Genomic DNA, 55,307 nt, shown 5'->3' on the forward strand with positions numbered 1-55,307 from the left:
GGACCGCACCGTCGCGCAGGCGCGTGAGTGGGCCGCGGCGCATCCGGAGGTCGAGGTGCGCTGCGCCGGCGTCATCGGGCCCGCTCCCGCCCTGGCCGGCCTGGTGCTTGAGCGCTACCACGAGGCGCTGCGCGGCGACATCCGGATGAACTGCGACACCTGCCTCTACCGGGTGCCGCTGCCGGGCCACGAGCACCGGGTCGGCGCCGCCCAGCACCCGCACCACCACCCGGACGACCCCGCCCACGTGCACCTCTAGGGAATGCTTCGCAGAAGGACGCTGAGTGCCTGCCCGAGCGGGGCGTCGAAGGTCATCAACGCCTCGCCGTCGCCCCGGGTCGGCCCCCGGTTGATGATCGCGACGGGTATCGAGCGGGCGGCGGCGTGCCGGACGAACCGGTATCCGGACATGACGGTCAGCGAGGATCCCAGGACGAGCAGCAGACCGGCCCGCTCGGTCAGCGCGTAGCACTCCTCGACCCGTGACGGCGGCACGTTCTCGCCGAAGAACACCACGTCGGGCTTGAGCACGCCGCCGCAGCCCTCGCAGTCCACCGTACGGAACGTCTCGATCTCGTCCGCGGCCAGAACGGCGTCGCCGTCGGGGTTGATCATCTCCGAGCTGGCCTGCCAGCCGGGGTTGGCCGCGCGCAGCCGCCGGTCGAGCGCGTGCCGAGAGGTGCGGTGGCCGCAGGCCAGGCAGCGCACCCGGTGCAGGCTGCCGTGCAGTTCGACGACCCCCTGCGCGCCCGCCGCCTGGTGCAGGCCGTCCACGTTCTGCGTGATGATCCCGGCGATCAGGCCGCGGCGCTGCATTTCGGCGACCGCGCGGTGCCCGGCGTTGGGCGCGGCGTCCACGATGTGACGCCACCCAAGGTGGCTGCGCGCCCAGTAGCGCCTGCGGGCGGCGGCGCTGCTCACGAAGGTGTGATAGGTCATCGGCTCGGCCCTGCGCCTGCGGCCGGTCTCCCCGCGGTAGTCCGGGATTCCGGACTCGGTCGACAGGCCGGCCCCGCTGAGGACCACCACCTCGCCGTCGGCCACGAGATCGACCAGCATGCCCCACCGCTCGGCGGTCCCCGCGTCGCGCACCACAGTCACGCATCCATGGTGCCCGACGCCGCGCACATGTCAGCCCCGCCCCTCCCCCAGCCGTACGTCGAAGATGACTTCGACCTCGTCGCGCAGCTTCAGCGCGCCGAAGAACGCGGAGTAGGGACGGATGCCCCACTGGGACTGCACGACGGTGGCCCGGCCGCGCGCCCGCCCGTCCGCGAACGCACCGTCCAGCGTGACCGGCCGGGTGACGCCCACGATCGTCAGGCCGCCCTCGACGCGGAACGCCTCGGGATCGCCCTCGACGCGGGTCGACCGGAACGCGACCAGAGGGTGCTGATCCGCCTTGAGGACCTTGTCGCGCATGTTCTTCTCGATCTCGACACGGTCGGAGTCGGTGAGCGGCTTGACCCCGCCCGTGCCCTCCCGGACCCGCATCGAGGCCACCTCGGCCTCCACCGTCACCCGGCAGCCCGACGGGTCGTCCGGCGTCACCACCGCCTCGCCCCGCCACCGGGTGACCTCGATCGTCAGATCGTGCCCGGCCTTGGCGCCCAGCCCGGCGCGGCCGGTGAGGACCAGGAGCCGGCCGGACCTCGGCCCCAACGCGTACGTGCCCGCCTCGACGTCCATTTCGTGGGCATTCCCGCGGAACGGGCCATAGATGTCGGCAGCGGATGACATCGTGGTGATCCAATCGCCAGAAGGAGAAGGATCATGAGTGAGCAGGCGACGTTCACCGTGCGTCCCGTCGGCGTCGTGCGGTCCGTGCTGACCGATCGCGCCGAGGCGCCACGGCAGGGGCGAGAGGGGGCGCCGGACGCCTGGCTGAAGATCGACACAGCCGTGGCGGAGGCGCTCGACGGGGTGACGGCAGGCGACGAGGTACTGGTCCTCACCTGGTTCCACCAGGCCGACCGCGAAACCCTCCGGGTCCACCCGCGTGGGGAGACGAGCAACCCGTTGACCGGCGTGTTCGCCACCCGATCCCCGGACCGCCCCAACCCGATCGGCCTGCACCGGGTCACGGTCCTGGAGGCCGACCCGGCGCGGGGCTTGCGTGTGCATCCGTTTGAGGCCATCGACGGCACTCCTGTGATCGACGTCAAGCCCGTGCTGGACGCGGCTGAACGGTGACCATCTACCGCCCTCCTTTACATTGTAGATTTTCTTGAGGCTGCCCCTCCCCTACATCCGCAGCCTCCGGGCTCCTGGGGGTCGGTGGTAGGTGAAGGTCCAGCGGTCGGTGCCTTCCTTGCGGCGGGTGTAGCGGCCGGGGTGGCGGTAGCGGTCGCGGTTGTGGAACTGGCAGGCGGGGCCGAGCAGTTTCAGGTCGGTCAGGCCGCCGCTGCTCCAGTTGTCGGCGTGGTCGATCTGGCACATCGTGGCCGGGAGTGGGCAGCCGTCGATCCAGCAGGTGGCGTAGCGGGCGAAGATCGCCCGCCGTTGGGCGGGGGTAGCCAGGCGGACTTTGCGGCCCATGTCCAGCACCTGCCCGTCGGCGTCCATCACCAGCCGCACCAGGCTGCTGGTGCGGGCCAGGCGGTGCACGCCGGAGACCGGCAGCATCTGCCCGGTCGCCAGCAACAACCCCGGCGCTGTCCCCAGCAGCGCCCCCGACAGCGCCCCCTGCAGCGTCCCCGCCGCCCCCAGGAGCGCCTCCCGTGCCGCCCCCGCTGCCGATCCCGGTGACGCTCCCTGTGCCGTCCCCAGTGGCGACTGTCCACAGCGCAGGTCGCCGTGGTCCCCAGGCGTGCCCTGCCCATGCCGACAGTCCCCCGCAGGCTGATGCCCGGCGTGGGTGTGACGCACAGCCGCGTCCTCGGGAGGAGGATCCGGCTGCGCTGTGTGCGGAGGCGCTGCCTGCGGACGCGCGCCACCGCCCCGGGGAAACTCGGCGTCGGCCATCTGGTCAGGACACCCAGGGCCGGTGGCTTCCGCCTCACCAGCGACGGTGTCCTCCGCCTCGGCAAGGGCGCCGTCGTCCCCCGTCGCGGGGGCCCGGTTCTGCCCCTCGGCACGGGCGCAGTCCTCGCCCTTGACGGGTGCGGTGTCGCCGCCCTCGGCCGAGGCGGTGCTCACGGCGTCGCGCGGCCCGCGCCCACCGGCCCGCTGCTGACCGGCCCCGCAGCCGCCGGCCTCCTCACCGCAGGGGCCGGCGGCAGCAAGGGCGGCACTCTCAGCAGCGGCGTCCACAGCCGCACCGGCCCCGGCCTCTGCACCGGAACCGCCAGGGTCGTCGACGCTTCCGGTGTCGCGGAGGGCGCAGTCGCCAGTGTTTCGGGGGTCGTGAGGGGCGCTGGCACCGGCGTCCTCACTGGCACCGGGGTCGCCGGGGTCCTCGGTGTCGCCGGGGGCGCTGGTGTCGGTGTCGCTCGTGTCGTCGGCGTGGGTGCTGTCGGCGGGAGTGGCGTCCTCGGGATCGGCAGGGAGGGACTCGGCGTTGACCAGCACCAGAAGCTCGGCGGCGATCTTCTCCTCCAGCAGCGCGATCAGCGCGTCGGCCTGGCGGACCTGCAACGAACGGTCATCCCCCTCGGCCCTGGGTTTGGCGTAGGCGTCCAACAGGGCACGCAACCGGGCGGCCGCCTCACGGGGCAGGTAGAACTCCCCCTCCAGCCCACCCCCCTTGCCCGGGCGGACCCTCAAAAACCGCCGCCCGTAATCGGCCCGCTCATCACGCTCCTCCCCATCCGGGTCCAGCACCGCACGCAGATAACGCCCCGCCTTGGCCACCTCCGCCGGACCCGCCCTCCCCGCCAACTCCAGCAAAATCGGCTCAACCAACCCGGCCTGCTCATCAGTCAACCGCGCGGTGGCGGTGCAGATCGCCTCCACCACCCCCGCCGCCAGCGTCCCGGCGGCGAACGCCTCCCGCACCCCCGGCAGACGGGCCAGCTCCACCCCCAGGGTCAGCAGGCGCCCCGCCCCCGCCACACCCATCCCCCCGGCCGTACGCAGCCAACTACGGGTCGAGGCATGCCCATGCTGCTTGGCCTGCCCCGCCCGATGCACCCGCCCCACCCGCTCCGCAAGAGCACACGTGATCCGATCCCGCGCGAACATCAACTCCTCAGCCTCGGCCACACAGATCTCCGGCGAATCCGGCAAGGGCGCCAACGCCAGCGCCTGCGCCGACTCACGAAGAGAACCCACCAGCACCCACGACGACCGGCTCCGGCGATCACCCGCGCCAGCGGAATCCGCAGCGTCACCCCCAGCAGCACCGTCAGCAGCGCCGGCAGTGGCACTACCAGACCCGGCACTACCAGACCCGGCATCGGCTGAATCATCGCGTGGACTCTGCGAGCCCTCCATTCCAACGATCGGAAAAACACCAATGGCGCCATCGTCGCGAGCGAGCGAACCCTCGGACGACCACAACGGCGAATCGGCGATCAACCGATCCCACCAGTCGCCATCAGCGATATTCGAACGACGAGGGCGACCAGGATCGAAATCGAACAGATCCACCGCGCCCCCCTCAATGAATTCGAAATCTTGTTGCAATCTTTTCACCCAGCAGCCAGCCAAATCAACTGGCCATGGGGATTAGTTGGAGCGACAGGTGAACTCCCAAAAGGGGGAAAATGCTACATCCGGAGAATCGCCCCTAACGGTTCTCTCCGGCTCGTCGATTTATCGCTAATTCGCCAGTTCTGCCGCATAGGCGTGCTCATTTCGGAGCATCAGGGCCTTTCGGAATCAGCGATCGGCGTCGCGAGGCCGTACGACCGCGACGGGGCAGTGCGCGCGGTGCAGCACGGCATGGCTGACCGAGCCGATCAGCGCGCCGCGCACGCCGCCCAGCCCCCGGGAGCCCACGACCACGAGGTCGGCGACGAGCGAGGCCTCGGCCAGCGCCGGGACGGGGTGACCGCAGACCGCCGACTCGACGAGCGGGACGTCCGGGTGCTTGTCGCGCCACGGCGCGAGCCGCAGCCGCGCCGCCCGGCACTCGTTGTCGAAGATCTCCTCCAGCGCCGTTCCGTAGCCGACGGCGAAGGGCGAGAACATCGGCATCTCCCAGGCGTACACCGCGTGCACCCGCCCGTGCCGCGCCCGGGCCTCCTCGAAGGCGAAGTCCAGGGCCGCCTCCGAATGGGGTGATCCGTCGAAGCCGACGACGACCTCGTGGTAGCCGTCCCGGTGCGGTTTGCGCACCACCACGACAGGGACCTCCGCGTGACCGGCCAGGCCGAGACCGACGGACCCGAGGACCAGGCCGGAGAAGCCGCCCATCCCCCGGCTGCCGACCACGAGTGCGGCGGCACCGGCCGATTCGGCGCGCAGGGTCTCGACGACCGTCCCTTCGGCGAGATCCGTGGTCACCTCCAGGCCGGGGGCGACCTCGCGGGCGCGGGCGGCGGCCGCCGCGAGCACGCCCTCGCAGAACTCGCTGTAGGACTGGGCGAAGCCATCGACGGCGTGGAACGGGTACTCGTGCGCCCACGGCTCGCGCACATGGACGATCCTCAGGGTGGCTCCCCGGCGCCGCGCGTCGTCCGCCGCCCACTCCACCGCCGCCGTCGCGGGCTTCGATCCGTCGACGGCGACGACGATCTGTCCGGCCATGTACTTCTCCTCCTGTGCTCAAGCGATACGCGGACGCGCGGGGGTTGGTACTCCCGGGCCACCATCGCACCGTGTCCGCTGCCCACGGCACAGCTGACGAAAGTCCTCAAGCGCCGGGACTTCCGTACGGCGGTGGGACCTTCGACCCTGCCCGTGGGCCCGGTCCGGGGATGGGATGGAAGTCACGGGCCGCTTCCCCTGGCAGAAAGGCGGCGCCCCGCGACCGGAAGGGAGGCCGCCATGCACATGAAGGTGCAGGACGTCATGACCACGGACGTCGCGTCCGTCCACGCCGGCACGCCGTTCAGGGACATCGCCGAAGTGCTGATCGCCCGCGCCGTGGGCGCCGTCCCCGTCGTTGACGGGGACGGCCGTGTGCTCGGCGTCGTGTCCGAGGCCGACCTGCTGCACAAGGAGGAGTTCAGGGAGCAGTACTACCGCGAGGGCTACCGGCCGCCGCTGCGCGCGCGGCTGCGCGCCCGCCTCGGCCAGGAGGGCGCGGCGCGCTCCAAAGCCGCCGGCGAGACGGCCGCCGACCTGATGACCTCCCCCGCCGTCACCGTCACCGCCGGCACGACCACGGTCGCGGCGGCCCGCCTCATGGACGAGCACGGGGTCAAGCGGCTGCCCGTCGTGGACGCCGAGGGCCGGCTGCGGGGGATCGTCAGCCGCCACGACCTGCTCAAGACGTTCGTACGCGCCGACGGCGACATCGAGCGCGAGGTGCGCGTGGAGATCCTCGGCCGGAGCCTGTGGGCCGACACCTCCAGGGTGGGCGTCCACGTCCATCAGGGCGTGGTGACGCTCACGGGCCGGATGGACCGGCACAGTGCCGCGCGGATCGCCGTACGGATGACGCGCCGGGTCAGCGGAGTCGTCGACGTGGTGGACGAACTGCGGTGGGAGGAGGACGACTCCCCGGCGTGAGCGGCGGGCAAGGGGTTCAGGCCCTCGACAGCCTGATCACGTTCCAGGAGACCGGGGGCAGCACGATCCGGAGCGGGTCGTTCCGGTGATCGGTTATGGGGCGGGGCGTCACCCGATCGGGGTCGTCGGCGGTGTTGCGGGCGTAGACGTCCTCATGGGTGAGCGTCGTCGCCTCGGTGATCCGCACGGCCCCTCCACCTGCCCCCAGCGGCCCCGCGTCGAGCTCCAGCTCCACGGGTTCGCGCACCGACCGGTTCACCACGAACAGCGTCGTGTCCGCCTCGTCCTGGGTGGCGACCGCGTGGAGCACGGGCACCTCGCCGAACTCGGCCGTCTCGTACGACGGGCAGACGGGCTCGACCCGTACGACGTCGCCCCTGGCGTACCGTGCCGCCTGCGCGAACGGGTGGAAGGTGGTCTGCCGCCAGGCCCGGCCGCCCGGCTCGGTCATGATGGGCGCGATCACGTTCACGAGCTGGGCCAGGCAGGCCGCCGCGACCCGGTCGCTGTGCCGCAGCAGCGTGATGAGCAGGCCGCCGAGGGCCACGGCGTCCGCGAGGTGGTAGTGATCCTCCAGCAGCGGCGGCGCGACCGGCCAGTCCGGCGGGGGCGGCGCCGCCTGGAAACGGCTCATGTACCAGACGTTCCACTCGTCGAACGAGACGGAGATCCGCTTGCGGGAGCCGAGCCTGGCCCCCACCTGGTCGGCGGTGGAGACGACCGTGGAGATGAAGTGCTCCATGTCGGCCGCGCAGGCCAGGAATCCGCCGAGGTCGCCGTCCTTCTCCTCGTAGTAGGCGTGGCAGGAGATGTGGTCGACCAGGTCATAGGTTTCCTCCAGGACGGTCGCCTCCCAGGCGCCGAAGGTCGGCATGGAGGAGCCGGAGCTGCCGCAGGCCACCAGTTCGAGACCGGGGTCGACCATGCGCATGGCCCGGGCGGTCTCGGCGGCGAGCCTGCCGTACTCACGGGCGGTCTTGTGCCCGATCTGCCAGGGGCCGTCCATCTCGTTGCCCAGGCACCACATGCGGATGTCGTGCGGCTCCTTGGCGCCGTTGGCGATCCGCAGGTCCGACAGCGCGGTCCCGGACGGGATGTTGCAGTATTCGAGCAGGTCGACGGCTTCCTGGACGCCGCGGGTGCCGAGGTTGACCGCCATCATCGGCTCCAGGCCGGCCAGGCGGGTCCACCGGACGAACTCGTCGAGCCCGATCTCGTTGGTCTCGGTGCTGTGCCAGGCGAGGTCGAGCCGCCGGGGGCGCCGCTCGCGCGGGCCGACGCCGTCCTCCCAGCGGTAGCCGGAGACGAAGTTGCCGCCGGGGTAGCGCACGGTGGTCACGCCGAGCTCGCGGGTGAGCGCGAGCACGTCGCCGCGGAACCCCTCCTCGCCGGCCGTGGGATGGCCCGGCTCGTAGATGCCCGTGTAGACGCAGCGGCCGAGGTGCTCGACGAACGTGCCGAACGTGCGGCGCCGTACGGCGGCCACCCGGTGGGCGGGGTCGATGGTCAGCTGTGCCTGGAGCACGAGGGGATCTCCTTCACCGGGCAGGGGGCTCGCGGGCCGATTGTTAGCGCTCGCATCACCTCTGGTCAAGGTCGAGACCGTTCGCCCAGGTCATCTGCGGGCGGGATCGCTCCGGTGGCATGGGGTGGTTTTGATCTCCCGATGACCATGCCAATACGATGCCGCGCTGACGACACAGGCGATCTCGGGGGGTTGGACGATGAGGATCACGACTGCTCTGTGCGCGGCGGCGGCCGTGGTCGCCGCCGGCGCGACGGTGGGCGCCTCACCCGTCGCGGCGTCCGGCGCGAGCGCGCTGCCGCGCTGCCCGCTGGTGTTCGGGCACGGGGGTTACCCCGAGGGTGCGAACGGCTGGGCGAAGGACCAGATGCGCCAGCCCAACAACGTACGGGGGCTGAACGACCAGAAGTCCTGGGGAGCCGACGGCGTCGAGGCCGACGTCCAGCTCACCAAGGAAGGGACCAAGGCCGTGATGTGGCACAACAGCACCACTCACGGGCTGACCGGAAAGCAGCAGAAACTCACCGACATCTGGTGGACGTACGGCGCGGGGAACCTGGCCGGCCGCCGCGTCGTCCGTGGCCCGTACCGGGGCGAGCGCGTCTACTCGCTGCGGCAGTGGCTGGACCACGCGGGCTCCCTGGGGCTGGTCGCGCTCCTGGAGATCAAACCCGAGACCAAGCCCGTCCTCGCGAATCCAAAGTTCGCGGCGAAGGGATGGAAGGAGATCTCCGACCCGATCAGGGAACGCCAGGGAAAGCAGCGGATCATGGTCTACTCCACCGACCCCTGGATCCAGAGCGAGCTGGCCAAGCGTCACCCCGCCCTGCTGAAGGGATCCGCCGGCCGGTGGACCGACAGCGTCCACTGGACCGAGCCGGCTCCCTCGTGGAAGGGCAACGTGGCCCGGTGGCAGGCCGTGCTCGACCAGTCCCCGGGGAGCGTCATGACGAACTACCCCAAGGAATACCGCGCCTGGCTGCGGGGCAAGTGCCGTTAGGGAATGTCTGACATCCCGCCGGGCATGCTCTCAGTCAAGTGAACCTCTCGTGGCGGGAGCGAGCATCGTGACTGGCGGCGTGACAAACGGCCGGGCGGGCCGGGCCCGGTGGGCGCCCGCCGCGCTGGCCGCGCTCGGCCTGCTGGCGGGCGCGTGCGGAAACGGCCCAGGGACCGCTACAGGGACCGGTACAGGGACCGGTACAGCGGGCACTCCCATCCCCGCCGTCCCGGCGTCGGCCTCTCCCTCCGCGGGCTCTCTCGTGGCGGGCCGCTACCAGCCGCTGTGGCCGTTCGCCGACGAGAAGCAGGTGCGCGACTGGCAGGAGAGCTACCGCTCGGGCGGCCACCAGCCCTGGCACCTGGACGCGGAACGGACCGCGCTCGCCTTCACCCAGGGATTCCTGGGCTTCGGAGGTGTCGACCAGGTGGTCAAGCGTACGGTGACCGGCGCGGACGCCCGCGTCTCCGTCGGCATCCGCGGCGAGGGCGGGGGACGGCCCGGCATCGCCGCCGTCATCCACCTGGTCAGGTTCGGCACCGGGCCGGACGCCCCGTGGGAGGTGGTGGGCACCGACGACACCACCTTCTCCCTCACCACTCCCCGGTACGGCGCCCTCGTGTCCTCGCCCGTCAAGGTGGGCGGCAGGATCACCGGAGTGGACGAGAGCATCCGGGTGCGGGTGCGCGCGACCGGGAGCGCCGGCCCCCTTGGCGAGCGCTGCTGCGTGTCCGCCGGAGGGGACGACGCCCCCTGGTCCGCCACCGTGACCTTCCGCGCGGCCCCGGGCCGGACGCTCACCCTCGTCGCGAGCACCGGCGGCCACGTGGCCGAAGTCGAACGCTTCACCGTCACCGGCGTCCGGGTCGCCCAGTAGGTTCACACCGTCGATCTACCGGCGGTCTGCCGTCAGTGGCCCCGGCGGATCCACTCGTCGAGGTGCGGCAGCTCCGCGCCGATCGTCGTGCTGTCACCGTGGCCGGTGTGGACGACGGTCTCGGGCGGCAGGACGAGCAGGCGGTCGCGGATCGAGTCGATGATCACGCCGAAGTCGGAGAACGAGCGCCCGGTCGCGCCGGGGCCGCCCTGGAACAGGGTGTCGCCGGTGAAGACGACGCCGAGGCCGGGCGCGTGGAAGCAGCAGGCGCCGGGAGCGTGCCCGGGGGTGTGGAGCACTTCGAGGCGGGTTCCGGCGACCTCGATGACCTGCCCGTCGGACAGCGTGCCGCCGGGCTCGCGATCGGGGTGGGTGAGCCGCCAGACCGGCAGGTCGGCCGGGTGCAGCAGGACGGGCGCCCCGGTGGCCTCCGACAGCTCCGGCGCGACCCTGACGTGGTCGTCGTGGGCGTGGGTGGCGAGGATGGCCAGGACACGCCGGCCCGCGATCACGTCCGTGATCGCCTTGACGTCGTGGGGCGCGTCGAACACCACGCACTCGGCGTCGTCGCCGAGCACCCACACGTTGTTGTCGACGTCGAAGGTCTGGCCGTCCAGGCTGAAGGTGCCCGACGTGACGGCATGGTCGATACGGGCACTCACTTGAAGATCACCACCGTGCGGAACATGCCCCCCATTGTGCATGACCGGGATCACGGCCCCTGCCGCTGGTCCTCGGCGGTCCGGGAGGGCTTGGGCGGCAGCACCGGCTCCAGGCGGAACATCCCGGCCGACACCTCCTCGTGCCGGGGCGAGGCCCCCCGCCTGCCCGCGACCGCCACGAGCACGTCGGTCACGGTGACGAGACCCTGGAGGATGCCGGAGTTCCCGATGACCGGGACGACGTCCACCCCCGACTCCAGCATGACGTCCGCCACGGCGGGGAGCGAAGCGTCGGGCGGCACGTGCGGGCACCTCCGCCCGCCCAGCAACTGCCGCACCTGGCTGCTCGACTGCTCCGCGGGGCCGCCGGACCAGTGGGCCGCGATGTCCTCCCGCGTGAGCACGCCGATGATGCGGGAAGCCGAGTCCACCACGGGCAGGTGGTGCATCGACCCGCGGCGCATGAGTTCCCAGGCCATGAGCGGCGACTCGTCCGGCTTCACGGTCACGAGCACCCTGCTCATCACGTCGGCGGCGGTCATGGCTTCTACGGTCATCGTTCCTCCCTGGGCGGCGCCATCTCCATCCGACCACCGGGCGCGTGCCCGGCGCAGTGCCGAACGTCCCTACGGCCGGGGACCTCCGGCACCTGCCCGTACGGCCCGGGCGGCGGTGGAATGACCGTGCGGTGACCACAACGGCGACAGAGGCGGGAGGTGGCCCATGCTGGCCGGTGAGGTCATGAGCAGCCCGGCGATCACGTTGCGCCGCGACGACTCCGTGCGACGGGCGATCCGGGTGCTGTACGACCGCGACATCACGGCCGCCCCCGTGCTCGGGGAGCACGGCGAACTGGTCGGGATGGTCAGCGAGATCGACCTGCTGTGCGGCGCGTTCGCGCCGGGCGCGGCGGCGCCCCGCACGGTGGGAGACGTCATGTCACGTCAGGTGAGCACGGTCGAGGACACCACCGACGCGAGGGTGCTGACGGACCTCATGATCGCGAAGAGGATCAAGAGCGTGCCCGTGCTACGCGACGAGCGGGTCGTCGGGGTGGTCAGCCGCCGCGACCTCATGGCGCTGCTGGCCAGGTCGGACGAGGATCTGCGCGACGCCGTCCTGGCCGCGCTGCGCGAGCGCTACCCCTCCGAGACGTCCTGGGAGGTGGTCGTGCGCGACGGCGAGATCGACCTGCACGGCCCGGAGGGCCAGGGCCCCGGGCACGTGGCCGACCTGCTGGAGCGGACGGTCCCGGGGGTGCGGCCGGCCCGCCTGCTCCGGTAGCTCACCGCCGGCTCACCGCCGTACCTCTCCCCTCACCACCGCCACCGGGCAGTGCGCGTGGGCGAGCACGGCGCGGCTCACCGAGCCGAGCACGGCCGCGGTGAAGGCGTTGCGGCCGTGGGAGCCGACGACGAGCAGGACGGCCCGGGACGACGCCTCCAGGAGCGCGGAGACCGGATGGGCGCGGACCATGTCCAGCTCGGTCTTGACGTCGGCGTACCCGCCCTGCCACGGCTGCAGCTCCCCGCGCGCGTAGTCCTCCGCGGCCCGCCGCATCTCGTCCAGGTCCGAGGTGATCCCCGGGCCGTACGGCACCGGCGGCTCCCAGGCGCAGACGACCCGCACCGGGTGGCCGCGCAGCCGCGCCTCCTCGAACGCGTACGCCAGGGCGGGCCCGGACGCCTCCGAGCAGTCGAACCCCACCACGATCTCCGCCGCCTCCGGGGGTGCCGGCCGTACGACGACGACCGGCACGGCCACGTGGCCGGCGACCTGGTTGCCCACCGACCCGAGCAGCATGCCGGGGAAGCCGCCCGCGCCGTGGCTGCCGAGCACGACCTCGGCGGCGCGGGCGGCCTGGTCGCGCAGGACGCGGCCCGAACGCCCCTCGACCAGCTCGGTGGTCACGTCGAGGCCGGGCCGCCGGTCCCGGGCGACCCGCTCGGCGTGGTCGAGGATCTGCCACCCGGAGGGGGCCAGCCGGTCGTAGGAGTCGGGGATCGGATAGCGCGGGACGTCGTACGGCAGGCGGTCGGTGGCGTGGACCACCCGCAGGGGCGCGCCCCGCAGGGCGGCGTGGTCGGCCGCCCACTCCACCGCCTGGGTCGCCCCGGTGGACCCGTCGGTGCCGACGACGACCGGATCACTGTACGGATCGCTGAACGGCTCGGTCATGGCGCGATGCCTCCTCATGTCGACGGCAGCGGGACGCTCCAGCACAGGCGGGTGCCCCCGGCGGCGCGGGCCTCGGCTGCGCACGAGCCGCCCAGGCTCTCGGCGCGGTCGCGCAGGTTGCGCAGGCCGCTGCGGCGTCCCCGCGCCGGGATGCCGACCCCGTCGTCCTCCACGAGCAGGGTCAGCCGGTCCTTGTCCAGGCGCACGGTGACGGTGGCGCGGGTGGCGTGGGCATGCCGCACCACGTTGGAGATCGCCTCCCGCGCCACTGCCATCAGGTGCTCCCCGACGGGAGCGGGCACGCGGGTGTCGAGCTGTCCCTCCATGCGCAGGGCCGGCATGAAGCCGAGGGGCCCCCGCGCGCCCTCGACCAGCTCGGCGAGCCGGGCGCGCAGCCCGGGGGCGCCGGCCGGAGCCTGCAGGGCGAAGATCGTGGAGCGGATCTGCCGGATCGTGTCGTCGAGTTCGTCGATCGCGGTCCGCAGCCGCGCGGCCACCTCCGGGTGCTCCTCCAGCCGCGCGGCGCTCGTCAGCATCATGGCGACCGCGAACAGCCGCTGGATGACCACGTCGTGCAGGTCCTTGGCGATGCGGTCGCGGTCCTCGAGCAGGCCGAGCCGCTCGGCGTCCCTGCGCGCCTCGTCCAGTTCGAGCGCCACGGCCGCGTGCCCGGCGAAGGAGTGGAGCATGCGCACCTCCGGCCGGCTGAACGGGACGCGGCCGGGCCGCCTGCCGAGCGACAGCACCCCGCGCACCGCTCCCGGGGCCCCCAGCGGCACGGCGCACACCGCTCCCGCCTCCGCGACCGCGGTGAGGAGGTCGGTGTCGCCCAGGTCGGCGACCGCGCGGGGCTCGGCGTGCACGAAGGCCTGCCCGGCCAGCGAGCCCTCGACGGGCAGCCGGAGCACCCGGGCCGGGCCGGGCACGCCGTCCGCGATCGCGACCCGCAGCGTCCGGCCGCCGTCCTCCGGCAGCAGGATCGCCACCGCGTCGGCGCCGGCCATCTGCCGGGCGCGGCGGGCGATCAGCGTCAGCACCCGCGGCGTCTCCGCGCCGGACAGCAGGCTCGTCGTGATCTCCGCTGACGCCTGCAGCCAGGTCTCCCTGCGGCGGGTGTCCTCGTACAGGCGGGCGTTCTCGATCGCCACGCCGGCGGCGCTGGCGAGGGCCACGACGATCGCCTCGTCGTCCTCGTCGAACTCCCCGCCCCCGCGCTTCTCCGTCAGGTAGAGGTTGCCGAACACCTCGCCTCGGACGCGTACGGGCACGCCGAGGAAGCCGGCCATCGGGGGATGGCCGGGCGGGAAGCCGTACGACTCGGGGTGCGCGGAGATGCGGGCCAGCCGCAACGGCCGGGGTTCCTTGATCAGCAGCCCGAGCAGGCCCAGCCCGTGCGGCCAGTGCTCGATCCCGGCGATCTCCTCCTCGCTCAGCCCCACCGGGAGGAACCGGGCGAGCGTGTTGTCCTCCCCGATCACGCCGAGCGCGCCGTACCTGGCGTCGACCAGCGCGGCGGCGGTCTCGACGATCCGGCGCAGCACGGTCTCCAGATCGAGGTCCCCGCCCACCGAGACGACCGCCTCCAGCAACGCGTGGACCCGGTCACGCGTCGTCAGGACCGCCTGCAACCTCGTGTGCAGCTCGGTCAGCAGCCCGTCCAGGCGCGTCTGCGGGATCACGGTCCGCTCCCCCGTCGGCCCCACGCATGTCCGCCACAGTTGAAAGTGTCGCAAACCAGGGCACTGCGGGCTCCTGGTCTTTGCCAGGTCGCGACCGGCTTCTTACCCTCCGTGTGCGCTCACCCGCCGCCGGTCACGGACATACTCGGATAGAGCCCGATCGGACGCGGGGGTGCGCCATGAGTGATGCGCGTGACGGCGTCATCCGGGTCGCCTGGCACGGAGCCGACCGGTTCGACGTACGGATCGGGCGCCACGTGGTCCGCGCCGACCAGCCCGCGGACGTCGGCGGGAGCGACACCGGCCCCACTCCGGCCGAGCTGTTCGTGGGCAGCGTGGCCGCCGGTGTCGCCTGCTGCGCCGAACGCTACCTACGCCACCGTCAGCTGCCCGCCGGGGTGGGCGTCACCGCGCGATACCGCCTGGGCGTCTGCCCCGGGCGGATCGACTCCATCGAGCTGTCGGTGGACGCCCCCGGCCTGCCCGAGGGGCTGCGGGCCTCGCTCCTGTCGGTCCTGGAGCACTGCGCGGTCTGCACCACGTTGCGGGTGCCGCCGCAGGTCACGTTCGAGGTCCGCCAGGCCGTTCCCGAGACAGCCGTTCCCGCAGCTCATCGGCCGTACGGCGGGCCGCGGCCAGGACCGGCCGCGTCATCGGGGCCCCGGGGGTGAAGTCGCCGCCCTCGATTCCGGCGACGACCAGTTCCCCCGGCAGGCGGCCCAGGGCGAGTCCCAGCTCGACGGCGTCGGCCAGCCCGAGGGAGTGAGAGCCCGCGCAGCGCCACGCGGCGCGCGGCAGCGATCGCACGGGCCTGTGGACGGTGCCGGGCGGAGCGCCGGAGGAGACGGCGTCGACCACGATCGCGAGCGCGGCGCCCGACCACACCTCGACCAGCGCCGCCGGGTCCCCGGAGCTCTCCACGACGGCGACGGACGGCGGCAGCGTGCCCCGCAGCAGCCGCGCGACCCTTCTCGCACAGGAGGGCCAGTTCGTCCTCCGGCAGGGCGAGGCGCGGCGCCAGCAGGTCGCGCAGGTCCGCCTCGATGCGCGCCTGGTTCTGCGCGGTGGGGGCACGATGTCGGCCTCGGCCACCAGTCCGCCCTCGTCCAGCCGGTAGCGGTGGTAGAGCGTGCCGCGCGGGGCCTCCGACGCGCCGTGGCCGACGCCGGGCCGAGGCTCGACCGGCACGCACGGCCGCTCCGGCTCGGCGTACCCGCCGAGGAGGCGCAGCGCCTCGTCGCACGCATGGACGATCTCCACGGCCCGCACGACGATGCCGCGGTAGGGGTTGCGGCAGACGGGGCCGAGACCGGCGGCGGCGGCCGCCTCCCGGGCGAGCGGGGACAGCCGCGCCGAGTTGAGGGCGTACCGGGCCAGGGGGCCGGTGAGGTAGCCGGTCTCGCCGTCGAGCCTGGCGTGCAGCGCCGTGGAGTGCGGCACCTGTTCCTCGGTCACGTGGTCCGGCCACCGCGCCACCTCGAAGCCCGAGACCGGGCCGTGTCCGTCGCCGGTGACGACCGTGCCGGACAGGATGCCGTACTCGCCGGGGTGGCGCAGCGCGAGGAACCGGTAGTCGTGCTCGACGTCGGGGAAGTCGAACCCGGCGACCCAGGCGACGGTGGCGAGGGCGTGGTCGCGGGCGCGGCGCAGCCGCTCGGCGGCGGGGGCGAGCTCGCGCCGGGACGGCACCCGGTAGAAGCCGCCCACTCTGACGTTGACGGGGTGGATGGGCCGCCCGCCGATCGCGGTGATCAGCTCGTTGCCCGCCTTCTTCAGTTCGAGCCCGCGCTCGACCAGGTCGCGGCTGTCGGCGGCCATCGCGACGCCGCTCTCGTAGCCGAGGAAGTCGGGCGCGTGCAGCAGGTAGACGTGCAGCGCGTGCGACTCGATCCACTCGCCGTAGTACAGCAGCAGCCGCAGGTCGCGCAGCGGCCCGGTGACCTCGGCCCCGCAGGCCGCCTCGATCGCCGGGGAGCCTCAGCGGAGCCGGCCGACCCCGCCGAGGACGTAGCCGCCCTTGCTGTGCTCGATGAAGTCGCTGTCGTTGTGCCAGTCGGCCACGTCGACCAGCCCCGGCTCGACCAGCTCGAACCCGGCGAAGAACCGGGCGATGTGCTCGGGCGTGCGGTCGCGGAGCGCTGCCGTGGACTTCTCGTACACCGCCCGGGTCTCGGTGATCGTGTCCTCGCTGAGGCGGCCCTGGGTGCCGTGGGAGATGACGAGGTAGCTGCCGGGAGCCATGCGCTCGCGGAAGTAGGACACCACCCGCTCGGCGTCGTCGTCGTCCACGAAGTGCAGCACGGCGACGAACAGCACGGCCACCGGCTTGCTGAAGTCGATCAGCTCCTTCGTGACCGGGCTTTCGACGATCGTGTCCGGGTCGCGCATGTCGGCATGCACCACGCCCGTACGGCCGCTGCCGGTGAGCAGCGCCCGGCCGTGCGCGGCGACGATGGGGTCGTTGTCGACGTAGACGACGGTCGCCTCGGGATCGACCTCGTGGGCGACCTCGTGGACGTTGCCCTGCGTGGGAATGCCGGTGCCGAGGTCGAGGAACTGCCGGATGCCCGACTCGCTGAGGAAGCGGACGGCGCGGCCGAGGAACTCCCGGTTCTGCCTGATCACGAGGCGGCCGTCGGAGCCGACCAGTTCGAGCAGTTTCTCGGCGGCGGCCCTGTCCACCGCGAAGTTGTCCTTGCCGCCCAGCCACCAGTCGTAGATCCGCGCCACACTCGGCGTGGAGAAGTCGATGGCCTTCAGCGCTTCCTCGTCCCGGCTCACCCGCGATCCCCTTTTCTCACGTTCGCCGCCGATCCTAACGAACGTTGATCGATTTCGGGGGACCGGTCACGGCCGCCCGGTAGTCGCCGGCGATGCGCGCCGCGACGGTCAGCAGCGGATCGACCAGGCGGGGCAGCTCGCGCACCCGCCTCGAGGAGACCACGATGCCGACGGCCGCGACGGCCCGGTCTCCGACCAGCACCGGCGCGGCGGCCGAGCAGGAGCCGAGCGTCATCTCCTCGTGGGTGGTCGCGTACCCCTGGGCGCGCACCTGCGCCAGCTCGCGGGCCAGCCGGCCCGGCTCGGTGATCGTGTGCGGGGTGGGACGCTCCAGCGGCCGGGACAGGTAGGAGCTGACGAACCAGCCCGGCTCGAAGGCGAGCAGCGCCTTGCCGACGCCGGTCGGGTGCATGGGCAGGCGCGAGCCGGTCCGCGACACGATCGGCACGGCCCGCTTGCCGTACACCTTGTCCACGTAGAGCACCTCGACCCCGTCGCGCACCGCCAGGTGGACGTTCTCCCCGGTGCCGCCGAACAGCTCCTGCAGCCAGGGGTGCGCCACCTCGTGCAGCGGGTCGGGGGCGAGCTGTCCCAGCTCCCACAGGCGGCGGCCGATCTGGTAGCGCCCGTCGGCGCCGCGGCGTAGGGCGCGCCACTCCTCCAGCTCCGCGACGAGCCGGTGGACGGTGCTCAGCGCCATGCCGGTACGCCCGGCGATCTCCGTCAGCGTGAGCCGGGGATGGTGGGCGTCGAAGGCACCGAGGATGGCCAGCACCCGGGACGTCACGGAGCGCCCCAGGTCGCGTGCGCCGCCGGCCATGTGACTCCCTCTTCCACTCAGTAGAAGCAAAGCCTACGCGGAACGGCGGATGCTTCCCGATGCTTGAGCCATGCGAACTCAGGTCGGGATCATCGGGGCCGGACCCGCCGGCCTGCTGCTCTCCCATCTCCTCCATCTGCGCGGGATCGAGTCCGTCGTGCTCGAACGCCGCAGCAGGGAGTACGTCGAGCGGCGGGTGCGGGCGGGGGTGCTCGAACAGGGCACGGTGGACACGCTCATCGAGGCGGGCGTGGGCGAGCGGCTGAAGCGGGAGGGCCTGCCCCACCACGGCATCGAGCTGCGGTACGGCGGAGCGGGCCACCGGATCCCCTTCGAGCGGCTGGTGCCCGGCCGGTCCATCACCGTGTACGGCCAGCAGGAGGTCGTCAAGGACCTGATCGCCGCCCGGCTGGCGGACGGGGGCGACGTCCGCTTCGAGGTGGACGACGTGGCGGTGCACGACATCGACACCGACCGGCCGTACCTCACCTTCACCGGTTCGGCCGGCGCGGAGGAGCGGCTGGACTGCGACGTGATCGCGGGGTGCGACGGCTTCCACGGCGTGTCCCGGACGTCGATCCCCGAGGGCGTGCTGACCGAGTATCGCCGCGACTACCCCTTCGCCTGGCTCGGCATCCTGGCCCGGGTGAAGCCGTCGTCGGAAGAGCTGATCTACGCGCGGACCGAGCGCGGCTTCGCGCTGCACAGCATGCGCTCTCCGGAGATCAGCCGCTTCTACCTCCAGGTGGCGCCCGACGAGGACCTCGCCGCGTGGCCCGACGAGCGGATCTGGGCCGAGCTGCGCGCCCGGCTGGAGACCGTGCCCGGCTTCACCCTCGCGACCGGCGACATCGTCGAAAGAGGGATCACGCCGATGCGCGGCTTCGTGGCCGAGCCCATGCAGTACGGCAGGCTGTTCCTGGCCGGGGACGCGGCCCACATCGTGCCGCCGACCGGCGCGAAGGGGCTCAACCTGGCGGTGGCCGACGTGCGGGTGCTGACCGAGGCGCTGGCCCGCTTCTTCGCCGACGGCTCGACGGAGGCGCTGGACGGCTACTCGCGGGCCTGCCTGCCCCGGGTGTGGCGGGCCCAGCACTTCTCGTGGTGGATGACGACGCTGCTGCACACGTTCGAGTCCGACGACGCCTACGCCCGGCGGCTGCAGACCTCCTACCTCGACTACGTGACGTCCTCGGAGGCGGCCGGGACGACGCTGGCGGAGAACTACGTGGGCCTGCCATACGAAACCCCGAAGGAGGAGACATCGTGACGCACCCGCCCTACCTCTACCCGGACTACGCCAGCACGGTCCTGCGGGCGCCGTCCCGGCCGCCGTTGGAGATGAAGGAGGATCCGGAGGCGGCCGAGCTGACCGGCCCGGTCTTCGGTCGCGACGAGGTGGACCCGCTCGACGCCGACCTGACCGCGGGCCACGCGGGCGAGCCGCTCGGGGAGCGCATCATCGTCACCGGGCGGATCCTCGACGCGTCGGGGCGGCCGGTGCGGAACACGCTGGTGGAGATCTGGCAGGCGAACTCCGCCGGCCGGTACGCCCACCATCGCGACCAGCACCCGGCGCCGCTCGACCCCAACTTCACGGGCGCGGGCCGGTGCCTGACCGACGACGAGGGCCGCTACCGGTTCGTCACGATCAAGCCGGGGGCCTATCCCTGGCGCAACCACCCGAACGCCTGGCGGCCCGCGCACATCCACTTCTCGGTGTTCGGCACGGCCTTCACCCAGCGCCTGGTGACGCAGATGTACTTCCCCGGCGACCCGCTGTTCGCCTTCGACCCGATCTTCCAGTCCATCCCCGACCCGGCCGCGCGCGAGCGGCTCGTCTCCACCTTCGACCTGGACGTCACCGAGCCGGAGTGGGCGCTCGGCTACCGGTGGGACGTGGTGCTCGGCCGTACCCCGATGGAGACCCCGATGGAGGACGCGTGACCACCCCTTCGCAGACCGTCGGCCCGTTCTTCGGGTACGCCCTGCCGTACGCGGGCGACTGGGAGCTCGTCCCTGAGGGCCATCCGGGGGCCGTGACGATCACCGGCCGCGTGCTGGACGGGGCGGGCGAGCCGGTGCCGGACGCCCTGCTGGAGCTGTGGACGGGCGAGACCGGCACCCGGGGGGCCCTGGGCCGCGGCGGAGCCGGGGTCTGCGGCTTCGGCCGGTGCGGCACCGCGCCCGACGGCTCCTACCGGTTCCGCACCGCGCCGCCGTCCCGGCCGTACCTCGCGTTGCTGGTCTTCGCGCGGGGCCTGCTCAAGCCGGTGCGGACCCGCGTCTACCTCGCCGACGCGCCCGACCCCCTGCTCGACTCCCTCGACCGGGCCCGCCGCGCGACGTTGCTGGCCCGCCCGGAGGGGCAGGACGTCTACCGGTTCGACGTACGGCTGCAGGGCGAGGAGGAGACGGTCTTCCTTGATTTCTGACGCGGGTTCTGACGCGGGTTCTGATCGCGGCCTGCTCTCCCCGGTGTGGGCGGGCACTGACGTGGCGGCGGTCACGGCCGACGACGCCTGGCTGCGGGCGATGCTGGAGGCGGAGGTCTGCCTCGCGCGGGCGCAGGCCCGCCTCGGCGTCGTCCCTGAGCGGGCCGTCGCCGCGATCGCCGAGGCGGCCCGGCTCCTGACGCGGGAGGACCGCTACGACGTCGCCGATCTCGCCCGCCGCGCCAGGGACGCCGGCAACCCCGTGGTGCCGCTGGTCAAGGATCTGCGGGCCGCCGCGGGCGATGCGGGGTCCTGGGTTCACCACGGCGCCACCAGCCAGGACATCCTCGACACGGCGGCGATGCTGGTGGCCGCGCGGGCCCGCGAGGTGATCCTGCGCCATCTCAGCCGGGTGCTCGCCGGGCTGGCGCGGCTGGCCGGCGAGCACCGCGACACCCCGATGGCGGGCCGTACGCTCGGGCAGCAGGCGGTGCCCACCACGTTCGGGCTGAAGGCCGCCGGATGGCTGGTCGGCTGCCGGGACGCGCGCGACCGCCTGGCGGCGGTGCGGCTGCCGGTCCAGCTCGGCGGCGCGGCCGGCACCATGGCCGGGTACGGCGAGCGGGCCCTCGACCTGCTGCCCCTGTTCGCGGCCGAGACCGGGCTGGCCGAGCCGGTGCTGCCCTGGCATGCGCTGCGCACGCCCGTGACCGACCTGGCCTGCGCGCTCGCCGCCGTCACGGGCGCGCTGGGCAAGCTCGCCACCGACGTGATCCTGCTGGCGCAGAGCGAGGTGGGCGAGGTCGCCGAACCCGCCGCGCCGGGCCGGGGCGGCTCGTCGGCGATGGCCCACAAGCGCAACCCGGTGCTCGCCACGATGATCAGGTCGGCGGCGCTGCAGGCGCCCGCGCTCGCGCAGATCCTGCTCGCCTCGCGGGTCGCCGAGCACGAGCGGCCCGCGGGGAGCTGGCACGCCGAGTGGCAGCCGCTGCGCGAGTGCCTGCGCCTGGCCGGCGGCGCGGCCGAGACGGCCGCCGAGCTGGCCGAGGGGCTGGAGGTGTTCCCCGAGCGCATGCGGCACAATCTCGATCATCTGCTCGCCGTGCTGGCCGATCACGGGGAAGACCCCGGCGTCGGATCCGCGTCCGCTCTCGTGGACCGGGCCCTGCAGCACCATGAGGGAAAGGCATCATGATCCTGCATCACCGCCTCGACGGGCCGCCGGACGCGCCGGTCGTCGTGCTCGGGCCCTCGCTGGGCACGACGCTCGACCTGTGGGAGCCGCAGCTTCCCGCGCTCACGCGCACCTGGCGGGTGCTCCGCTACGACCTGCCCGGCCACGGCGGGTCGCCGGCCGCGTCCGGCTTCACCCGTGATCCGACCGTGGACGACCTCGCCGCCGGGGTGCTGGCCCTGCTGGACCGGCACGGCCTGGACGCGGTCGCGTACGCCGGGGTGTCGCTGGGCGGGGCCGTCGGGACCACGCTGGCGCTCACCGCGCCGGACCGGGTCGCGAGCCTGGTCCTGTGCTGCACCTCCGCCCGGTTCGGCACGGCCGAGAGCTGGCACGAACGCGCGGCGCTGGTCCGCGCGGAGGGCACGAAACCCCTGACCGAGGCGACGAGGAGCCGGTGGTTCACGGCGGGCTTCCCCGACGCCGAGCGCTACCTGGACATGCTGCGTGGCGCGGACCCGGAGGGATACGCCGCCTGCTGCGAGGCACTGGCGGTCTTCGACGTCCGCGACCGGCTCGGCGAGGTCCGCGCGCCCGCGCTGGTGATCGCCGGAGCCGAGGACCCGGCGACCCCGCCCGCGCACGCCGAGGTCCTGGCCGGGGGCATCCCGGACGCCGAGCTGCTGGTCGTTGCGGGGGCCGCCCACCTGGCCACCGCCGAACGCCCGGACGTCGTGAACGAGGCGATCACCCGGCATCTGACCACCCGCTGGAGGACGCCATGAGCTACGAGGACGGAATGCGGGTGCGCCGGGAGGTGCTGGGCGACGCGCACGTGGACCGGGCGCAGGCGCGGACCACCGAGTTCACCGCGGACTTCCAGGACCTGATCACCCGGTACGCGTGGGGCGAGATCTGGACCCGGCCGGGGCTGGACCGCCGGACCCGCAGCTGCATCACGCTCACCGCGCTGGTGGCGCGCGGGCAGCTGGAGGAGCTGGCCATGCACGTGCGGGCCGCGCGGCGCAACGGCCTCACGACCGACGAGATCAAGGAGGTGCTGCTGCAGACCGCGATCTACTGCGGGGTGCCCGCCGCCAACGCCGCGTTCGCCGTCGCCCAGCGGGTGCTGGCGGAGGACCCAGGGGAGGAGGCCGGATGACCTTTCTGGTGGTCGGCGAGAGCCTGGTCGACCTGATCGGCACGCCGGGATCGTGGACCTTCACCGCCGTGCCCGGCGGCAGCCCGCTCAACGTCGCGGTGGCGCTGGCCGCGCTGGGCCGCACGGTGCGGTTCGCCGGGGAGACCGGGGACGACTTCTTCGGCGGCCTGCTGCGCGATCACCTGGCCCGCCACGGCCTCGGGACCGGCGACCTCGCCCCGGCGGCGGCGACCGGCCTGGCCTTCGCCCGGGTCGGCGCGGACGGCTCGGCCTCCTACGACTTCCGCTTCGACTGGCGGTTCTCGGCCCCGGTCACGCTCGACGGGGTGACCTGCCTGCACACCGGCTCCCTGGCCGTGCTCGCCGGGCCCGGCGCCGCCCACGTGCGGGACGTGATGCGGGCCGCCGCGGAGGCGGGGATCACGGTGTCCTACGACCCGAACATCCGGCCGTCCCTCATCGGCGACCGGGCGCGCGCCCTGGCCCACGTCGAGGAGTGCGTACGGCTCTCGCGCCTGGTCAAGGTGAGCGCCGAGGACCTCGACTGGCTCTACCCGGGTGAGCCCTGGCCCGACGTGGCGCGACGATGGGCCGGCCTGGGCCCGCGGCTCGTGGTGGTCACCCGGGGCGGCGACGGCGCCGCGGCGGTGCTGCGTGACGGGAGCATGGGCGGCGAGGTGATCACGTGTCCGGCCCCCGCCGTCGAGGTCGTGGACACGGTCGGCGCGGGTGACACCTTCACCGCCGCCTACCTCGACGCGCTCGACGGCGCTCCGTTGAGCACGGATCTGAGCCCCGGGCGCGTGGCCGAGGCGCTGCGGCAGGGGTGCGCCGCGGCCGCGATCGTGTGCACCCGCGCCGGCGCGGTCCCGCCGACCCGGGAGGAGGTGAAGTCCTTTTCCCTGGGTACGGGTGCCTCACGAGCCGAGGAGGGACCCAAGTGATCGAAATCATCCCTGTCGAGACCCCCTCGCTGGGCGACCGCAGCTACCTCGTCACCGACGGGGAGGTCGCCTTCGTGGTGGACCCGCAGCGGGACGTCGACCGGATGCTCCGCCTGGCCGAGCGGCGCGGCGTCGAGATCCGCCACGTGTTCGAGACCCACGTGCACAACGACTACGTGACCGGCGGGCCCGCCCTGGCCTGGGCCGCCGGCGCGGACTACCACGTCAACTCGGCCGACCCCGTGGCGTTCGACCGGAGCCCCGTCGAGGACGGAGACGTGGTCGAGGTGGGCCCGCGGACGCGCCTGCGGGTCGTCGCCACCCCCGGCCACACCTTCACCCACCTGGCGTACGTGCTGGAGTCCCCGGACCGGCCGCCCGCCGTCTTCACCGGAGGCTCGCTGCTGCTCGGCACGACCGGGCGGCCCGACCTGCTCGGCCCCGAGCACACCGGCACGCTGGCGCGCGCCCAGTACGCCTCGGCGCGCCGGCTGGCCCGCGAACTGCCGGCCGAGACGGACGTCCTGCCCACCCACGGGTTCGGCAGCTTCTGCGCGGCCACGCAGTCGGAGGTCACCGAGTCGACGCTCGGCCGGGAGCGGCGGGTCAACCCGGTCCTGACCCGGGGCGAGGACGAGTACGTGGAGTCGCTGCTGGCCGGGCTGGACGCCTACCCGGCGTACTACGCGCACATGGCATCGCTCAACCAGGCCGGGCCGCACGCGCCCGACCTGTCCGCGCCGCACCGTGCGGACGCCGCCGAACTGCGCCGCCGCCTGCGGGCCGGCGAGTGGGTGGTGGACCTGCGGTCCCGTACGGCGTTCGCGGCCGGCCACCTGGCGGGAACGCTGAACTTCGGGCTGGACGGGAACCTCGCCGTCTATCTGGGCTGGCTCCTACCCTGGGGAGCGCCGGTGACCCTGCTCGGCGAGACGCCCGGAGACATCGCGCGGGCCCAGCGCGAACTGGCGCGGATCGGCATCGACCGCCCGGCAGCGGCCGCCACCGGAAAACCCACCGAGTGGACCGGCGGCGACGAACCCCGGACCATGCCGACGGCGACGTTCGCCGATCTGGCCGCCGTGCGCCGCCGCCGTCCGATCGTGGTCCTGGACGTGCGCCGCGAGGTGGAGTGGCGCGAGTCGCACGTCCCCGGCGCGGTCCACATCCCGCTGCACGAGCTGCCCGCGCGGCTGGGCGAGGTGCCGGACGGCGAGGTGTGGACGCACTGCGCGACCGGCTACCGGGCGTCCATCGCCGCCTCGATCCTGGCCGCCGCCGGGCGGGACGTGGTGGCCGTGCACGACGAGTACGACGCCCGGGCGGCCGCCGCCTGATCCGTCAGCCGCTCTCAGCCGAGGGCGAGCACCGCGATCACGGTGCGGGCGGCCTGCCCGCCCTCCTCCTCGGCGATCGCCAGGGCGGTCGCGGCGTCCAGGTCGTCCAGCAGCGCGCGCACCGCCGCCCGCTCACCCGCCGCCGAGGCGGCGGGCCGCCCGGCCGCCGCATGCAGCCGCTCCAGCCGGGCCGCGGCCTCCTCCAGGCCGCCGGGACGGTAGTCCCAGTCGGCCGCCCACGGGTGATCGAGCAGCAGCAGGCGCACGGCGCCGACGGGGTGGTGCCGCAGCAGGTCGGCGGTGAAGACGAGGTTGCCCGCCGACTTGGCCATCTTGGCGCCGTCCACGCGGACCACCCCCACGTGCAGCCAGGCGCGGGCGAACGGCCGCACCCCGGTCACCGCCTCGGCCATCGCGGCCTCGTACGCGTGGTGCGGGAAGCGCAGGTCGGCGCCGCCGGCGTGCAGGTCGAGGGCAGGGCCGTACGTCGTCAGCGCCATGGCGGCGCACTCGGCGTGCCACCCCGGCCGCCCGGCGCCCCACTCGCTCGGCCAGCCCGGCTCCCCCTCCGCCGACGGCCGCCAGATCGCAACGTCCGCCGGGTCGTCCCTGCGCGGGTCGCCCCCATCAGAGGCGGGATCGTCGCCGAACTCCGCCAGCAGGCGGGCCGCCTCCTCGGCGCCGATCCCGGCCCGCTCGCGCACACCGGCACCACGGAAGTACACCGCGCCGTCCCGCTCGTACGCGTGGCCCAGCTCCAGCAGGGCGCGGGCGAGCGCGACGACCTGCGGCACGTAGGTGTGCGCCCGCGGCTCGTACGTCACCGGGTGCACGTGCAACGCCGCCATGTCCCGGTCGAAGTAGAACTGCTGCACCGCGGCGAAGCTGTCGTACGGGCTGCCGGCCCGGCGCGCCGCCGAGGTCAGCACGTCGTCCACGTCGGTGACGTTGCGGCACACCTCGACGGGCACGCCGGCGTGCCGCAGCACCCGCGCCGCCACGTCGGCCCACACGAACGTCCTCGCGTGACCGAGATGGGTCGTGTCGTAGGGCGTGATCCCGCACACGTACATCCGGGCGCGGCCCACGACGGGCAGCGGCCGCCGGCCGATCGTCAGCATGAAACCCCCTTCATCCCGGGCGGAGGAACTCCCGCAGCCGGTCGAGTGGCCACGTGTTGATTACCCGGTCGGGCGTGAGCCAGCCCCGCTGCGCGGTGCCGACGCCGTACCGCATGACGTCCAGGTGGGGCACGGCGTGCGCGTCGCTGTCGATCGCGAACAGCACGCCCCGTTCCGCGGCCCGCCGGACCAGGCCCGAGGGCAGGTCGAGCCGGTCGGGGAAGGAGTCGATCTCCAGCGCGGTCCCGGTGCGGACGCAGGCGTCGAACACGCTGGGCCAGTCGGCGTCCACCGGCTCCCGCCTTCCGACGACCCGCGCCGTCGGGTGGCCGATGATCTTCACGTACGGGTTCTCGCAGGCCCGGATCAACCGCCGGGTCATCTCCTCGGGCGACTGGGTGAAGTGCGAGTGCACCGAGGCCACGCACAGATCGAACCCGGCCAGGAACTCCGGCGGCCAGTCGACCTCTCCCACCGGGTCGATGTTGAGCTCGCACCCGTGCAGCAGCGTCATGCCGGGGCGGGCGGCGCCGAGGCGGCGGAGCCGCTCGCGCTGGTCCAGCGCCTTCTCGTCGGTCATCCGCTGCATGTAGAGGTTGGGCGCGTGGTCGGTCACCGCGTAGTAGGCGTAGCCGCGCGCCGCCGCCGCCTCGACCATCTCCTCCAGCGGCGCGAGCCCGTCGGTCAGGTCGGTGTGCGTGTGCAGGTCGCCGCGGATGTCGGCCATGGTCACCACCCTGGGCAGCCCCTCGCCCAACGCGGCCTCGATCTCCCCGGTGTCCTCGCGCAGCGTCGGCTCGATCCACGGCAGGCCGAGCATGCCGTACACCTCCGCCTCGTCCGCCGAGGTGATCTTCTCGCCGGTCGCCACGTCGAACACGCCGTACTCCGACAGCTTCAGCTTCCGGTGCACGGCGATCTCCCTGGTGCGGATGTTGTGCGCCTTGGAGCCGGTGAAGTACTGCAGCGCCGCCCCCCAGGAGTCCCTCGGCACCACCCGCAGGTCGACCTGGAGCCCCGCGTCCGTACGGACCGAGCTCTTCGTCTCGCCGTGCGCGATCACCTCGGTGACGTACGGCAGCGTGGTGAAGGCCGCCATCAGGGCGGCCGAGTCGTCGGCCGTGGCCAGGACGTCGACGTCGCCGATCGTGTCCTTCATCCGCCGCAGCGACCCGGCGTACGCGCACCGCTCGCAGCCCGGCACGGCCGACAGCGCGGGCACGATCTCCTCGGCGACCGCCATCGCGATCCCGATGTGCACCCGGCTGCCGGTCTTGCGCATCACCTCGATGCCGTGGAGCAGGTTCTCCTCGGTCTTCGCCCCGAACCCGTGCAGCCCCTCCAGTGCCCCGGCGTGGATCGCGTCCTCCAGCTTCTCGATCGAGTCGACGCCCCGCTCGTGGTACAGGACCATGGCCTTCTTCGGCCCGAGCGTGGGAATCGTGGTCAGCAGGCGCACCCCGGCGGGGATCTTCGTCCGCAGCTCCTCCAACTGGTGGATCGACCCGGTCCGCAGGTATTCGTCGATCTTCCCGGCGATCGACGCGCCGACGTTCGGGATCGCCCGCAGGGCCGCCGCGTCCATGCCGTCGATCTCCCGGCCGTACCCGCCGACCGACCGGGCCGCCTTCTCGTAGACCCTGACCTTGAACGCGTCTCCCCCGGTGATCGCGATCAGGTCGGCGTACTCCTGCAGCAGCCCGGCGACCTCCTCGTTGCAGCGTCTCATCACAGGCACCCCCCACCCGTCAGGCTAAGGTCCCGGCCCCGTGGGACCGAAGACCCGGGTGATTCGTACTGCCCGCGAGGCGACATCCCGCCCTGCCCGCCCCAGCCGGAAGCCGACCATAATGGCGGCCATGGCGGAGGTGACGGCGCGGGGGGACGGGTGCGAGCCCGGTGTGGCCCGACCGGGCCGTTTCCGGCGGGGCCTGCCGGCATGGCTTCCGGTCCGGCTGCTCGCGTCGGCGCTGGGACTGACCGTCCTCCTGCTGCTGGCACCGGCCACCGCCGCGGCGTCGACCGTGCCGGCCTGGCCCGCCTGGACCCTGGTGGCCGCGGCGGGGGTCTCGTTCGCGGGAGCCGTGGTGACCGGCGCCCGCTCCGGCCCGGGTTTACGGCCCCTGCCGGTGGCGTTCGTCGCGCTGCTCGCGGCGGTCACGGTCACGGCGGCCCTGGCCTACCGAGTGGACGGCTGGCAGACGCTGTTCTCCCTGCTCGCCGTGGCCGTGGCGCTCGTCCTCCCGGTCCGCGCCGCGCCCCCGCTCGTCGCCGTCACGGCCGCGCTCGCCGCGATCGTCCCCGTGGGCGGCAGGTCGTTCGGCGACGCCCTGTGGGGCACGGCGCTGACCACCCTGTTCGCCGGGATCACGACGTACGGCTTCCGCCGGATGTCCGAGGTGATCGAGGAGCTCGGCCGGACCAGGGAGAAGCTGGCCGTCGCCGCCGTCTCGGCCGAGCGCCTGCGCTTCTCGCGCGACCTGCACGACCTGCTCGGCCACACGCTCTCGATGGTGGTCGTCAAGGCCGAGGCCGTACGGCGACTGGCCCCGCGCGACACGGACGCGGCCGTGCGGCACGCGGCGGACATCGAGGCCATCGGGCGGCAGGCGCTGACCGAGGTGCGCGAGGCGGTCACGGGTTACCGGGACGCGAGCCTCGCCTTCGAACTCGACAGCGCCAGGGCGGCCCTGGCCACGGCCGGCGTCGACTGCGTGGTGAAGGAGTCGGGGCCCGCGCTGACGCGGGAGACCGACATGCTGCTGAGCTGGGTCGTCCGGGAGGGGGTCACGAACGTCGTGCGGCACTCCGGCGCCCGGCGCTGCGTCATCACGCTGCGTCGCGACCGCGACCCTGTGCTGGTCGAGATCAGCGACGACGGCTCTGATCATGACGACGACTCGGGCGGTGCCGTCGGTGAGGAGGACGGCAGCGGGCTGCGCGGGCTGCGCGAGCGCCTGGCCGCCGCGGGCGGGCGGCTGACGGCAGCCCGCCTGCCGCGGGGGTTCGTCCTCACCGCCGAGATCCCGCACGCGGGCGTGGACGACGACGACCGGGAGGATGGCCCGTGACCCGGGTGCTGATCGCCGAGGACCAGACGATGATGCGCGACGCGCTCACCGTGCTGCTCGACCTGGAGGACGACTTCGAGGTCGTCGCGCAGGTCGCGACGGCGGGCGAGATCGTTCCCGCCGCGCTGCGGGCCAGGCCCGACGTGGCCCTGCTCGACATCGAGATGCCCGGCGGCAGCGGGCTCGACGCGACCGCCGACCTTCGGGCCGCCCTCCCGGAGTGCGTGGTGGTCATCGTCACGACGTTCGGACGACCGGGTTACCTGCGCAGGGCGCTGGACGCGGGCGCGCGCGGCTTCGTGGTCAAGGACCGGCCCGTCGGCGAACTGGCCCAGGCGATCAGGCGCGTGCTCGCGGGTGAGGTCGTGGTCGACCCCGCCCTGGCCACAGCGGCCCTGAGCGCCGGGCCGAACCCGCTGACGCCGCGCGAGCGCGAGGTGCTCGCCGCCGCCGCGGACGGCTCCACCGCCGCCGACATCTCCGGGCGCCTCTACCTGTCGGAGAGCACCGTACGCAACCACCTGTCGGCGTGCATCACCAAGACCGGCACCCGCAACCGCATGGAGGCCGTCCGGGTCGCCCGCCACAACGGCTGGCTCTGACCCGGATCACCTTGCGGCCGGCCCGAAAACGGCGTCCGCAACCGCCCCGCAAGACCGGTGCCACCACGTTCCAAGACCGGCGCTTGACGATCGTCTCGGCTGAACGCCTGAGCACCTAGCGACGGTGATCGACGACTGGAAACTCTGGGACCTCAGGCCCATCATCAGCCCCTGGCTCCCTCAGGCGCGGGCGGGCCGGCCGCCGGGTTAGCGATGCGCCCGCCTGACCTCCGTCTTGCCCGGCCGCTTCCCGCGGCGTACGGTCGACTGTGTGACCGGAATCGTCATCTCGGTCACGACCACGGCGGAGGGGGGCGCGGTGACGTACCTCGATTCCCGGCCGGCGGGCCCGGTCCCCGTCGGGCGGGAGCGCGAGCGGCGGGCCGAGCGCATCCTGGACGCCGCGGGCGAACTCCTGGTGACCTGGGGATACCCGCGCATCACGGTCGAGGACGTGGCCCGGCGGGCGGGCGTCGGCAAGGGCACCGTCTACCTGCATTTCAGCACCAAGGAACTGCTCTTCCTCGCGGTGCTGATCCGCGCCGAGGCCCGGATCATCGAGCGGTTCGCCGCCGGCGTCCGCGCCGACCCCTCCGCGGTGCTGCTCAGCAGCGTGGCCAGGTCCACGTACCTGTGGATGCACGAGGAGCCGATCTTCCGGGCGACGCTCCTCGGCGACGGCGACACCCTCGGCACGCTGAGCAGGAGCGCCGCCGAGAACCTGCCGGGCCTGCTCGACGTGCGCGACCGCGCGCTCCGGGCGCACGTCGAGGTGCTGCGCGAGCACGGCCTGGTCCGCACCGAGCAGTCCCCGGCCCTCCAGGTCCACGCGTACGAGTCGATCCTGACCGGCTTCGTCGCGATCGAGCCTCTGTCGCCGTCCACCGTGCCCGCCCTGGCGGACAACGCGGACATGCTCGCCCATGTCGTCCGCTCGGCCTTCGAGCTCCCGGGGCGGCCCGAGAGCGTCCGGGCGGCGGCGCCGCGAGTGAACGAGATCTACCAGCGCCTGCTGGACCGGCTGAACGAGGAGATCCACCGGCACAGACGCACCTGACACGTGGAGGTAGGCATGAGCACTTCCAGCACGGCAGGACCCGTCAACCTGTTCGACGCGGACCTGGTGCGCGATCCGTTCGGGGGCTACTCGCGCCTGCGGGAGCGGGCCCCGATGGCACGCGGCTCCTTCCCCGGCCTGGACTCCCCGGTCTGGCTCGTCACGCGCTACGACGACGTCAAGACCGTGCTGGGCGACCGCCGGTTCGTCAACAACCCGGCCAACGTGCCGGGAGCGGACGTGCACAACCTCCGCGAGCAGCTCATCGAGGCCCGCGGGATCCCGCGCGAGTACGCCGCGTACCTCCTCGACAGCGTCCTCGACGCCGACGGCGACGACCACCTCCGGCTGCGCAGGCTGGTCTCGCGCGCCTTCACCGCCCGCCGGGTGGCGGAGCTGCGGCCCCGGGTCGAGCAGATCACCGAGGACCTCCTCGACCGGCTGCCCGGCCATGCCGAGGACGGCGTCGCCGACCTGATCGAGCGCTTCGCCTACCCCCTGCCGATCACCGTCATCTGCGAGCTGGTCGGCATCCCCGAGGAGGACCGCCCGCTGTGGCGGGAGTGGGGCAGGAGCCTGATCTCGCTCGAACCGGGGGCGCTGAGCGAGCCGCTGCGGCACATGGTGACCTACATCCGGGAACTCATCGCCCGCCGCCGGGCCGAGCCTGCCGGCGACCTGCTGACCGGCCTGATCCGCGCCCATGACGAGGACGGCGACCGGCTGACCGACACCGAGATGGTCACCATGGTCCTCACGCTCGTCCTCGCCGGGCACGAGACCACCGCCCACCTGATCGGCAACGGCACCGCCGCCCTGCTGACCCACCCGGACCAGCTCGCCGCGCTCCGGGCCGACCCCGGACTGCTGCCGCGCGCCGTGCACGAGCTGATGCGCTGGTGCGGGCCCGTCCAGGGCACCCGGCTCCGGTACGCGGCCGAGGACGTCGAGATCGGCGGCATGACCGTACGCCGGGGCGAACCGGTGATGGCGGTGCTGGTGTCGGCCAACTACGACCCCCGGCGCTTCGACGACCCCGACCGGCTCGACGTCACCCGCGAGCCCGACGGCCACAAGGAGGTCCACGTCGGCTTCGGCCATGGCCTGCACTACTGCCTGGGCGCCGCGCTGGCCCGGCAGGAGGGCGAGGTGGCCTTCGACGCCCTGCTGCGCCGCTACCCCCGGCTCGAACTGGCGGTCGCGCCGGAGGACCTCGACCGGCAGTTCCTCCCGTTCTCCTGGCGCCTGGCCCGCCTTCCCGTACGCCTGGGGACATGAAGGACATCAGGCGAAAATCTGGGCAATCCTACGTTTGCCCGTGAAGGGCATACACAGGTGTGCTTTACTGCTCGCGACGGGCGGCATCTCCGGGGCCGCCCGCGCGTAGCTCTGCTCCCCCGCACACCAGGAGATCCCTCATGCCCGACGCCCTCCGGGCCGCGACACTGGATGAGGAACTCGACGCCCGGCTCGCGAACACGAAGCCGCCTGCCGAGGTGGAGGAACTCGTCCGCGCCGCACTGGGCGCCGCGCCGCCGAAGGACGCGCCGGACGTCTCCGGGATCTACCTGGGGGCGGTGAGCGTCCGGGGGTTCCGCGGCATCGGCAGGGCCGCCCGCCTGCCTTTGACGCCCGGCAACGGGCTCACCCTCGTCACCGGCAGGAACGGCTCGGGGAAGTCCAGCTTCGCCGAGGCCGTCGAGATGGCGCTCACCGGTGAGAACTCCCGGTGGAGGGACCGGTCGCAGATCTGGACGGGCGGGTTCGCCAACCTCCACGCAGGCGTCTCACCGGAGATCGAGGTCGAGCTGGCGATCGCGGGTGACAGCGAACCGAGCGTGGTCAGGCTCGGGTGGACCGGTGACAGGCACGACGCCACGGCCGCGACCGTCGTCCGCCCCGGCCGGCCGGAGGCGCCGCTCACCGCTCTCGGGCTGGCGGGGGCTCTGGCCGATTTCCGGCCCTTTCTCCCGTACGCGGAGCTGGGCACCGCGCTCGACAAGCCGACGGAGATCCACGACAAGATCTCCGCGATCCTGGGCCTGGGGCGGCTGGCCGCGGCCTGCAAAGCCCTGCACGACCAGGCGCTGGCGCTCGACAAGACGGCACGCAAGCCGCGTCAGGGTCTTCCCCCGCTGCTCGCGCGGCTCGCGGGTAGGGCCGACCCGAGGGCCGCGACGGCGCACGCCGAACTGAGCAAGGCCCGCCCCGACCTGTCCGTCGTCGAGGCACTGGTGACAGGCGAGCGGGCACGAGACGCCGCGCACGAGGCGCTGCGCCGGCTCGCGGACCTCACCGGACCCGCCGAGCAGGCGGTCCGGGAGGCCTCCGAGCGCCTGCGTCGCGCGCGCCGCGCCGCGGAGCGGCTCAGGCAGTCCGCGGCCGAGGACGCCGGAAGGCGGGCCGATCTGCTCGATCTCGTGCTGGCCCACCATCGGCGGCATCCGGATGATCCCTCCTGCCCGGCCTGCGGCACCCCTGACGCCCTCGGTGAGTCCTGGGCCGCGCGGGCGGCCCAGGAGGTCACCCGGCTCCGGCGGGAGGCCGCGGACGCGACGGCGGCCGTGCAGGAGGTGCGGGACGCGGGCGAGGCCGCGCGCAGGCTCGTCGCCGACCCGCCACCCGGCCTGCCCGAACGGCTGACCGGTCTGTGGCAGGCATGGGCGGCCTGCCGCGAGCACGGCGACCCCGACGTCTTCGAGGCCGCCGGGCTGCGGCTGGCGGCCGAGTGCGCGGCCGTACGGGAGGAGGCCCGCCGCCGGCTCGCGGAGCTGGACGGCGACTGGCAGGAGGTCGCGCCGGAGCTGGCCGCCTGGTGCAGGGACGCCCGTGCGGGGCAGGAGGCGAAGGCGCGGCTCGCGCTGGTGAAGAAGGCCGACGCCTGGGCCCGCGACCTGCACGACACGCTGCGGGCCGAGCGGATGGCGGCACAGGGGCAGGAGGCGCGCCTCTACTGGCAGATCATGCGCGGGCACAGCAACGTGGCGCTGCGGGAGATCCGCCTGGAAGGCAGGGGCAACCTGCGCCGCGCGGAGCTGAGCGTGGCCGTGGACGACATTCCCGGTGCGGCGCTCGGGGTGATGAGTCAGGGCGAGTTGCACGCGCTTGCCCTGGCACTGTTCCTCCCCCGCGCCCTCGTCGACCGCAGCCCCTTCCGTTTCCTGGTCATCGACGACCCCGTCCAGTCGATGGACCCCGAGAAGGTGGACGGGCTGGCGCAGCTGCTCGACGAGGTCGCCAGGCATCGCCAGGTGGTCGTCTTCACGCACGACACGCGGCTGCCGCAGGCGATCCGGCGCCTCGGAATCGAGGCCACCATCCTCGAGGTCCGGCGCGGAGAACGATCCGAGATCGAGATCGCCGTCGACCTCGACCCGGTGGAGCGCGCGCTGCAGGAGGCGCGGGGCGTGGCGCTGAACCCCCGGCTCCCCCGCAACGTGGGCCAGACGGTCCTGCCCGGACTGTGCCGGGTGGCGCTGGAGACGGCGTTCGTGGAAGCGGCCCGCCGGCGGCTGTTGTCTGAAGGGGTCGACTACGCGGAGACCGAACGCGGCATCGCCGCCGCCCGGTCGACCGGCGACATCGCCGCCCTCGCCCTCGGCGTACGGCGCGAGGACGTGCCCGGCCGGCTGGACCGCCGCTTCGGCGACTGGGCGAGCGCGGTCTATCGCGCGTGCAACCAGGGCAGTCACAACCCGCAGCGCTTCTACGAGATCCTGCGCGGGCACGGCAGGGATCCGATCGGGAACGTCACCCGGCTCGCCCGTGGTCTGCGGGAGGCCCGCTGATGTCCCGGTGTCTCACGTTCCTCGACGACGCCGACGCCCTGCTGAGCGCCAGGGGAGACAGAACGTGGCCGCGGGCGGCCGCGTTCCTCATCCGGCTGGCCCTGGAGGCATGCCTGGCCGACTACTGGTCGAGGACGGCGCCGGGCCTGGAGCGCTGCGACACGCACGCCCAGATCGTCTGCCTCAAGGGCTACCGCGATCCCGACACCGCCCGGCTGGCGGCGCGGTGCTGGGCCGCGCTCAGCCGCGCCTGCCACTATCACGGATACGAGCTCAGCCCCACGGCCGCCGAGCTGCGCGGCCTGCACACGGAGGTGAGGGCGCTGGCCGGGCGCCTGCGGTGACGGCCCCGCCTTCCCGGGACTGTCGGATCATCCGAGTCGCAGAGTGCCATCGAACAGGCCGGCGAAACCGGCCGCGACCAGGCTCTCGCTCATCTCCCGCGCGGCCCGCATCGCGTCCTCGAATTCGAGCAGCCCGCGGAACGCCTCGCCGTACCTGCGCTGCTCCTCGACGGCGAGACGGGGCAGCTGGGCACGGCGGGGATCGACGCGCATCGAGGAGCCGAGCCTGGTCGAGGTGCCGGCGGCGGCGCGCAGGCATCCGGCGAGGAAGTGCGGGTCGAGCCGCTCGGGGTCGGCCCGGATGAGCAGGAGCTGGGCGCCGAGCACCGCGCCGGTCTCCGTCATCACGCGCGGCACGGGGCCGCTTCCCGCGATGAGCGGCGCGACCACGTCCCCGGCCTCGATCCGCACCTGACCGGTCACGTCGGCCGTACGGCCACTCGGCGCCCGGCCGAGCAGCAGGTCCTTGGCGGTGAGCACCGCAAGATCGCCCTCGTCCGGCATTTTCAGGGGCCCCTGCATGATCGCCACCACGCCCGCGCGGGCGAGCTCGCCGAGGCTGGTCATCGGCAGCTCCCCACGCCCGCCCGGGACCAGCCGGGGCAGGCCCGTCCCGAGGCCGCGGAGCAGCTCCTCGGTCTTCTCCCGCACCGCCGCGTACCCCGCGGGGTCGGCCTGCCCGGTGGAGGACACCCGGTGGCCGGTGCTCAGGTCCACCTCCTCGTCGAGGAGGTCGATGATCCTGACGCTTCCGCTGCCCGCGGGCAGCTCGGCGCCGTCGACGAAGGCCTGCCACGCCTTGTCCGCCAGGACGAGGTCCTCGCCCGCGTCGACCATCAGCACGTCGGACGGCGGGCTGTCTCCCGGCACCGGCCGGCGCAGCACCCACAGATCGGGCGCGCCGCTGGAGGCGGGAGCGGCTCCGGGGGAGAGCGTGATGACCGCCCTCAGCGCGCCCGCACGCAGCAGGTTGCCCCGGATCCGCCTGCCGGGGCGCCTGGCGGCCGCGGTGCCCGGCATCATGACGACCACCAGGCCGCCCGGTTTCACGTGGGCGAGGCAGTGCTGCACCCAGGCCAGCTCCGACTCGCCGCGCGGAGGCAGGCCGTACTCCCATCGGGGGTCGCTGGTCAGCTCCTCGTATCCCCATCCGCGCTCGTTGAACGGCGGATTGCAGACCACCACGTCGGCGAGCTCGCCGGGGAAGGCGTCGGCCCGCAGCGAGTCGCCGGCCGCGACGGTGCCCGCGGTGTCCGCGAACCGCAGGCGGATCCCGGCCAGACGCGCCGCGCTCTCGTTGAGCTCCTGGCCCAGGGCCCGCGAGGCGCCGGAGGCGAGCAGCAGCGTGCCGATCCCGCAGGCGGGGTCGAGGACCGTCGCGCCGGCGGTGCCGCCGAGCCTGGCCATCAGCTCGGCGACGGGACGCGGCGTGGCCAGCAGCCTGCGCGAGTGCAGCTCGGCGTAGCGGTCGCAGATGCCCCGGAAGGCCGCCACCGGGCCCTCGGCCTCGCCCACCTCGGCGATGGCCCTGACCAGGCCGGCGTCCACGACGACCCCGTCGGGCGCCTGCGCCGGTAGCCGCCGGAGCAGGGAGTCGTCGTCCAGGCGGAGCAGCTTCCGCCATGCCGCGGGATCCTGCCGGACGGACAGCAGCAGGGCCCCAGCGTGGGCGACGGCGTCGCCGAGCCGGATGTCGTCGGTGCCGGCCCGCAGCCGCTGCCAGAGCCGCTCGATCGGCGCGACCTCGACGTACCGGCCGTGGCGGCGCAGCCACGCCTCGACGTCCGCGAGCGAGAAGGCCGGGCTGCTCGCCGTGCCTCCGACCGGCTGCGGGAAGTCCTCGAACCGCTTGCGCCAGTTGCTCACCGCGGCCCTGCCGACGTCGGCGAGCCGCGCGATGTCGGCCGCGTTGACCGTGATGTCGTCGCGCCTCATCGCAGCCGAACCCCCGGAATCGTCCACGCCCGTCAGCATGCCAGGTTCACACCGATCTCGGCGTCTTCAAGCACACTGTCCCTGTTACGCTGCCGTGGAGGAACGGGTTCGGTGGCTGGAACGCACCCTCGCCGAGTCCGGCCACCCCGGAAGCCTCGCCGAAGTGCTGGTCGAGGCCCGTTCCCGGCTGAGCCACCTCGTCATCGGCCCCACCGGCGTGGGACGCGCTGCTCGCGCTGGACGACTTCGCCCGTGCCCGCTCCTCCGGCGCGTGATCCCGCCCGGCATGCTCGCCATGCGCGAGTCCGCGACGGTCACCGGCAGCGCCAGGTTCAGCCGGCGCGACCGGCAGGATCTATGTCGGCTATCTCGGCGATCATCTGCCGAACACCCGCACCAACTGACTTACGACCAGGTCAGCCGGTCGCGCCGGGCAGTCCCTGACCGGCGATGAGGGGCTCCAGCGTGAGGCCCTCGTGTTCGCGCTGGATGGAGCGCATGCGCCACTGGTCGGTGAACACGGCGAGCAGGGCCTGGTCGCGGCTGCGGGTCAGCACCTCCGCGCCGCGCTGGCGCCGCAGCACCTCCGCTGACTCGGCGTCGGTCCGGAGGGCGAGGGTGTACTCCAGCCGGTCGAGGACGATCTCCGCGCCGAACTCGACGGCCAAGCGGTGCTGCACGACCTCGAACTGCATGGGCCCGACCGCCGCGAGCACGGGGGCCTGGTCGCCGCGCAGGTCGGAGCGCAGCACCTGGATCACGCCCTCGCCGTCGAGCTGGTCGATGCCGCGGCGGAACTGCTTGGCCTTGGCGGTGCTGCGGGACCGGGCCACGGCGAAGTGCTCGGGGGCGAAGCTGGGGATGGGCGGGAACTCCACCTGCTTCCCCTCATACAGCGTGTCCCCCGGTCGCAGCGCGGTGGCGTTCACCAGCCCGACGACGTCTCCCGGGTACGCCTCGTCGATTGTGGCGCGCTCCTGGCCGAACACCGACTGGGCGTACTTGGTGGCGAACGGGCGGCCGGTGGCCGCGTGGGTGAGCACCATGCCGCGCTCGAACCGGCCGGAGCAGACCCGGACGAACGCGATGCGGTCGCGGTGGGCGGGGTCCATGTTGGCCTGCACCTTGAACACCAGGCCGGAGAACGGCGCGTCCAGCGGCCGGACCGCGCCCTCGACGTCCGGCCGGGGGGCCGGGGCGGGGGCGAGGTCGACGAGCACGTCCAGCAGCCGGGCCACGCCGAAGTTGGACAGCGCCGCGCCGAACAGCACCGGCGTCGACTCGTGCGCCTCGAACGCCTTCTGGTCGTGCTCGGCGCCGATCGCGGCGAGCAGGTCGGCCTCCTCCCCCGCGCGGGCCCAGTCGGCCCCGAGCTCGGCCGCGGCCTGCTCGGGGGTCAGCTCGGTCTCCAGCGCCTTGGTGGCGCCGCCGGGGGTGCGGGTGTAGCGGACCGCGCGGCCCTCCAGCCGGTCGACCACGCCGTGGAAGTTCCCGGCGGCGCCGATCGGCCAGGTGACCGGCGTGGGACGCAGACCGGTACGCTCCTCGATCTCGTCGAGCAGCTCCAGCGGCTCGCGGCCCGGCCGGTCCCACTTGTTGACGAACGTGATGACGGGGATGCGGCGGTGGCGGCAGACCTCGAACAGCTTCATGGTCTGCGGCTCCATGCCCTTGGCCGCGTCGAGCAGCATGACCGCGCAGTCGACCGCGGCCAGCACACGGTAGGTGTCCTCGGAGAAGTCGGCGTGGCCGGGCGTGTCGACCAGGTTGAACACGTGATCGCGGTAGTCGAAGCGCAGCGCGGCCGAGGTGATGGAGATGCCGCGGGCCCGCTCCATCTCCATCCAGTCGGACGTCACGCCCCGCCGGCCGGCCTTGCCGTGCACCGCTCCCGCCTGGGTGATCGCCGAGGCGTGCAGGGCGAGCGCCTCGGTCATCGTGGACTTTCCGGCGTCCGGGTGGCTGATCACCGCGAACGTGCGGCGGCGGGCCGCCTCACCCGTGGCGGTGCTCATCGCCACATCACCCTGCCGGCGCGGGCGCGGGTCGTCGTGGTGCGGTCGTGCGTGCAGGCCATCCGGGCTCCCAAACAGCGGTGGACGGTTGAGGTTACCGCGCCGGGCGCCGCGCCCCGGAATCGGCGCCGCCCGGCCATCGGCGGGCGCCGCCTGAGGGTGGCACTCGCGATACCGGCATCGGCCGATTCTGGCCCTTCCCGCCGTGGCCGGAGAGGCTCTGGCCGGGACCCACCACCACGACCAGGAGACGAAGCATGTCCTTTCTCGCAACGGAACCGGCCGGGACCACCGTGCGGGGGCGCCGCCGCTGGCTCGCTCTCCCGGTGATCCTCGTCGGCACGTTCATGACGATCCTCGACTTCTTCATCGTGAACGTCGCCATCCCCTCGGCCCAGGCCGAGTTGCACGCCACCGACGCGCAGATCCAGTTCGTGGTCGCCGGATACGGCATGGCGTACGCGTCGGGCCTGATCACGGGCGGCCGTCTCGGCGACCTGTACGGCAGGCGCAGGGTGTTCGCGATCGGCCTGGCCGGGTTCACCGCCGCGTCCGCGATGTGCGGGCTGGCGACGGGCCCGATGATGCTCCTGGCCGCCCGCGTCCTGCAGGGGATCGCGGCGGCGCTGATGTTCCCGCAGGTCCTGTCCGTCATCACCGTCACCTACACGGGCGACGACCGGCCCAGGGCGTTCGCGGGGTACGGCGCCGCGCTCGGCCTGGCCACCGTCGGCGGGCAGGTCCTCGGCGGCCTGCTCATCGCGGCGGACGTGCTCGGCCTGGGCTGGCGCGCCTGCTTCCTGGTGAACCTGCCCGTCGGCGTGGTCACGCTGCTCCTGCTGCGCCTCGTGCCCGAGTCGCGCTCCGAGACCGCGCGCACGCTCGACCTGACGGGCGTGGTCCTCGTCGTGCCCGCCCTGCTGCTCCTGCTGGTGCCGCTCGTGGAGGGCAGGCAGGAGGGCTGGCCCGGCTGGACCTTCGCGTCGCTGGCGGCGAGCGCCGCGATGTTCGCCCTGTTCGCGGTCCAGCAGCTGCGCCTGTCGCGGGCCGGCGGCGCCCCGCTGGTGGAGCCGTCGTTGTTCCGGTCCCGGTCGTTCACGGCCGGCCTGGCCACCGTGCTCGCGGTCTACGGCGGCATGGCCTCGTTCATGCTCGTCATCGCGCTGTACGTGCAGGACGGGCTGGGCCGCTCCCCTCTCGGCGCCGGCCTGGTGTTCCTCCCGATGGGCATGGCGTTCTTCGCCACCTCGGCGAACGCCGCGAGGTTCACCCGCCTGCTTGGCCGCCGTACGCTCACGGCCGGCGCGCTCCTCGTCGTCGCGGGGGAGGGCTGCCTCGCGCTGGTCACCCGGAACGCCGGCGCGGCGGTGAACCTTCCGCTGTACGAGGCGCTGATGGCCGTGGCGGGAGCGGGGATCGGCATGGTCGGCGCCCCGCTGCTGTCGCAGGCGCTTTCCGGCGTCGGCCCCGGCGACGCGGGTTCGGCCTCCGGCGTGCTGTCCACGGTCCAGCAGATGGCCGGGGCGCTCGGCGTGGCGATGATCGGGATCGTCTTCTTCGGCGTCCTGGGCGGCGCCGGAGGAGAGGCCGCCTCCCCCCAGGCGTACGGCAGGGCGTTCGCGGCGAGCCTGGTCTGCCTCGGGGCGCTGGCCGCGGCCGCCGCGGTGCTCACGGTGCCGGACCGGTGGTGGGGCGGGCCGGCCTCTTCTGCCGGGCACGCCGGTTCGCGATGATGGAGGAACGCGGGCGACCGGCGGGGGTGGGATGGGCGGCGAGACCGGGCACGACAACAGGCGCGAGCTGGCGCGGTTCCTGCGCGACCGGCGGGCCCGGGTGGCGCCGCAGGACATGGGCCTGCCGGTGGGCCCCCACCGCCGGACGAAGGGCCTGCGGCGCGAGGAGGTCGCGGTGCTCGCCGGCCTCAGCCCGACCTGGTACACCTACCTGGAGCAGGGCCGTGACATCAACCCCTCGCCCCAGGTTCTCGACAGCCTGGCCCGCGTGCTCGGTCTCAGCGAGGACGAGCGCCGCTACGTCCACCGGCTCGCGCGCACCCGGCCGGGCAGTGTGGACGGGCCGGTCGTGGGCGACGACCTCGTCGTACGGCTGGTCGAGGCCGCAGGTCGGGGTCCCTGGCCCCTCTACGCGGGCAACCGTTACGGCGACGTCGTGGCGTGGAACCGGGCGGCCACGGAGTGGTACACGGACTTCGGACGGCTGCCGGACTCACGCAGGAACATGCTGTGGTGGCTGCTGACGGACCCCGAGGCGAGGCGACGGCTGCCCGGCTGGGCCGGCGACGCCCTCGACGTCGTCGCCCGGCTGCGCACCGCCTACCCGCTGCTGGCGGGCGACGCGAGGATGAGCGCGCTGGTGGCCGGTCTGCGGGAGGCCAGCCCCGAGTTCCGTCGTTGGTGGGGCGAGCGGCACGTCCACGGCCCGCGGCTGCGGCCTCGCACGATCAGGGCTCCCGGCCTCGGCACGCGGACCTTCCGGCTCGCCCTGGTCGACGTGGTCGACAGCCCAGGGCACTCACTGGTGTTCCACCTGCCCGCACCGGACGGCCGGGAGCCCGGGAGCCGGGACTAGAGACGCTCGATGACGGTCACGTTGGCCTGGCCGCCGCCTTCGCACATCGTCTGCAGGCCGTACCGGCCGCCGGTGCGCTCGAGCTCGTGCAGCAGGGTGGTCATCAGCCGGGCGCCGGTCGCGCCGAGCGGGTGGCCGAGCGCGATCGCGCCGCCGTTGGGGTTGACCCGGGCGGGGTCGGCGCCGGTCTCCTTGAGCCAGGCCAGCACGACCGACGCGAACGCCTCGTTGATCTCGACGACGTCCATGTCGTCGATCGACATGCCGGTCTTCTTCAGCGCGTACGCCGTGGCGGGGATCGGCGCGGACAGCATGCGGATGGGGTCCTCCCCGCGGGCGGACAGGTGATGGATCCGGGCCCGGGGACGCAGGCCGTGCGCCTTCACCGCGGCCTCCGAGGCGATCAGCAGGGCGGCCGCGCCGTCGGAGATCTGCGAGGCGACGGCGGCGGTGAGCCGCCCGCCCTCCTCCAGGGTCTGCAGGCCCGCCATCTTCTCCAGCGAGGTGTCCCGGCGGGGGCCCTCGTCGGCGGTGACGCCCTCGAGAGGGGCGATCTCCCTGGCGAAGCGGCCCTCGTCGGTCCCCCGGATCGCCCGCTGGTGCGACTCGAAGGCGAACGCCTCCATGTCCTCGCGGGAGATGTCCCAGTCCCTGGCGATCATCTCGGCGCCGCGGAACTGCGACACGTCCTGCTTGCCATACCTGGCCTGCCAGCCGCGCGAGCCGACGTACGGCCCCTCGGTGAAGCCGAGGGAGTCGGCGGCGCCGCGCGAGGCGAAGGCGATCGGGATCTGCGACATGTTCTGCACGCCGCCGGCCACGACGAGGTCGCTGGTGCCGGACATCACGGCCTGCGCGGCGAAGTGGACGGCCTGCTGGGAGGAGCCGCACTGCCGGTCGACGGTGACGCCCGGCACCTCCTCGGGCAGCCCGGCGGCCAGCCAGCAGGTGCGGGCGATGTCGCCGGCCTGCGGGCCCACCGTGTCCAGGCAGCCGAAGACCACGTCCTCCACCGCGGCCGGGTCCACCCCGGAGCGCGTCATGAGCTCGGTCAGCACGTGCGCGCCCAGGTCGGCGGGGTGGACGCCGGAAAGGCCTCCGCCGCGCCTGCCCACGGGGGTGCGCACCGCCTCGACGATGTATGCCTCCGCCATCGCACAACTCCTCAGGTTGTTGTCAGGATCCCGTCCAGGACCATCGCTATGTACTGCCTGGCGATCTCCTCGGCCGGCAGCGGGCCGTCACCGCGGTACCAGCTCGCGGCCAGCCACACGGTGTCGCGGATGAAGCGGTAGATGAGGCCGGTGTCGAGGTCGGCCCGGAAGACGCCGTCGGTGACGCCGCGGTCCAGCACCGACAGCCACATCTCACGGAAGCGCCGCTGCGACTCGGTCAGATAGGAGAAGCGCGGGTTCGTCGCGAGGTGCTTGGACTCGTTCTGGTAGATCACGACGGCCGGGCGGTGCCGGTGGATGGTGCGGAACGACTCCACGATCAGCGCCTCGAAGGTCTCCCGCGCGCCGAGGCCGGAGCCGGTCACCTTGTCGTACGCCGCCCACATCTCGGTGAGGAAGGCCGACAGGATCTCGTCGACCATCGACTCCTTGGAGTCGAAGTGGTAGTAGAGACTGCCGCCGAGCATGTCGGCGGCCTCCGCCACCTCGCGGACCGTCGTGGCCGCGTAGCCCCGTGACGCGAACACCTCGGCCGCGGTGGCCAGCAGCTCGGCCCGCCGCTCGGCGCGGGCGGCCGCGGTGCTCTCTGCGTCTCTGCGTCGTGGGCTCATGGGAAAGTTCGACCTCTCAGGGGTGCTGGCTGGAGACCGAGACGACCTCTCCGGTCATGTAGGAGGAGTAGTCGCTCGCGAGGAAGACGATAACGTTGGCGACTTCCCATGGTTCCGCGTGGCGGCCGAAGGCCTCCTTCCCGGTCAGTTCGGCCAGCAGTTCCTCGGTCGTGACCTTGGCCAGGTGCGGGTGCATGGCCAGCGAGGGGGCGACGGCGTTGACCCGCACGCCGTACGACGCCGCCTCGATCGCCGCGCACCTGGTCAGCGCCATGACGCCGGCCTTGGCCGCCGCGTAGTGCGCCTGGCCCTCCTGGGCCCGCCAGCCGATCACCGAGGCGTTGTTCACGATCACGCCGCGGCCGCGCGGCTGCATGCGCGTCAGCGCGGCGCGGGTGCAGCGCATGGTGCCGTTCAGCGTGACGTCGAGAACCCGGCTCCACTGCTCGTCGGTCATCTCGACGAGCCTGGCCGTGCCGCCGAGTCCGGCGTTGTTGACGACCACGTCCGCAGGACCGAACCGCTCCTCCGCCGCGGCGAACAGACGCTGGACCTGTTCCTCGGAGGTGACGTCGCAGGGCACGGCGGTCACCGCGTCCGCGCCGAACTCCTCCTCCAGGGCGGCCAGGCTCTCGCCGAGCCGGCGCTCGTGGGCGTCGCTCACGACGACCCGCGCGCCCTCCTCCAGCATGCGCCGGGCGCAGGCGCCCCCGATACCGGTGCCGGCCGCGGCGGTCACCACCGCCACCCGGTCGCGCAGCAGACCGTGACCGGTCACGTAGGTCGGCATGCCCACCCTCTCCTCAGCGTACGACTCGTGATTTACTCTATCAAATGGTTGTTAGAAAGAATGCGAGGGTCGCATGACAGTGGTGCGTTACGAGCGCCGCGGGCCCGTGGCGGTGGTCACCATGAACCGCCCGGAATACCGCAACGCGCAGAACTCGGCGATGACGTACGCCCTGGACGAGGCCTTCTCCCGGGCGGCGGCCGACGACGAGGTCAAGGTGATCGTGCTGGCCGGCGAGGGCAGGCACTTCTCGGCCGGGCACGACATCGGCACGCCGGGCAGGGATGCCCACGTCTCGTTCGAGCGCAGGGCGGGCCTGTGGTGGGACCACGTCGGCAAGGAGGGCGCCGAGAGCCGCTTCGCCCGGGAGTCGGAGGTCTACCTGGGCATGTGCCGGCGGTGGCGGGAGATCCCCAAGCCGGCGATCGCCATGGTGCAGGGCGCCTGCATCGCGGGCGGGCTCATGCTCGCCTGGGTCTGCGACCTGATCGTCGCCTCCGACGACGCGTTCTTCGCCGACCCCGTCGTACGCATGGGCATCCCGGGCGTGGAGTATTTCGCCCACCCCTGGGTCATGCCGCCCAGGATCGCCAAGGAGTTCCTGTTCACCGGCGACCGGATGCCGGCCAGGCGCGCGTACGAGGTGGGGATGGTCAACCGGGTCGTGCCGCGCGACGACCTGGAGACCGAGACGTTCGCACTGGCCGAGAAGATCGCCACGATGCCGCGCATGGGCCTGGCGCTGACCAAGAAGGCCGTCAACCAGGCCGAGGACCTGCAGGGCATGCACGCCGGCATGGACTCGGTCTTCGGCCTGCACCACCTCGCCCACGCCCACAACGCCGAGACCTCGGCCGACTCCCTGGCCGGGATGGACCCCAAGAGCATGAAGGCGGCCGCCGATGGATCTTGACCTCTCGCCGGTGGAGCCGTTCCGCGCCGAGGTGCGCGCCTGGCTCCGCGCGCACGTCCCCGCCACTCCCCTGCCGTCCCTGGAGACCGAGGAGGGCTTCGCCGCCCACCGCGCCTGGGAGCGCGAGCTGCACGCGGCCCGCCTGTCGGTGGTGTCGTGGCCCGAGGAGTACGGCGGCCGGAACGCCTCCCCGCTGGAGTGGCTGGTCTTCGAGGAGGAGTACTACGCGGCCGGTGCGCCGGGGCGGGTCAGCCAGAACGGCATCAACCTGCTCGCGCCCACCCTGTTCCAGCACGGCACGCCCGAGCAGCTCGCCCGCGTCCTGCCGTCGATGGCCTCCGGCGAGGTGATCTGGGCCCAGGCGTGGTCGGAGCCGGGCGCGGGCAGCGACCTCGCGTCCCTGCGCGCGACCGCGACCCGCATCGACGGCGGCTGGCTGCTGAACGGCCAGAAGACGTGGAGCTCGCGGGCCGCCTTCGCCGACTGGGGCTTCGGGCCGTTCCGCTCCGACCCGCAGGCCGAGCGGCACCGGGGGCTGACCTACCTCATGTTCCCGCTCGACGCCGAGGGGATCACGCGCAGGCCGATCGGCCGCATCGACGGCAAGCCGGCCTTCGCCGAGCTGTTCTTCGACGACGTGTTCGTCCCCGACCGCGACGTGATCGGCGAGCCGGGCGCGGGCTGGCGGGTCGCGATGAGCACGACGGGCAACGAGCGCGGGCTCACCCTGCGCAGCCCCGGCCGCTTCCTGGCCGCCGCCGACCGGCTGGTGGAGCTGTGGCGCGAGCGCGGCGACCCCGCCGACACCGCGCTGCGCGACCGGGTGGCCGACGCGTGGATCAAGGCGCGCGCCTACCGGCTCAAGGGCTTCGAGACGATCTCCCGTACGGAGGACGTCGGCGCCGAGTCCAGCGTCAACAAGATCTTCTGGTCGGAGCTGGACGTGGCGCTGCACGAGACGGCCCTCGACCTGCTCGGCCCGGACGGCGAGCTGGCGGGCGAGTGGCTGGAGGGATACGTCTTCTCCCTGGCCGGCCCGATCTACGCCGGGACCAACGAGATCCAGCACAACGTGATCGCCGAGCGTGTGCTCGGCCTGCCGAAGGCGGGAAGCCGATGAGATTCGTCCTCGACGCCGAGCAGCGGCTGTTCGGCGAGACCCTCGGCAAGCTGCTCACCGAGGCGGCCGTGCCCGGGATGGTCCGCGACTGGGCGGCCGGGCGGCGCGAGGGCGGCCTCGCGCTGTGGCGCACGCTGGCCGAGGCCGGGGTGTTCGCGATCGCCGTGCCCCAGTCTGCGGGAGGGGCCGCCGGAGACGCCGGGCCGCTGCCGGTCGAGCTGGTGACCGCGTTCCACGAGCTCGGCAGGCACGGCGTGCCCGGGCCGTACGCCGAGACCGTGGCCGCCGCCGTGCTGCTCGACCGGCTGGGCGAGCAGGCCCTGGCGAGCCGGTGGCTGCCGCCGATCGCCGAGGGAACGGCCGTGGTCACGCTCGCGCTGCCCCCGGCCGTGCCGTACGCGCTGGACGCGGACGCCGCTGACCTGGCGTTGCTGGCGGACGGCGAGCGGCTGTGCGCCGCCGTCCCCGGCGAGGCCCGCGCGTCGCTCGACCCCGCCCGGCGGCTGTTCCCCGTCAGACCGGGCGAGGTGCTGGCCGAGGGACCGCACGTGGCGGCCGCCGCCGCCGAGGCGTACGACATGGGCGTGCTCGCCTGCGCGGCTCAGCTCGTGGGGACCGGACGCCGCCTGCTGGAGGTGTCGGTGGACTACGCGAAGGCCCGGCGGCAGTTCGGCCGGCCGATCGGCGAGTTCCAGGCGGTCAAGCACCACCTGGCCGACGCCCTGGTCGGGCTGGAGTACGCCCGCCCGCTGGTGCACGGCGCCGCCCTGGCGTACGGCACGCCGGACTTCACCCGCGACGTGTCGTCGGCCAAGGCCGCGGCGTCCGAGGCGGCCTACGCGGCGGCGAAGATCGCCCTCCAGGTGCACGGCGCGATCGCCTACACCGACGAGTACGACGCCAGCCTCCTCATTCGCAGGGCCCGCGCCCTGCACACGGCGTGGGGCTCGCCCTCGGACCACCGGGCCCGGGTGATGGCCTCACTGGCACGGTGAGGCAGGTCACAGCACGCGGGTCACAGCACGCGGGTCACAGCACGCGGGTCACAGTACGCGGATCGAGGAGATGAGGCGGTTGACGTCCGGCAGGTAGTCCTGCGCGGGGTCGGGCATCCTGACGTAGAGGTAGGCGGGCCGTTCCTTCCCGGTGTCGATCAGAACCAGGGTCTGCAACTCGCTCCGGATCGCCGTGTCCGCCTTGGCGCCCATCCTGGTCTGCCGGACGAGCACCCACGCCTCGCGGCCGTCGACGGTCAGCGGCTGCGAGACCAGGTCCACGAAGATGGTGTCGGGTGAGTAGATCCAGGTGAAGGTCTCCATCTGGGCCATCGCCGCCTGGAAGAGCCTCCGTTCTCCCTTGTAGCTGAAGAACAGCTCCGGGCTCAGCCGGTCGGAGCCGTACAGGGCGAACCAGCCCCGCTCCGGCCGGGACTCCACCCACAGGCTGAGCGTCCGCCCGGCGGCGCCCGGCAGCTGCTCCCGGCTCGGCGACGCCCACCCACCGCCCAGCCGGGCGTAGGACAGTCCCGCCGCGCGGTCGGTGAGCCGCCCGATCACCGGGGACGACTTGCCCGGATAGCGCGGCAGCTTCATGATGTCGTCGCTCTGCGCGAGCTCCATCGCCGGCCCCATCGGCGCCGGCCGGTAGGTCGACCGATCGCCGGGTGTCACGGTGCACGACGCGATGTGGTTGGTGTCCGCGGCGACGGTCTCGCCCTTGATCTGCATCTCGCAGCGGACCAGGAGTCCGCCCGCCGCGGTGGCGATCACGGACACCGGCTGGCCGGCGTGGACGTCGATGTCCCGGTGGAGCGGCAGGCCGACATCCTTCATCTCCTCGCGGCGACCGCCGGGCAGTTCCAGGGCGACGTCGGCACGCCCGTGGCCGTCGATCAGATAGGTCACGGTGACCGGGCCGGTGAGCGGAGCCGCTACGCGGGCCGCCGAACCGATGGCGAACACACCGCCGTAGCAGAACAGGATGGCGGCGCCCAGGCCGCTCACCCAGCGGGGCACGGGGGCGCGCATCCGGCGGCCCTCACGGGAGTACGGCATCAGCTCGCCTCCGCCAGCCCGGTGGCCGCTTGTTCCGGAGCCAGGGCGAGCCCGGCTCTGCGCGCCCGGCGCACGCTGGCGCGCAGCACCTCCTCCACCCTGCGCGCCTCCTCCGTCAGCCCGGCGATCTGGGCGACGGCCAGTTCGTCCCTGACGGTCCGCGCGAGGAGCTCCCGGTAGGCCTCGCTGCGTTCCGACAGCCGGCGCGCCGTCTCCCACTGCCGCAGTGCCTCGTCGGCGGCTCCGGCCTGGGCGGCGTACTCCTCCAGCGCGGCGACGCGCCGGGTCACCGCCTCGGTCGCCAGGCCGAGGGCCTGCGCCTGCGCGCCGAGCATGTCGGCGATCCTGCGGTCCTCCCGGTGCGGCACGCCCTCGTGCTCGGCCCGCAGCGCCTCCACCTGGGCGAGCGTGAGAGCGATCTCCCAGAGCTGGGCGGGCAGCGTCACGGCGTTGCGGACGTCGTCGAGCAGCCCGGCCCGGTTCACCTCCGATCCGAGCACCGCCCCGACCGCTTCACGCGCCCGCTCCAGCAGATCGGCCGCCGCCTCGCCGAGGTCCTGTGGGCGTACGTACCGCCCGTGCAGGGTCCGGGCGAGCCGCGCGGCGGGCCCTTCCCCGCACCGCCACAGCAGTACGCCGAAGACGACCGGCATGAGGCACCCGCACAGCAACAGGAACGCGCCCAGCCCCGGGCCCCATGCGATCGAGGCCGCGGCCAGCCCCGCCAGCACGGTCTGGGCGGCCAGTCCCGCCCACATGACGGCGCCGCCGTAGAACCGGCCCATCACGGCGGGCAGGAGCGTCCACACCGGTGCGTACGACAGGCAGAGCCCGGCGTCCCGGACGGTACGCCCGCCGAACCGCGGTTTCCCCGGTGGAGCACCGGGCGGACGCAGCACGCCGGCGTCGCTCAGCAGGAGCCTGCGCTGACGCTCGGGCACCTCGGGATCGATGATCGGTTCCGGCACGCGTCCATCCTGTGTCCGCACCGGACCGGGCCTCAAGATCCCTGCCGGAAACGGAATCAGTCGGAGACAAAGCGGCCGAGGCCACGCAGGACCTCGGCGGCCTGGGTGACGACGGAGTCGATCAGCTCCTCACACGAGGGCAGGTCGTCGATGAGCGCGACGACCTGGCCGGACGCCATCACGCCGAGGTCGGGGCGGCCGTCCACCATGGCGGCCTTGAGCAGCATCGGGGTGTTGGCCGCCATCAGCACCTGTGACCAGCTCAGCTCCTTGCCGTGCTTCATGGCCAGGCCGTCGCGGATCATGGCGGGCCACGACATGCCGGAGATCGTCTTGAAACGCGCCGCGTTGCGCACCGCCCGGACCAGGCCGGACACCGTCCCCGACCGCTCCAGCCCGTCCACCAGTTCGGTGCGCAGCACCCTGTGCGGCATCCCGTCCACCTGGTGGGTGACGACGGTCTCCGACATGCCGAGGTAGGTCCGCTTCACCGTGTCGGGCACCGAACTGTCGGCGGTCAGCAGGAACCGCGTGCCCATCGCCACGCCCGCCGCGCCGTACGCCAGGGCGGCGGCCAGGCCGCGTCCGTCGAAGAAGCCGCCCGCGGCGATCACGGGGATGTCGACGGCGTCCACGACCTGGGGCAGCAGCAGCGTGGTGGCGACCGCGCCGGTGTGGCCGCCGCCCTCGCCGCCCTGCACCAGCACGGCGTCGGCGCCCCAGGCGGCGACCTTCTCCGCGTGCCGCCGGGCGCCGACGGACGGGATCACCACGATCCCGGCGTCCTTCAGCTTCTCGATCAGCTCCCGGCGCGGGGCCAGCGCGAACGAGGCCACCTTCACCCGGTTCTCGATGAGGAGGTCGACGCGCTCGCCCGCGTCTCCGGCGTCGGCGCGCAGGTTCACCCCGAACGGCGCGTCGGTGCGCGAGCGGACCTCGTCGATGGCGGCGGCGAGCCGGCCGACGGTCATCGTGGCCGAGGCGAGGATGCCGAGGCCGCCGGCGTTGGCGACGGCGGAGACCAGCCGGGGACCGGCCACCCAGCCCATGCCCGTCTGCACCACCGGGTGGCGCACGCCGGTCAGGCGCGTGAGCGGGGTGTCCAGCGTCGGCCCGATCACGCCTTCACCTCCCGGTCGCGCAGTCCCTCCGGGTCGAGCACCTCGCGGATGAGGCGCAGCTCCTCGTCGGTCGGCTGCCGCGTCTCCGGTACGTCGCCCTCGATGACCAGGTCGAAGCCGGTGGCCGCCCGCACCCGCTCGACCTCGACGCCGGGATGCGTCGAGAGCAGCCGCATCGAGCCGTCGGGGGTGCCGAAGTCGAACACGGCGAGATCGGTCACCACCCGGCGCAGGTCGTGGAAGCGGGCGGCCACCGGGCCCAGCGCGGCGGCGCGGTCGTGTCCGACGCCGCTGACCACGTCCACCTCCGGCACGAACACGCGGGTGGACTGCCTGGGGATCCAGTAGCTGGTCGGATTGCAGATCGTGTTGCCGGGAGCCCCGCGCACGCCGAGGAGCTGCGACTTCGGCCGCGTCCAGTCGCCGATGGCCGAGATGTTCGTGTTGCCGTGTCCGTCGATCTGGGAGGCGCCCATCATCACGTGCCTGCGCCCGTTCTGCACCAGCCACAGGTGCTCGCGGAACGGCAGCCAGCCTTCCACCGCCCCGGCGGGGGCGCCGAACGGCACCGCCTCGGCGGTCAGCAGCGCGCCGCCGTCCGTGGTCAGCAGACCGGGCTCGAACGTGAGCCGGGCCAGCCGGGCGCCCAGGATCGAGCAGGTGCCCATCGCCGCCGCCAGGATCTCGCCGTCGCCGCGCCACGCCTCCGCGCAGGCCACAACGCAGACCTCCGCCCGGGTCGCGCTCATCGCCCCTCCTCCTCACGCCACTGCTTCACGGCCTTCCGGTAGGCCGCCTCGTCGCCGGACAGGAACCGCTCCGCGAACGCCGCCCACGCCTCCGGGTCGGCCGCCGAGGCCGCGTAGTGCCGCTGGAACGCCTCGTCGCGGCCCTCTCCGCAATCGGTGAAATGGGCGCCGTCCGGGGTCTCCACGACTCCGGCGACGTGCATGCGGCTGACCAGGAGCGTCTGCGGCGGGCCGCCCAGTTCGCCGGGCTCGACCATCCGGTCGCAGGACACGAAGCACCGCCCGGCCGCCTTGGCGAACAGGTCGTCCATGTACGGATCGGGGCCGAGGTAGCGGCCGTTGCCCCGGGTGTCGGCCACGTCCATGTGCACCAGCGCCACGTCCATCGTGAGCGCGGGCACCGCGACCAGTTCCTCCCCGTCGCCGTACGGCGAGCGGACCGTGCGCAGGCCGGGGTTCACCCGCATGACGTCCGAGCCGAGCCCGGCCCGCGTCGGCAGGAACGGCAGCCGGTGCGCCGCCGCGAGCAGGCCGAACATGAACATGCCCTCGTCATACTCGGTGAACTCGACGGCCCCGCGCTGCCGGGCCGCCCGGAAGTGCGGTTCGAGGGCGATCGAGTCGAGCGTCACGAACGGGGCGACGACCCGGCGCACCTTGCCCGCCGCGCAGAGCAGGCCCACGTCCGGCCCGCCGTACGACACGATCGTCAGGTCCGTCAGCGCGGACCGGCAGACGGCCCGCACCAGCGCCATCGGCTTGCGCCGGGAGCCCCAGCCGCCGATGCCGATCGTCATGCCGCTCTCCAGCGAGCCGACGATCTCCTCGATCGAGGTGACGGCGCCCATCACCGGCCCCCTTCCGTGACGAAGGCGTCCCGGTGCCGGTCGCCCGCGCCCATGAGGTTGAGCTCGAACGTGAAGCCCTGCTCGAACCGGTAGCTGCGCTTGACGTCGACCGGGTCGATGCCGTTGAGCGACTCCTTGGCCCGCCGGATGACGTACGGGTCCTTGGCGGCGATCTGGGCCGCCACCTCCAGCGCCGCGTCGCGCAGGCGCTCGCGCGGCACGACCTCGAGCACCGAGCCGAACGCGTGCAACTCGGCGGCGGTGACGTTGCGGCATGTGTAGACCATCGCGCGCATCAGATGCTGGGGCACCAGCCTGGCGAGGTGGGTGGCGGCGCCGAGGGCGCCCCGCTCCACCTCGGGCAGGCCGAAGTAGGCGTCGTCGGAGGCCACCACGACGTCGGCGTTGCCGGCCAGCCCCACCCCGCCGCCCAGACAGAACCCGTGCACCGCGGCGACCACGGGGACCTCGCACTCGTAGACCGCCGCGAACGCCTCATAGCAGCCGCGGTTGGCGCCCACCAGAGCGTCGAATCCGCTGGTCGCCTGCATCTCCTTGATGTCCACGCCGGCGTTGAACCCGCGGCCCTCGGCCCGCAGCACCACGACGCGGGTCTCCGGGTCGCGCCCGGCCTCCCGTACGGCGTCGGCGAGCTCGAACCATCCGCGTACGGTCAGCGCGTTGACCGGCGGGGCGTCCATCACCACCTCGGCGACGCCCTCACCGTGACGGCTGGTCGAGATTCCCATACGTCACCTTTCCATCTAACATTTGTTAGAAATTACGCTAGCAGAGTGGGTCGCTCCGGGCGACGCCACTTGTCCGCTTGAAGGGGGACCGAGATGATCTGCAGGGACCGAGTGGCGATCGTGACCGGCGCGGGGCGCGGCCTCGGCCGGGAGCACGCGCTGGAGTTCGCCCGCCAGGGCGCGAAGGTCGTGGTGAACGACCTCGGGGTCAGCCTGTCCGGCGAGGGCGGATCGGCGGGACCGGCCGAGGAAGTGGCCGCCGAAATCCGCGCGCTGGGCGGCGAGGCGGTGGCCGACCGGTCCGACATCGCCACGGACGAGGGTGCGCGGCGGCTGGTGACGACCGCCATCGAGCGCTTCGGCCGCCTCGACGTGCTGGTCAACAACGCCGGGTTCCTCCGCGACCGGATGCTGGTCAACCTGTCGGAGGAGGAGTGGGACGCGGTGATCCGCGTGCACCTGAAGGGCCATTTCCTGCCACTCAAGCACGCCGGGCTGCACTGGCGGGCCGAGTCGAAGGCAGGCCGCCCGGTGGACGCGCGGGTGGTCAACACCTCGTCGGGCGCGGGCCTGCTCGGCAGCGTGGGGCAGAGCAACTACTCGGCGGCCAAGGCCGGCATCGTCGGCCTGACCCTGGTCGCGGCGGCCGAGCTGGGCCGCTACGGCGTGACCGTCAACGCCATCGCCCCGGCCGCCCGTACACGGATGACAGAGCAGGTCTTCGCGGAGACGATGGCCGCCCCCGGAGAGGGCGGGTTCGACGCGATGGCCCCGGAGAACGTCTCCCCCCTGGTGGTCTGGCTCGGCTCGGCCGAGTCGAAGGACGTCACCGGCCGGGTCTTCGAGGTCGAGGGCGGCCGGATCTGCGTCATGGAGGGCTTCCGGCACGGCCCGGCCACCGGCAAGGGCGCCCGCTGGGACCCCGCCGAGATCGGGCCGGAGGTGGCGAAGCTGCTCGGCCAGGCCGCCAAGCCGGAGCCCGTCTACGGCGCCTGATCCTCCCGTCGCGGGCTCCGATCTTCGCGAAGGCGTCCGCTGCTCAGCTGTCGCCGAACATCCGGTCCCTGTCACCGGCCTGCGCGAGGAAGGCCTGCAGCGCGGGGTTCAGCGACCGTTCCTCGTCGGCGAAGTGCGCGTTCATGACGGACTTGATCTCGTTGATCTTCGTGAGCAGCCGCTCCGGAGAGGACTCGCCCGAGTCGAGACATCTCTGGAAGTCGGCGAGGAGCCGCGCGAGCCGGCGGTGGTCGCGGGTGAGACGTTCGATCACGGGCCTCAGCTCCGGCATCTGCCGCAACAGGGCAGGAAAGAAGCTGTCGTCCTCGCTGCGGTGGTGGCTGCCCAGCGCGGCGCAGAAGGTGTAACAGTGGCTGCGCAGGTCGGGTTTGGACGCCTTGGCGTGCTTGCCGGAGCGGATGGACACCCTGGCCTGCTCCAATGCCTGCTCCAGCCGGTGATGGGCGTTCTGCAGTTCGAGGTCCCAGGCGTGGACGCGGTCGCGCGGCACTATGCGTTCCTCACTTTCTGTCCCTCACTTTCTGTCGTGCTTGTCGGCAGGTGACTCATCCGAGCCCTTACGGGCCTTTTCCTCGACGAGCAGTTCGGGCAGCTGCGACACCAGCCGCCGATGCCAGGCGATCTCAGCGCGCAGCCGGCTGACGCGGTGCCGCATCGCAAGGGTTTCCGCCAGGGTCAGGTACCGCGCGACCACCCGGGCGTGGGCTTCATACTCGGCGAGCATGGCTTCCAGGGACGCGATCCTGGCGTCGATGATCGCGGGCAGGTCGTCAAGGTGCCGCGGATCCAGCCGGGTGAGGACGAGGTCGAATGGATCGGGCTTGAGGACGATCTCGCGCAGCCCGCCCAGCCGCAGCGATGACAGCGCCTGCGCACCGGCGCCGGTGATCTGCCATACCTTGCGTTCGGGATACGCGCCGACCTGCTCGGTTCTCACCGCTTCGATCAGCCCCTCCGCGGCCAGGCGCTTGATCGCCCCGTAGAGCCCGCCGACGGTGATGTCGGTCCACATGTCGAGGCGCTCCTCCTCGAACAGGAGGCGCAACTGGTGGCCGTGCATGGGGCCGCGCTCGGACAGGGCGCCGAGAATGAAGATCCGGATCGATGACACACGACTACTCTCGCGCGAGTAAGCCCTTTGGGCAAGAGTGCCCGCGCCCGTCTACAGCGCCAGAGTCTCCCCGGCGAGCTGTTCGCCGAGGCCGGTGCGCCGGTATCGCAACCGGCGGCCCTCCCGTTCACCCGTCACCAGCCCGGCGTCCCTGAGCGTGGTCAGGTGGTGTGAGGCGGTCGCCGGGGCCAGCCGAAGGGCGGCGGCGACCTCCCCCGTGCTGGACGGCTCGGCCAGCAGGGCGAGCACGGCCGCACGGGTCGGGCCGAGCAGGGCGGCCAGCGCCGCCGGCGGCTCGGCCGGCACGGGCCGGTCCCACAGCCGGCCGTGGCCGCGCGGCGCGTACCACAGCGCACGCCCCGCCGGAGTGTCGGTCAGCGTGTACACGTGCGGGCCGGTGAACCCGGTCGGCAGCAGGGTGAGCGGG

General features: G+C 73.2%; 55 protein-coding genes (2 of these 55 running past the window's edge). 27 read left to right on the plus strand and 28 right to left on the minus strand.

Annotation, left to right across the window (positions count from 1 at the left end; all coding sequences use genetic code 11):
- Positions 1–259, plus strand: partial view of a sirohydrochlorin chelatase gene (locus ABZ857_RS23255; protein ID WP_357046136.1) — the final stretch only. The gene continues 611 nt to the left of window position 1, outside the view; 259 of the gene's 870 nt are visible here — the last part of the coding sequence; its start codon lies beyond the left edge, outside the window; it ends in the stop codon at positions 257–259.
- Here ABZ857_RS23255 and ABZ857_RS23260 read toward each other — a convergent pair.
- Both ABZ857_RS23260 and ABZ857_RS23265 read right to left on the minus strand, forming a co-directional pair.
- Entirely contained in the window at positions 256–1,059 is an 804-nt protein-coding gene (locus ABZ857_RS23260) for an NAD-dependent protein deacetylase (RefSeq protein ID WP_357046236.1), read from the minus strand. The genes ABZ857_RS23255 and ABZ857_RS23260 overlap by 4 nt on opposite strands.
- 72 nt (positions 1,060–1,131) lie before the next feature.
- Entirely contained in the window at positions 1,132–1,689 is a 558-nt protein-coding gene (locus ABZ857_RS23265; protein WP_357046138.1) for a YceI family protein, read from the minus strand.
- Positions 1,690–1,773: 84 nt separating this feature from the next.
- Here ABZ857_RS23265 and tsaA point away from each other — a divergent pair, with 84 nt between their 5' ends.
- Positions 1,774–2,193: a tRNA (N6-threonylcarbamoyladenosine(37)-N6)-methyltransferase TrmO gene (tsaA, locus tag ABZ857_RS23270; protein WP_357046140.1), complete on the plus strand. Its 420-nt coding sequence runs from the start codon at positions 1,774–1,776 to the stop codon at positions 2,191–2,193.
- A 51-nt stretch (positions 2,194–2,244) separates the two neighbouring features.
- Here the strand turns inward: tsaA and ABZ857_RS23275 are convergent, their stop codons facing one another.
- Entirely contained in the window at positions 2,245–4,374 is a 2,130-nt protein-coding gene (locus ABZ857_RS23275; RefSeq protein WP_357046237.1) for a DUF222 domain-containing protein, read from the minus strand.
- Between the two features lie 387 nt (positions 4,375–4,761).
- Positions 4,762–5,631, minus strand: a complete 870-nt coding sequence (locus ABZ857_RS23280; protein WP_357046142.1) for a universal stress protein — start codon at positions 5,629–5,631, stop codon at positions 4,762–4,764.
- A gap of 240 nt (positions 5,632–5,871) precedes the next feature.
- Between ABZ857_RS23280 and ABZ857_RS23285 the strand changes: the two genes are divergently transcribed.
- On the plus strand, positions 5,872–6,558 hold the full coding sequence (locus tag ABZ857_RS23285) for a CBS domain-containing protein (protein ID WP_357046144.1): 687 nt from the start codon (positions 5,872–5,874) through the stop codon (positions 6,556–6,558).
- Positions 6,559–6,574: 16 nt separating this feature from the next.
- On the opposite strand, the gene ABZ857_RS23290 is transcribed toward ABZ857_RS23285, so the two are convergent.
- Positions 6,575–8,083: an alpha-N-arabinofuranosidase gene (locus tag ABZ857_RS23290; RefSeq protein ID WP_357046146.1), complete on the minus strand. Its 1,509-nt coding sequence runs from the start codon at positions 8,081–8,083 to the stop codon at positions 6,575–6,577.
- 199 nt (positions 8,084–8,282) lie between these two features.
- On the opposite strand from ABZ857_RS23290, the gene ABZ857_RS23295 reads away from it, so the two are divergent.
- Positions 8,283–9,083 carry a glycerophosphodiester phosphodiesterase family protein gene (locus ABZ857_RS23295; protein ID WP_357046148.1) on the plus strand — a complete coding sequence of 267 codons (801 nt, stop codon included), beginning with the start codon at positions 8,283–8,285 and terminating at the stop codon, positions 9,081–9,083.
- A 79-nt stretch (positions 9,084–9,162) separates the two neighbouring features.
- On the plus strand, positions 9,163–9,960 hold the full coding sequence (locus tag ABZ857_RS23300) for a hypothetical protein (protein ID WP_357046150.1): 798 nt from the start codon (positions 9,163–9,165) through the stop codon (positions 9,958–9,960).
- A 32-nt stretch (positions 9,961–9,992) separates the two neighbouring features.
- Here ABZ857_RS23300 and ABZ857_RS23305 read toward each other — a convergent pair whose 3' ends face one another.
- Entirely contained in the window at positions 9,993–10,622 is a 630-nt protein-coding gene (locus ABZ857_RS23305) for an MBL fold metallo-hydrolase (protein ID WP_357046152.1), read from the minus strand.
- A 50-nt stretch (positions 10,623–10,672) separates the two neighbouring features.
- Complete coding sequence (locus ABZ857_RS23310) at positions 10,673–11,179, minus strand: CBS domain-containing protein (RefSeq protein WP_357046154.1); 507 nt, start codon at positions 11,177–11,179, stop codon at positions 10,673–10,675.
- 166 nt (positions 11,180–11,345) lie between these two features.
- Here ABZ857_RS23310 and ABZ857_RS23315 point away from each other — a divergent pair, with 166 nt between their 5' ends.
- Complete coding sequence (locus ABZ857_RS23315) at positions 11,346–11,906, plus strand: CBS domain-containing protein (protein WP_357046155.1); 561 nt, start codon at positions 11,346–11,348, stop codon at positions 11,904–11,906.
- A gap of 12 nt (positions 11,907–11,918) precedes the next feature.
- On the opposite strand, the gene ABZ857_RS23320 is transcribed toward ABZ857_RS23315, so the two are convergent.
- Entirely contained in the window at positions 11,919–12,800 is an 882-nt protein-coding gene (locus ABZ857_RS23320) for a universal stress protein (RefSeq protein WP_357046157.1), read from the minus strand.
- Between the two features lie 14 nt (positions 12,801–12,814).
- Positions 12,815–14,479 carry a GAF domain-containing protein gene (locus ABZ857_RS23325; RefSeq protein WP_357046159.1) on the minus strand — a complete coding sequence of 555 codons (1,665 nt, stop codon included), beginning with the start codon at positions 14,477–14,479 and terminating at the stop codon, positions 12,815–12,817.
- Positions 14,480–14,658: 179 nt separating this feature from the next.
- On the opposite strand from ABZ857_RS23325, the gene ABZ857_RS23330 reads away from it, so the two are divergent.
- Positions 14,659–15,150 carry an OsmC family protein gene (locus tag ABZ857_RS23330; RefSeq protein ID WP_357046161.1) on the plus strand — a complete coding sequence of 164 codons (492 nt, stop codon included), beginning with the start codon at positions 14,659–14,661 and terminating at the stop codon, positions 15,148–15,150.
- On the opposite strand, the gene ABZ857_RS23335 is transcribed toward ABZ857_RS23330, so the two are convergent.
- The 3 genes from ABZ857_RS23335 to ABZ857_RS23345 form a co-directional block, all read right to left on the minus strand.
- Positions 15,041–16,297, minus strand: a complete 1,257-nt coding sequence (locus tag ABZ857_RS23335) for a hydrogenase maturation protease (RefSeq protein WP_357046163.1) — start codon at positions 16,295–16,297, stop codon at positions 15,041–15,043. The genes ABZ857_RS23330 and ABZ857_RS23335 overlap by 110 nt on opposite strands.
- Before the next feature lie 159 nt (positions 16,298–16,456).
- On the minus strand, positions 16,457–17,260 hold the full coding sequence (locus tag ABZ857_RS23340) for an SAM-dependent methyltransferase (protein ID WP_357046165.1): 804 nt from the start codon (positions 17,258–17,260) through the stop codon (positions 16,457–16,459).
- 34 nt (positions 17,261–17,294) lie between these two features.
- Positions 17,295–18,080 carry an IclR family transcriptional regulator gene (locus ABZ857_RS23345; RefSeq protein ID WP_357046167.1) on the minus strand — a complete coding sequence of 262 codons (786 nt, stop codon included), beginning with the start codon at positions 18,078–18,080 and terminating at the stop codon, positions 17,295–17,297.
- A 70-nt stretch (positions 18,081–18,150) separates the two neighbouring features.
- On the opposite strand from ABZ857_RS23345, the gene pobA reads away from it, so the two are divergent.
- The 8 genes from pobA to ABZ857_RS23385 are packed head-to-tail and all read left to right on the plus strand — an operon-like array spanning position 18,151 to position 25,132.
- Complete coding sequence (pobA, locus tag ABZ857_RS23350; RefSeq protein WP_357046169.1) at positions 18,151–19,350, plus strand: 4-hydroxybenzoate 3-monooxygenase; 1,200 nt, start codon at positions 18,151–18,153, stop codon at positions 19,348–19,350.
- Entirely contained in the window at positions 19,347–20,027 is a 681-nt protein-coding gene (pcaH, locus tag ABZ857_RS23355; protein ID WP_357046172.1) for a protocatechuate 3,4-dioxygenase subunit beta, read from the plus strand. Before pobA ends, pcaH begins: the two co-directional genes overlap by 4 nt.
- Positions 20,024–20,515, plus strand: a complete 492-nt coding sequence (gene pcaG / locus ABZ857_RS23360) for a protocatechuate 3,4-dioxygenase subunit alpha (RefSeq protein ID WP_357046174.1) — start codon at positions 20,024–20,026, stop codon at positions 20,513–20,515. Before pcaH ends, pcaG begins: the two co-directional genes overlap by 4 nt.
- Positions 20,505–21,710 carry a 3-carboxy-cis,cis-muconate cycloisomerase gene (pcaB, locus tag ABZ857_RS23365; protein WP_357046176.1) on the plus strand — a complete coding sequence of 402 codons (1,206 nt, stop codon included), beginning with the start codon at positions 20,505–20,507 and terminating at the stop codon, positions 21,708–21,710. The genes pcaG and pcaB overlap by 11 nt, the downstream gene beginning before the upstream one ends.
- Positions 21,707–22,474: a 3-oxoadipate enol-lactonase gene (pcaD, locus tag ABZ857_RS23370; protein ID WP_357046178.1), complete on the plus strand. Its 768-nt coding sequence runs from the start codon at positions 21,707–21,709 to the stop codon at positions 22,472–22,474. Before pcaB ends, pcaD begins: the two co-directional genes overlap by 4 nt.
- On the plus strand, positions 22,471–22,851 hold the full coding sequence (pcaC, locus tag ABZ857_RS23375; protein WP_357046180.1) for a 4-carboxymuconolactone decarboxylase: 381 nt from the start codon (positions 22,471–22,473) through the stop codon (positions 22,849–22,851). The genes pcaD and pcaC overlap by 4 nt, the downstream gene beginning before the upstream one ends.
- Positions 22,848–23,795, plus strand: coding sequence for a carbohydrate kinase (locus tag ABZ857_RS23380; RefSeq protein WP_357046182.1), 948 nt, complete (start codon positions 22,848–22,850; stop codon positions 23,793–23,795). The genes pcaC and ABZ857_RS23380 overlap by 4 nt, the downstream gene beginning before the upstream one ends.
- Positions 23,792–25,132, plus strand: coding sequence for an MBL fold metallo-hydrolase (locus ABZ857_RS23385; RefSeq protein ID WP_357046184.1), 1,341 nt, complete (start codon positions 23,792–23,794; stop codon positions 25,130–25,132). The genes ABZ857_RS23380 and ABZ857_RS23385 overlap by 4 nt, the downstream gene beginning before the upstream one ends.
- A 14-nt stretch (positions 25,133–25,146) precedes the next feature.
- On the opposite strand, the gene ABZ857_RS23390 is transcribed toward ABZ857_RS23385, so the two are convergent.
- Complete coding sequence (locus ABZ857_RS23390) at positions 25,147–26,253, minus strand: class I tRNA ligase family protein (RefSeq protein ID WP_357046186.1); 1,107 nt, start codon at positions 26,251–26,253, stop codon at positions 25,147–25,149.
- 10 nt (positions 26,254–26,263) lie between these two features.
- The gene (gene polX / locus ABZ857_RS23395; protein WP_357046188.1) at positions 26,264–27,982 is read right to left on the minus strand and encodes a DNA polymerase/3'-5' exonuclease PolX; all 1,719 of its coding nucleotides are present in this window, start codon (positions 27,980–27,982) and stop codon (positions 26,264–26,266) included.
- 130 nt (positions 27,983–28,112) lie between these two features.
- Between polX and ABZ857_RS23400 the strand changes: the two genes are divergently transcribed.
- From ABZ857_RS23400 to ABZ857_RS23425, 6 genes are all read left to right on the plus strand, one after another.
- Positions 28,113–29,324 (plus strand): histidine kinase, encoded by a 1,212-nt coding sequence (locus ABZ857_RS23400; protein WP_357046190.1) that lies wholly within the window; start codon positions 28,113–28,115, stop codon positions 29,322–29,324.
- Complete coding sequence (locus ABZ857_RS23405; protein ID WP_357046192.1) at positions 29,321–29,926, plus strand: response regulator transcription factor; 606 nt, start codon at positions 29,321–29,323, stop codon at positions 29,924–29,926. Before ABZ857_RS23400 ends, ABZ857_RS23405 begins: the two co-directional genes overlap by 4 nt.
- A 271-nt stretch (positions 29,927–30,197) precedes the next feature.
- Positions 30,198–30,983, plus strand: coding sequence for a TetR/AcrR family transcriptional regulator (locus ABZ857_RS23410; RefSeq protein WP_357046194.1), 786 nt, complete (start codon positions 30,198–30,200; stop codon positions 30,981–30,983).
- Positions 30,984–30,998: 15 nt separating this feature from the next.
- Positions 30,999–32,261, plus strand: a complete 1,263-nt coding sequence (locus ABZ857_RS23415; protein WP_357046196.1) for a cytochrome P450 — start codon at positions 30,999–31,001, stop codon at positions 32,259–32,261.
- Between the two features lie 140 nt (positions 32,262–32,401).
- Positions 32,402–34,771 carry an AAA family ATPase gene (locus tag ABZ857_RS23420; RefSeq protein WP_357046198.1) on the plus strand — a complete coding sequence of 790 codons (2,370 nt, stop codon included), beginning with the start codon at positions 32,402–32,404 and terminating at the stop codon, positions 34,769–34,771.
- Positions 34,771–35,115, plus strand: coding sequence for a hypothetical protein (locus tag ABZ857_RS23425; RefSeq protein ID WP_357046200.1), 345 nt, complete (start codon positions 34,771–34,773; stop codon positions 35,113–35,115). The genes ABZ857_RS23420 and ABZ857_RS23425 overlap by 1 nt, the downstream gene beginning before the upstream one ends.
- Before the next feature lie 27 nt (positions 35,116–35,142).
- Here the strand turns inward: ABZ857_RS23425 and ABZ857_RS23430 are convergent, their stop codons facing one another.
- A complete protein-coding gene (locus ABZ857_RS23430) occupies positions 35,143–37,050 on the minus strand; it encodes an N-6 DNA methylase (RefSeq protein WP_357046202.1) in 1,908 nt (635 codons plus the stop codon).
- Between the two features lie 416 nt (positions 37,051–37,466).
- On the minus strand, positions 37,467–39,065 hold the full coding sequence (locus ABZ857_RS23435) for a peptide chain release factor 3 (protein WP_357046204.1): 1,599 nt from the start codon (positions 39,063–39,065) through the stop codon (positions 37,467–37,469).
- A gap of 257 nt (positions 39,066–39,322) precedes the next feature.
- Between ABZ857_RS23435 and ABZ857_RS23440 the strand changes: the two genes are divergently transcribed.
- Both ABZ857_RS23440 and ABZ857_RS23445 read left to right on the plus strand, forming a co-directional pair.
- Entirely contained in the window at positions 39,323–40,798 is a 1,476-nt protein-coding gene (locus ABZ857_RS23440) for an MFS transporter (RefSeq protein ID WP_357046206.1), read from the plus strand.
- 31 nt (positions 40,799–40,829) lie between these two features.
- The gene (locus ABZ857_RS23445; RefSeq protein ID WP_357046208.1) at positions 40,830–41,654 is read left to right on the plus strand and encodes a helix-turn-helix transcriptional regulator; all 825 of its coding nucleotides are present in this window, start codon (positions 40,830–40,832) and stop codon (positions 41,652–41,654) included.
- On the opposite strand, the gene ABZ857_RS23450 is transcribed toward ABZ857_RS23445, so the two are convergent.
- The 3 genes from ABZ857_RS23450 to ABZ857_RS23460 are packed head-to-tail and all read right to left on the minus strand — an operon-like array spanning position 41,651 to position 44,230.
- Positions 41,651–42,808: an acetyl-CoA C-acetyltransferase gene (locus tag ABZ857_RS23450; protein WP_357046210.1), complete on the minus strand. Its 1,158-nt coding sequence runs from the start codon at positions 42,806–42,808 to the stop codon at positions 41,651–41,653. The two genes, ABZ857_RS23445 and ABZ857_RS23450, sit on opposite strands and share 4 nt — an antisense overlap.
- Before the next feature lie 11 nt (positions 42,809–42,819).
- Positions 42,820–43,440 (minus strand): TetR/AcrR family transcriptional regulator, encoded by a 621-nt coding sequence (locus ABZ857_RS23455; protein ID WP_357046212.1) that lies wholly within the window; start codon positions 43,438–43,440, stop codon positions 42,820–42,822.
- A gap of 16 nt (positions 43,441–43,456) precedes the next feature.
- Positions 43,457–44,230: an SDR family oxidoreductase gene (locus ABZ857_RS23460; RefSeq protein WP_357046214.1), complete on the minus strand. Its 774-nt coding sequence runs from the start codon at positions 44,228–44,230 to the stop codon at positions 43,457–43,459.
- Positions 44,231–44,303: 73 nt separating this feature from the next.
- Here ABZ857_RS23460 and ABZ857_RS23465 point away from each other — a divergent pair, with 73 nt between their 5' ends.
- The 3 genes from ABZ857_RS23465 to ABZ857_RS23475 are packed head-to-tail and all read left to right on the plus strand — an operon-like array spanning position 44,304 to position 47,258.
- The gene (locus tag ABZ857_RS23465; RefSeq protein ID WP_357046216.1) at positions 44,304–45,143 is read left to right on the plus strand and encodes an enoyl-CoA hydratase; all 840 of its coding nucleotides are present in this window, start codon (positions 44,304–44,306) and stop codon (positions 45,141–45,143) included.
- Entirely contained in the window at positions 45,133–46,263 is a 1,131-nt protein-coding gene (locus ABZ857_RS23470; protein ID WP_357046218.1) for an acyl-CoA dehydrogenase family protein, read from the plus strand. The genes ABZ857_RS23465 and ABZ857_RS23470 overlap by 11 nt, the downstream gene beginning before the upstream one ends.
- Positions 46,260–47,258, plus strand: a complete 999-nt coding sequence (locus ABZ857_RS23475) for an acyl-CoA dehydrogenase (protein WP_357046219.1) — start codon at positions 46,260–46,262, stop codon at positions 47,256–47,258. Before ABZ857_RS23470 ends, ABZ857_RS23475 begins: the two co-directional genes overlap by 4 nt.
- A gap of 48 nt (positions 47,259–47,306) precedes the next feature.
- Here the strand turns inward: ABZ857_RS23475 and ABZ857_RS23480 are convergent, their stop codons facing one another.
- Genes ABZ857_RS23480 through ABZ857_RS23505 form a run of 6 tightly spaced genes read right to left on the minus strand, consistent with a single transcriptional unit; the run spans position 47,307 to position 52,752 of the window.
- Complete coding sequence (locus ABZ857_RS23480; RefSeq protein ID WP_357046220.1) at positions 47,307–48,317, minus strand: hypothetical protein; 1,011 nt, start codon at positions 48,315–48,317, stop codon at positions 47,307–47,309.
- Complete coding sequence (locus ABZ857_RS23485) at positions 48,317–49,285, minus strand: hypothetical protein (protein ID WP_357046221.1); 969 nt, start codon at positions 49,283–49,285, stop codon at positions 48,317–48,319. Before ABZ857_RS23485 ends, ABZ857_RS23480 begins: the two co-directional genes overlap by 1 nt.
- Before the next feature lie 56 nt (positions 49,286–49,341).
- The gene (locus ABZ857_RS23490; RefSeq protein ID WP_357046238.1) at positions 49,342–50,403 is read right to left on the minus strand and encodes a nitronate monooxygenase; all 1,062 of its coding nucleotides are present in this window, start codon (positions 50,401–50,403) and stop codon (positions 49,342–49,344) included.
- Positions 50,403–51,155, minus strand: a complete 753-nt coding sequence (locus tag ABZ857_RS23495; RefSeq protein ID WP_357046222.1) for a CoA-transferase — start codon at positions 51,153–51,155, stop codon at positions 50,403–50,405. Before ABZ857_RS23495 ends, ABZ857_RS23490 begins: the two co-directional genes overlap by 1 nt.
- Positions 51,152–52,003 (minus strand): CoA-transferase, encoded by an 852-nt coding sequence (locus ABZ857_RS23500; protein WP_357046223.1) that lies wholly within the window; start codon positions 52,001–52,003, stop codon positions 51,152–51,154. Before ABZ857_RS23500 ends, ABZ857_RS23495 begins: the two co-directional genes overlap by 4 nt.
- Complete coding sequence (locus ABZ857_RS23505; protein WP_357046224.1) at positions 52,003–52,752, minus strand: enoyl-CoA hydratase family protein; 750 nt, start codon at positions 52,750–52,752, stop codon at positions 52,003–52,005. Before ABZ857_RS23505 ends, ABZ857_RS23500 begins: the two co-directional genes overlap by 1 nt.
- Positions 52,753–52,845: 93 nt before the next feature.
- On the opposite strand from ABZ857_RS23505, the gene ABZ857_RS23510 reads away from it, so the two are divergent.
- Positions 52,846–53,748, plus strand: a complete 903-nt coding sequence (locus tag ABZ857_RS23510; protein WP_357046225.1) for an SDR family oxidoreductase — start codon at positions 52,846–52,848, stop codon at positions 53,746–53,748.
- A 43-nt stretch (positions 53,749–53,791) separates the two neighbouring features.
- On the opposite strand, the gene ABZ857_RS23515 is transcribed toward ABZ857_RS23510, so the two are convergent.
- The 3 genes in view from ABZ857_RS23515 to ABZ857_RS23525 are tightly spaced (at most 51 nt apart) and all read right to left on the minus strand, a layout consistent with a single transcriptional unit that may run on beyond the window.
- Positions 53,792–54,259 (minus strand): hemerythrin domain-containing protein, encoded by a 468-nt coding sequence (locus ABZ857_RS23515; RefSeq protein WP_357046226.1) that lies wholly within the window; start codon positions 54,257–54,259, stop codon positions 53,792–53,794.
- A 24-nt stretch (positions 54,260–54,283) separates the two neighbouring features.
- Entirely contained in the window at positions 54,284–54,880 is a 597-nt protein-coding gene (locus ABZ857_RS23520; RefSeq protein ID WP_357046227.1) for a PadR family transcriptional regulator, read from the minus strand.
- 51 nt (positions 54,881–54,931) lie between these two features.
- Positions 54,932–55,307 carry the 3' end of a metalloregulator ArsR/SmtB family transcription factor gene (locus ABZ857_RS23525; RefSeq protein ID WP_357046228.1) on the minus strand. The gene runs 602 nt beyond the window's last position, so only the last 376 of its 978 coding nucleotides appear in the window; the start codon falls outside the window, past its right edge — the gene reads right to left on this strand; it ends in the stop codon at positions 54,932–54,934.

Source organism: Microbispora sp. NPDC046933 (genome assembly GCF_040644635.1).
Taxonomy (GTDB): domain Bacteria; phylum Actinomycetota; class Actinomycetes; order Streptosporangiales; family Streptosporangiaceae; genus Microbispora.

Bases quoted from the DNA above. Each gene is read 5' to 3' on its own strand.
- ABZ857_RS23480 (WP_357046220.1), bottom strand. From the start codon at position 48,317: ATGCCGTACTCCCGTGAGGGCCGCCGGATGCGCGCCCCCGTGCCCCGC.
- pcaD (WP_357046178.1), top strand. From the start codon at position 21,707: ATGATCCTGCATCACCGCCTCGACGGGCCGCCGGACGCGCCGGTCGTC.
- ABZ857_RS23430 (WP_357046202.1), bottom strand. From the start codon at position 37,050: ATGAGGCGCGACGACATCACGGTCAACGCGGCCGACATCGCGCGGCTC.
- ABZ857_RS23320 (WP_357046157.1), bottom strand. From the start codon at position 12,800: ATGACCGAGCCGTTCAGCGATCCGTACAGTGATCCGGTCGTCGTCGGC.
- ABZ857_RS23465 (WP_357046216.1), top strand. From the start codon at position 44,304: ATGACAGTGGTGCGTTACGAGCGCCGCGGGCCCGTGGCGGTGGTCACC.
- tsaA (WP_357046140.1), top strand. From the start codon at position 1,774: ATGAGTGAGCAGGCGACGTTCACCGTGCGTCCCGTCGGCGTCGTGCGG.
- ABZ857_RS23390 (WP_357046186.1), bottom strand. From the start codon at position 26,253: ATGCTGACGATCGGCCGGCGGCCGCTGCCCGTCGTGGGCCGCGCCCGG.
- ABZ857_RS23510 (WP_357046225.1), top strand. From the start codon at position 52,846: ATGATCTGCAGGGACCGAGTGGCGATCGTGACCGGCGCGGGGCGCGGC.
- ABZ857_RS23335 (WP_357046163.1), bottom strand. From the start codon at position 16,297: ATGGCCGCCGACAGCCGCGACCTGGTCGAGCGCGGGCTCGAACTGAAG.
- ABZ857_RS23475 (WP_357046219.1), top strand. From the start codon at position 46,260: ATGAGATTCGTCCTCGACGCCGAGCAGCGGCTGTTCGGCGAGACCCTC.
- ABZ857_RS23450 (WP_357046210.1), bottom strand. From the start codon at position 42,808: ATGGCGGAGGCATACATCGTCGAGGCGGTGCGCACCCCCGTGGGCAGG.
- ABZ857_RS23345 (WP_357046167.1), bottom strand. From the start codon at position 18,080: ATGGCCGGCGGCGCACGCGACCTGGGGCGCTCCGTGACGTCCCGGGTG.
- ABZ857_RS23415 (WP_357046196.1), top strand. From the start codon at position 30,999: ATGAGCACTTCCAGCACGGCAGGACCCGTCAACCTGTTCGACGCGGAC.
- ABZ857_RS23420 (WP_357046198.1), top strand. From the start codon at position 32,402: ATGCCCGACGCCCTCCGGGCCGCGACACTGGATGAGGAACTCGACGCC.
- ABZ857_RS23505 (WP_357046224.1), bottom strand. From the start codon at position 52,752: ATGGGAATCTCGACCAGCCGTCACGGTGAGGGCGTCGCCGAGGTGGTG.
- polX (WP_357046188.1), bottom strand. From the start codon at position 27,982: ATGAGACGCTGCAACGAGGAGGTCGCCGGGCTGCTGCAGGAGTACGCC.
- ABZ857_RS23285 (WP_357046144.1), top strand. From the start codon at position 5,872: ATGCACATGAAGGTGCAGGACGTCATGACCACGGACGTCGCGTCCGTC.
- ABZ857_RS23500 (WP_357046223.1), bottom strand. From the start codon at position 52,003: ATGGGCGCCGTCACCTCGATCGAGGAGATCGTCGGCTCGCTGGAGAGC.
- ABZ857_RS23470 (WP_357046218.1), top strand. From the start codon at position 45,133: ATGGATCTTGACCTCTCGCCGGTGGAGCCGTTCCGCGCCGAGGTGCGC.
- ABZ857_RS23265 (WP_357046138.1), bottom strand. From the start codon at position 1,689: ATGGACGTCGAGGCGGGCACGTACGCGTTGGGGCCGAGGTCCGGCCGG.
- ABZ857_RS23310 (WP_357046154.1), bottom strand. From the start codon at position 11,179: ATGACCGTAGAAGCCATGACCGCCGCCGACGTGATGAGCAGGGTGCTC.
- ABZ857_RS23445 (WP_357046208.1), top strand. From the start codon at position 40,830: ATGGGCGGCGAGACCGGGCACGACAACAGGCGCGAGCTGGCGCGGTTC.
- ABZ857_RS23435 (WP_357046204.1), bottom strand. From the start codon at position 39,065: ATGAGCACCGCCACGGGTGAGGCGGCCCGCCGCCGCACGTTCGCGGTG.
- ABZ857_RS23275 (WP_357046237.1), bottom strand. From the start codon at position 4,374: ATGGAGGGCTCGCAGAGTCCACGCGATGATTCAGCCGATGCCGGGTCT.
- ABZ857_RS23460 (WP_357046214.1), bottom strand. From the start codon at position 44,230: ATGCCGACCTACGTGACCGGTCACGGTCTGCTGCGCGACCGGGTGGCG.
- ABZ857_RS23295 (WP_357046148.1), top strand. From the start codon at position 8,283: ATGAGGATCACGACTGCTCTGTGCGCGGCGGCGGCCGTGGTCGCCGCC.
- ABZ857_RS23280 (WP_357046142.1), bottom strand. From the start codon at position 5,631: ATGGCCGGACAGATCGTCGTCGCCGTCGACGGATCGAAGCCCGCGACG.
- ABZ857_RS23440 (WP_357046206.1), top strand. From the start codon at position 39,323: ATGTCCTTTCTCGCAACGGAACCGGCCGGGACCACCGTGCGGGGGCGC.
- ABZ857_RS23380 (WP_357046182.1), top strand. From the start codon at position 22,848: ATGACCTTTCTGGTGGTCGGCGAGAGCCTGGTCGACCTGATCGGCACG.
- ABZ857_RS23330 (WP_357046161.1), top strand. From the start codon at position 14,659: ATGAGTGATGCGCGTGACGGCGTCATCCGGGTCGCCTGGCACGGAGCC.
- pobA (WP_357046169.1), top strand. From the start codon at position 18,151: ATGCGAACTCAGGTCGGGATCATCGGGGCCGGACCCGCCGGCCTGCTG.
- ABZ857_RS23425 (WP_357046200.1), top strand. From the start codon at position 34,771: ATGTCCCGGTGTCTCACGTTCCTCGACGACGCCGACGCCCTGCTGAGC.
- ABZ857_RS23400 (WP_357046190.1), top strand. From the start codon at position 28,113: ATGGCGGAGGTGACGGCGCGGGGGGACGGGTGCGAGCCCGGTGTGGCC.
- ABZ857_RS23495 (WP_357046222.1), bottom strand. From the start codon at position 51,155: ATGAGCGCGACCCGGGCGGAGGTCTGCGTTGTGGCCTGCGCGGAGGCG.
- pcaC (WP_357046180.1), top strand. From the start codon at position 22,471: ATGAGCTACGAGGACGGAATGCGGGTGCGCCGGGAGGTGCTGGGCGAC.
- ABZ857_RS23260 (WP_357046236.1), bottom strand. From the start codon at position 1,059: ATGCTGGTCGATCTCGTGGCCGACGGCGAGGTGGTGGTCCTCAGCGGG.
- ABZ857_RS23315 (WP_357046155.1), top strand. From the start codon at position 11,346: ATGCTGGCCGGTGAGGTCATGAGCAGCCCGGCGATCACGTTGCGCCGC.
- ABZ857_RS23455 (WP_357046212.1), bottom strand. From the start codon at position 43,440: ATGAGCCCACGACGCAGAGACGCAGAGAGCACCGCGGCCGCCCGCGCC.